Source organism: Streptomyces coffeae (assembly GCF_016741875.1).
Taxonomy (GTDB): domain Bacteria; phylum Actinomycetota; class Actinomycetes; order Streptomycetales; family Streptomycetaceae; genus Streptomyces; species Streptomyces coffeae.
In genome coordinates, this window is sequence record NZ_JAERRF010000045.1 from 1 (window position 1) to 47,593 (window position 47,593).

Consider the following 47,593-nt stretch of genomic DNA (forward strand, 5'->3'; position numbering starts at 1 on the left):
AAGAAGCCCGGTTGGGAGCTCAGTCTCCCGACCGGGCTTTTTTCATGGGCAGTTCGCGTCCGCTTTGTAGGCTGGCGGCATGCGCTACGACCTGGTCATCTTCGACAACGATGGGGTGCTTGTCGACAGCGAGCCCATCTCCAATCGGCTCCTCGCCGCCTATCTCACCAGTTTGGGACACCCCACCAGCTACGAGGACTCCATACGCGACTACATGGGGTCCGCCATGCACCGCATTCACGAACTGGTCCTGGCCCGCACCGGGCAGCGGCTTCCGGAGGACTTCGACACCACCTTCCACAGCCGGGTCTTCGACGCGTTCCGCCGTGAGTTGGAACCGGTGGCCGGTGTGCGGACGGTGCTGGAGAAGCTGCGCGCGGACAGCGTTCCGTTCTGTGTCGCTTCCTCCGGAAGCCATGAGCGCATCCGCGTCGCGCTGCGGAAGACCGGGCTGTACGAACTCTTCGGCGAGGAGCGCATCTTCAGCTCCGAGGACGTGGGGCGCGGTAAGCCCGCTCCCGATCTCTTTCTGCACGCCGCCGAGCGGATGGGCGTCGCGCCCCGGCAGTGTGCGGTCGTGGAGGACAGCCCCCTCGGTGTCCAGGCCGCCGTGGCTGCCGGGATGGACGTCTACGGCTACACGGCGATGACACCCGCCGACAGGCTGGCGGCCGCCCGGGCTCTCTTCGCGGACATGACCGAGCTTCCCCAACTGCTCGCATCTACCCACAAGTAGGCACCTGCCCGTACGCTCCTCGGCCATGACGGATACGCGCCCGACCCGGCGTCTGACACACGGCCGGACCGCTCTGACCCTCAGCTTCTTCGTCCAGGGCGCGATCTTCGCTCTGCTGGTGACCCGGATCCCCGCGCTCCAGGACCGTTATGGGATATCCGACGGACTGCTGCCCGCCTTCCTTGCCGCCGTGCCGATCCTCGCGGGCGTGGGAAGCGTCGGCACCGAGTACCTGGTGCAACGGATACGGCCGAGCCAGGTGCTCCGCTGGGTGCAGCCCGTCGTCTCCGTGGCCCTGGTCGCGGCGGGTTCGGGGACGGCCGTGTGGCAGGCGGCCGTTGCGCTCGGGGTGTTCGGCCTGACCGTCGGGGCGCTCGACGCGTCGATGAACATGCTCGGGGTGAGTCTGCAACGGGCGTACGGGCGGAGCATCATGCTCGGCTTCCACGCCGCGTACAGCCTGGGCGGGATCACCGGCGCCACCTTGGCCTGGGCGGGCGCCCGCGGTGAGTTACCGCTGCCCGCGCTCTACGCACCCGTGGTGGCCCTGCTGGTGCCGGTCGCCCTCGTCGCCTCCCGCTGGTACGTGGACCAGCGGGACATGGCCGGGCCGCAGGGCCGACCGGAGACGCCGGCAGTGCCCCAACCCGCCGCCGCACCCATGAGCATGAAGCCGATGCTGCCGCTCTGCCTCGTCATGGCGTTCACCTACATCGGCGACTCGACCGTCTCCAACTGGGGCGCCAAGTACCTGGAGGACGTGCTGCACAGCTCCGAGCAGTTGGCCACGCTCCCGTACAACGCCTACATGGTGACCACGCTGCTCGGCCGCTCCTTCGGCGACCTCGGGGTGCGGCGCTTCGGTGCCGTCGCCGTGGTCCGGGCCGGAACGCTGCTGGCGGCCGGCGGGTTCGCGGTGGTCGCGACGGCGCCCGGCCCCTGGGTGGGGATGCTCGGCTTCACCCTGCTGGGGCTCGGGCTGTGTGTGCTGGTGCCGCAGACGTTCGCGGCCGCCGGGCGGCTGTTCCCCGAGGCGTCCGATGCCGCGGTCGCCCGCCTCAACATCTTCAACTACGTCGGCTTCCTGGTCGGCTCACCGCTGGTGGGCGCACTCGGCGGCGCGTGGAGCTATCGGGGCGCGATGCTGGTGCCGATGGCGCTGGTGCTCGCGACCATGCTGTATGCGAAGTCGTTCGCTCCTGTACCAGCCAGATACGGTGACGGTCATGAGCGGCCGCGCACAGTTGATGTGGGATGAGGCAGTAACCGGATACGACTTCGGCACCGGGCATCCGATGGACCCGGTCCGGCTCGCGCTGACCATGCGACTGGTCGAGGCGTACGGGCTGGACCGCGCGGTCGGGGTCGTGGCCGCCAAGGCGGCCGGGGATTCGACGCTTGGGCTGGTGCACCGCCAGGAGTACATCGACGCGGTGCGGCGGGCCTCGGCCGATCCCGCGTCGGCGGACGGTGCGTACGGGCTCGGGACCATGGACGACCCGGCGTTCGCGGGGATGCACGAGGCATCGGCGCTGATCGCCGGGCAGTCGGTGGGCGCGGCGGAGAGCGTATGGCGCGGGGAGGCGCTGCACGCGGTGAACTTCACGGGCGGGCTGCACCATGCGATGCCCGGTGGCGCGGCCGGGTTCTGCATCTACAACGACGCGGCGCTCGCTGTGGCGCGGCTGCTGGAGCTGGGCGCCGAGCGGGTCGCGTACGTGGATGTCGACGTCCACCACGGAGACGGGGTGCAGGCGGCGTTCTGGGACGATCCGCGGGTGCTGACGATCTCGCTGCACGAGCACCCCCGCACCCTCTTCCCGCAGACCGGCTGGCCCGAGGAGACCGGCGGAGAGGGCGCCGAGGGCAGCGCGGTGAACGTGGCGCTGCCGGCCGGGACCGGGGACGCCGGATGGCTGCGGGCCTATCACGCGGTGGTGCCTGAGCTGTTGGCCGCGTTCCGGCCGCAGGTGCTGGTGACGCAGCACGGCGCGGACACCCATATCGAGGACCCGCTCGCCCACTTGGGAGTGACCGTGGACGCGCAGCGGGCGGTCGCCGAGAGCTGCCACCAGCTGGCACACGACCACACCGAGGGGCGGTGGGTCGCGCTCGGGGGCGGCGGATACGCGGTGGTGGAGGTGGTGCCGCGGTCGTGGACGCATCTGGTGGCGATCGCGGCCGGGCGTCCGCTGGCACCGGAGACCGAGGTGCCGGAGGACTGGCGGCGGGAGGTCTACCGGCGGACGCGGCTGGAGGCGCCGCGGCGGATGACGGACGGACGGGAGCCGCGCTGGCGGGACTTCGCGGACTACGGCTACGACCCGGCGGACCGGCTGGACCAGTCGATCCTGGCGACCCGCCGCGCGGTGTTCCCGCACCACGGTCTGCTTCCGTAGCGGAACGCTTCCGTAGCGGCCTGCTTGGTAGCGGGCGCTCTCCGGCGTCCGTTAGGCCAACCGTGGGGTCTCGGGCCGTTCCCCGGCAGCGGACGCTCATGATCCGTCAGCATCGTGGGCGTGTTGAGTTCCGCCTCGCTGCGTGCGCATCTGCTGGCGGCGCGGCTCGCCGGACCGGTGTCGACCAGCCGGGAGGAGAGCCTGCGCCGCTACCGGCACTTCGCCGCCCGGGACCCCCGGGTGCTGCTCGGCCTCGAGCCCGAAAACGACTGGTCGTTCCTGGAATTGCTTCGCCTGATGGGCGACAAATGTGGGGTTTCGGCCAATCCGGCTCACACTTCAGGTCCGGATGTGATCGATCCGGAGCGGACGATCAACGCCCTGGATGCCTTCGCGGACCGTCTGCGGGCCGTCGCCCTCGCCCGCCTCCCGGTGCTGCTCGGCACCGGTCACCCCCACCGTCTCCTTGGTTTCTACGCCTCGTTGGCGTCGGCGCTCTCGGCGGCCGGATGCCGTGTTCTCACCCCGGGGCAGGGTAGATGTGTCGACATAACGACGCGGTTCGGGGTACGTATGTACCAGCTCGTCTACGTACGAGGAGTCGCGATGGTGCGGGAGCCCGGCGCCCGCCCGAGCCCGAGTGAGCCGGGCGCCCACAGTCACTCCCCGCTCCCGGTTCGGGTTGCGCTGAGCTGTGCCGCGGCGTCCGGCGGCGCCCTGCCGGGGCTGGTGATCGGGGACCACGGATGGGTCTGCGGAGCAGGTCAGCTGGGCTTTGAGGCCATGGGTCTGGGGGACACCGACGATCCCGCGCTGTTCGTCGGGGAGGCTGAGGGGCGGGTGTCGGTCGCCGTTCCGCTTGATGACGCTGTGCGGCCTGGTTGCTACCGGCCGCTCACTCGCTATGTACTCAATCGGGCGTGTCTGTCACAGTAGGCGTCCGATAGCTACTCCTCTTCCCCACTTGCATCACGCGCCCCTAACCTGGGGAGGAGCGCGCATGCGAGCAGGAGTCACCGGAGGGGAAGCCGGTGCCCGACATGTGCGGAAGGTTCAGGTGTGTCATGGCTGCTGGCGAAAGGCCTCTGAACGAGGTTCAGTTTCTGACCGTGGCGGAAGTTGCCTCGGTGATGCGAGTGTCCAAGATGACCGTGTACCGCTTGGTGCACAGCGGTCATCTGCCGGCGATCCGGGTGGGCAGGTCTTTCCGGGTCCCAGAGCAAGCGGTTCATGAATACCTCCGCGAGTCCTATGTGGGGGTGGAGTCCGCTTAGGTCCGGTACGGGCCTGGGGAAGACCCTCGGATTACGTGGTTCGCTCGGCGCCGGGTAGGCTGGCCCGATGTAGGTCGTGTGGGCTCGGACGCCCCGCACCGAGTGATTCGAAGTGAGCGAGGGTAGTCGTGGGCTCTGTTATCAAGAAGCGGCGTAAGCGGATGGCTAAGAAGAAGCACCGCAAGCTGCTCAAGCGCACGCGCGTCCAGCGTCGCAACAAGAAGTAAGCAAGCGACGCTGTGTTCGTCCCGCAGCCCTTCCACCGCCGGTGGGAGGGCTGCGGTGTATGCGCGGCCCCGCCATGACCGCCGCCGTGACCCCGGTCACAGCCGTGGCCACGGCTTAAAACGCCGGTCGCGCGGCGAGTGGTCATCACAGCGCAACATCGACCGGTTACGGTGTTCGGCACAGCCCAGCTCGGACGAGGGTGGGAAGGAAGGCGCTGATCTTGGGAAAGGTCGTGCTCGTCACCGGGGCCGCACGCCAGCTGGGAGGCCGTTTCGTACGGCGCATACAGCGTGAGCCCGATGTCGACCGGGTGATCGGCGTGGACGCCGTGGCACCTGAACACCCCCTCGGCGGCGCCGACTTCGTCCGGGCCGATATCCGCCACCCCACGATCGGGAAGCTCCTCGCCGAGTTCGGCGTCGACACCGTCGTCCACATGGACATCAACGGCACCCCGCTCGGAGCCCGCGGCAATCGGGCCTCCGTCAAGGAGATCAACGTCATCGGCACCATGCAGCTGCTCGGTGCCTGCCAGAAGGCGCCGTCGGTCCGGCGGCTCGTGGTCAAGTCCAGCACCAGTGTGTACGGCTCGGCGCCCCGCGACCCCGCCGTCTTCAGCGAGACCACACCCCCCAAATCGCTGCCCAGCGGCGGTTTCGCCAAGGACACCGTCGAGGTCGAGGGCTATGTCCGCGGCTTCGCCCGGCGCCGCCCCGATGTCGCGGTGTGCGTGCTGCGCTTCGCGAACATCCTCGGGCCGTGCGCGGACTCCCCGCTCGCCGAGTACTTCGCGCTGCCGGTGCTGCCCACCGTCATCGGCTACGACCCCCGGCTCCAGTTCGTCCACGAGAAGGACGCCATCGAGGTGCTGCGCATCGCCGCCTCCGAACCCCGCCGCGGCACCCTCAACAGCGGCACGTTCAACATCGCCGGGGACGGGGTGCTGCTCCTCTCCCAGGCCGCCAGGCGGCTCGGCCGCCCCACGCTTCCGCTGCTGCTGCCCACCCTGCGCTGGGCCCGTAGCGCGCTGCGGTCCCTCGGCGTCACCGACTTCTCGCCCGAGCAGGTCCGGCTGCTCACCCACGGCCGGGTCGTGGCGACCAACCAGATGCGCGAGACCCTGGGTTTCGCACCCGAGCACACCACCGCCGGCGCCTTCGCGGACTACGCGCACAGCCGCGGTCCCGGGCTGCTCCCGCCCGAGACCCTCGCCCGTACCGTCGACCGGCTCGCCGGGCTGCTGCCCGCCGGCGCCCAGAATTGAGGAGCGCAACCACCATGGCGGATGCCAAGGTCATTCCGTTCGGTGAGGAACCGCGGTCCCGGAGGAAGGGCCCCCGTCCGGGACGCGCCAAGCGGTCCCAGGGTGCGCTGAAACCCGTACCGCAGCAGCGCGACGAGGAACTGGAGCAGGCCGCCGACACCGCCGAAGCCACCACATCGGCCTCCGAGGTGCCGCCCCTGCCGCCGCACCCGCCCAAGCGCGCCCCCGGCGGCGGCGACTGGGAGCGCAGACTCGCCCACGGGCTGAGCTTTCTGCGCCGCCGGATCACCGGTGACTACGAGGTCGACGACTTCGGCTACGACCACGACCTCACCGATCAGGTCCTGATGTCACTGCTCCGCCCGATGTACGAGAAGTACTTCCGGGTCGAGGTGAAGGGCATCGAGAACATCCCGGACAGCGGTGGGGCGCTGGTGGTCGCCAACCACTCCGGGGTGCTGCCGCTGGACGGACTGATGCTCCAGGTCGCGGTGCACGACAACCATCCGGCCCACCGCCATCTGCGGCTGCTCGCCGCCGATCTGGTCTTCATGCTGCCCGTCGTCAACGAGCTGGCGCGCAAGGCGGGCCACACCCTGGCCTGCGCCGAGGATGCCCAGCTGCTGCTGGAGCGCGGCGAGGTGGTCGGGGTGATGCCGGAGGGCTTCAAGGGGATCGGCAAGCCGTTCTCCGAGCGGTACAAGCTCCAGCGCTTCGGACGGGGCGGCTTTGTCTCGACGGCGCTGCGCGCGGGGGCGCCGATCGTGCCGTGCTCGATCGTGGGCGCGGAGGAGATCTATCCGATGGTGGGGAACGCGAAGACGCTGGCCCGGCTGCTGGGTGTGCCGTACTTCCCGATCACGCCGACCTTCCCGCTGCTCGGGCCGCTGGGCGCGGTGCCGCTGCCGACGAAGTGGACCATCCAGTTCGGCGAGCCGATCCCGACCGACGGGCATCCGCCGGAGGCGGCGGACGACCCGATGCTGATGTTCAACCTCACCGACCAGGTACGAGAAACGATCCAGCACACCCTCTACAAGCTGCTCGTGCAGCGGCGGTCGGTGTTCTTCTGAGCCGGGTCGACGTGACAGGGACCGGTCCATGGCCGACGGACGGAGTCCGGCGCGGGCGGCTGAAGCGTGTGAGGCCCGCCGGGTGGTGGTGGGTGCTGCCCACCACCACCCTCGGACAGCTCACCTGGTGTCGTCGCCGTCGAGGTCGAGCCCCGGCAGAAGGTCGGGCAGCAGCGGCGGAACGGTGATGTCCGGCTGCGCCGGCTTGCTGCCGGTATCGCCGCGGCCCGCGGACGGGCTCGGCGACACGGCACCGGCCGGTGGGTCGAGCAGATCGCCCGCACCGTCGATCAGCCCCTGGTCCTGTGGCGCGGCGGGGGATGACGAACGCGGCTGACTCGTCTCGCCGGTGCGGCCGCCGCTCGGGGCGGCCGAGGACGAGGAGGGGTGGCGCTCCGGCGCGACCCCGCCGGAGCGCTGCGGCGCCTCGGCACCCGGCCGACCCGACTGGCTCCGCTGGTCCTTGGTGGTGGGCAGCAGCGGCTGGAGCGGGCCGACTTCCTGGTCTATGGCGGCGAAGACCGAGCTCACATCGTCCCCGACGTCCGCGAGCTGGAGCGGCAGCCTCTCGCGCAGCCGGCTCCAGCCGTCGCGGTGAGCCTTGGCGAAGGAGGACAGCTCCTGCATCGGCCCCAGCGAGCCCTCCCGCTCGTAGACCCGGTGCAGCAGCCGGTGGCCCTCGGAGGCGTCATGGTGCATACCGGACAGAGCGCGGCGGATCTCCCCCAGCGAATCGTGGTCCAGCTCGCCGGAGCGGGCCCGCTCCATCAGCCGACGCGCCTCGCTCATCCGCGTCGATGCCTGGTCCAGATAGATCCGGCCCCGTGCGGCGTCGCCGTCCGCCATCTCCAGCTTGAGGTCCTCCATGCCGCGCTTGAACCCGTAGAGGGTGTCACCCGGCAGGGCGTCCGAACTGGCCGCGGCGACCCCGCCGAACGCGCCCGCCGCGACCCCGACCGTGAGCCCACCGGCCGCGAGCCCTTTGGACCAGCGCGAACGGGGCCGCAGTCTGGACACCGGCGGCTTGGCGCGGTGGGCGCCGCCGGGGCGGCGGCGCTGCTCGGGTACGCGCGGCGCGCCCTCGGCGAAGGCCGCTTCCATGGCGGCGATCAGCTGGGCCCGCTGTGTGGTCCTGACTTCGGGGTCCAATACCGGTGCCGGCAGCTCGCCGAGCCCGCTCGCCAGGGCCACCATCCGTCTCTGCTCGGCGCTCTCCGCCGATGAGCCGGGTTGCTGGTGCGGCGTCTCGTCCCGGGTGGCCTGGTGCTTGCTCTCCAGGGCCTCCAGGGCCTCCAGGGCCTTGGCGAAGGCGTTCGCCCGCCGGTGTGCCGTTACGTTCGCGATCACAGGCGGCACCTCCTCTCGTCGTGACGGTCGACTCCCCAGGACACCCGAAGGTTCCGTCCCACCCGTGGGTCCACCCGATCGAGTGACGGGGTACGGGCAGGGTACGACCACAAGGCGCCTGCATCCCCCACAACGAGCGGCGCAGCACCCGGGTTACGCCCTCCCGAGGAGCGGACCGGGCGTGCCGGAGGTGTCACCGCGGGGCCGTGGACGCCGGTCAGCGGGCGTCTTCCGGAAGGAGCCTGGCGAGGGTGCGCACGGCCCGGTACTGAAGGGTTTTGATCGCGCCTTCGTTCTTCCCCATCACCCGGGCGGTCTCGGCGACCGAGAGCCCCTGGAGGAAGCGGAGCGTCACGCACTCCTGCTGCTGCGGGTTGAGCTTGCGCACCGCTTGCAGCAGGGCCGCGTTGGACAGCGACTCCAGCACGGAGTCCTCCGGGCTGCGCTCGACCTCGTTGGCGTCGAGCATCTCGCCGGTGGTGACCTCCAGCCGGAAACGGCTGGACTTGAAGTGGTCGGCGACGAGATTGCGGGCGATGGTCACCAGCCAGGCGCCGAAGTCACGGCCCTGCCAGGTGAAGGTGCCGATGCGGCGCAGGGCGCGCAGGAACGTCTCACTGGTGAGGTCCTCGGCGGTGGCCCGGCCGCCCACGCGGTAGTAGATGTACCGGTAGACGGTGTCGGCGTACTGGTCGTAGAGCCGGCCGAACGCCTCGGCCTCGCCCGACTGGGCGCGCTCGACCAGGTCCATCATCCGGCGGCTGTCGCTGTCGGCGCTCGGCCGGCGGGCGGTGGAGGCGCCGCCGCGGGAACGTCTGCCGACCGCCGCTCCGCCGTCGGCCAGCGCGTAGCAGGAGCTGGCCTGGCCGGACCGGTGGACCGTGCCGACGGATGGGCTGACGGGCGCGGGTGTGGCGAGCGCGGGGACGGCATACGCGGTGGGGACGAAGCCGCGCAGACAGTCGAGGACCGTTGCGCGCAGCGTAGCCAGGCCCGAGGCGTCAACCCCGACGTGTGGGTACACGGGACTCCCAGAGGCAGAGCTTCCATCACGTGCAGTACGGGACCGTTCACCCGCCGTAGGGACGCGTGGGTACCGGTTTGCGTCTAAGGAGAATAACGCTTCGTATAGGCAGCACTACACCCAGTTGCTCAAATCATCGTTTCCGTTCACTCCGTTATGGATTGATGACGCATTAGGTATCGAACGGCCGACGGATTTTGATCGGAAAGTTTCCCTCGCTGTGCGATTACGTAGCGTGTTGTGACAAACCGGCGGTAAGGGGACTGGCGGGGGCGCTGCGGGGTAGGAAGTGCGGAATGACCGAAACAGGATGGTCGCGGTCGATCGGTGACGCTCCGTATCGATGGGCACGCCGTCACACAGCGCGATCGCCGCTCAGTCCTGACCGTCCTCGGTCAGGCTCGTACGCGCTCGGTCGCGCGCGGCCGTCACCGCTGGTGGAAGCGGTGCGAGGGCGTGGTGCGGGCTCGTAGAGGGCCGGTGGGAGGGGAGGGCAGCGCGCGGGTCAGCGACGGCGCCGGTGCAGCGCCACGGCGGCCGCCGTGCCGCCCGCGACCGCGCCCACTCCGGCCGCCGCCGGGATGCCGATCTTGGCCGCCTTGCGGCCGGTGCGGTAGTCGCGCAGCCGCCAGCCGTTCTCCCGGGCGTGTTTGCGCAGCCCTCCGTCCGGATTCACGGCGTACGGATGGCCCACGATCGACAGCATCGGGATGTCGTTGGAGGAGTCGCTGTACGCCGCGCAGCGGGCCAGGTCCAGCCCCTCGGCCGACGCCAGCGCGCGTACCGCCTCCGCCTTGGCCGGGCCGTGCAGCGGCTCACCGACCAGCTTGCCCGTGTAGATCCCGCCGACCGATTCGGCCACAGTCCCCAGCGCTCCGGTCAGCCCCAGCCGCCGGGCGATGATCGTCGCGGTCTCGACCGGGGCGGCGGTCACCAGCCAGACCCGCTGTCCGGCGTCCAGATGCGCCTGGGCCAGGGCGCGGGTGCCGGGCCAGATGCGGTCGGCCATGTACTCGTCGTAGATCTCCTCGCCGATCGACATCAGCTCGGAGACCCGGTGGCCCTTGACGATGGACAGCGCGCTGCTGCGCACGTCCTCCATGTGCGCCGGGTCCTCGACGCCCGCCATCCGGAACCAGGTCTGCTGCCAGGCGAAGCGGGCCAGCTCGCGCTTGCGGAAGAAGTGCCGCTTGTACAGGCCGCGGCCGAAGTGGAAGAGGGCGGCGCCCTGCATGACCGTGTTGTCGAGGTCGAAGAAGGCGGCGGCCTGTTCGTCCCCGACGACGGGGAACTCCGGCTCGGCGGCGGGCTGCGACGAGGGAGTCTCGGCCGACGACTTGCGTGCCGCCTCGGCCGACGCCTCTCCGGCGAGGACACTCCGCTCCGTGGCGGGTCGTCGACGGCGGGTGAACCATCCCAGTGCGGCCATGGAAGCGAGCATAGCCAGCGGCATGGCCCATCCCGTTACGCCCGGGTGTCGGGACGATTCAGGTTACGCGAAAGGTGGGGCGGCCCACGGGGCGGCGCCTGCTGGTCGGGCGGCCGTCAGGGCGGCGGGTCCGGGCGGCGGATCAGCCGCCCAGCGCGGTCCGCAGCCGCTTGGGGTCCACCCGCCAGAAGTCGTGCTGTTCGCCGTCGACCAGGACCACCGGGATCTGCTCCCAGTACTTCCGGTACAGCTCCTCGTCCTGGGTGATGTCCTTCTTCTCCCAGGGAGTGCCGAGTTCGCCGCACACCTTCTCGATCACGGCCTCGGCGTCCTCGCAGAGGTGACAGTCGGGCTTGCCGATCAGTGTCACCGTGCGCTCGGCGGGGTTCTTGCGGGGGGTGCGGCGCAGCAGGGGACTCATGCTCGCCATTGTGCCCGGGTCCTCGGGGTCGTTTACGATCGTGGGCGATTTATTGGTGTCCGGGGGTAAAAAGGTGAGGAGTGAGAGCCTGTGCTCCCGTCGGCGCCCCCCGGGTACGCATGTGCCTGCCGGGAACGGTGTGACACGGGTCCTGGTTCCGGGCGCGGCCGGAAAAGGCGCGTGACACCGGTCACTTTGCTCGGACAAAGCGGACACTATCTTTGTGCACGCGTTCACAAAGACATAGCCTGCTGTCGATGGGGCGGTCATGGAACTGTGGGCCGCCCGCAGCCCCGCTCTACCCGCAGGAGCACCGTGGCAACTGGCCGAACTCACCGACCGGCGACCCGAAGCCGAGGGATTCCCGAGGCCACCGTCGCCCGGCTACCGCTGTATCTGCGCGCCCTGACAGCGCTCTCCGAGCGCTCGGTGCCCACGGTGTCCTCCGAGGAGCTGGCGACCGCGGCCGGAGTCAATTCGGCCAAGCTCCGCAAGGACTTCTCCTACCTGGGTTCGTACGGCACCCGTGGGGTCGGCTACGACGTGGAGTACCTCGTCTACCAGATCTCGCGGGAGCTCGGCCTCACCCAGGACTGGCCCGTGGTGATCGTCGGTATCGGTAACCTCGGCGCCGCCCTCGCCAACTACGGCGGTTTCGCCTCCCGTGGCTTCCGGGTCGCCGCGCTGATCGACGCCGACCCGGCGATGGCGGGCAAGCCCGTCGCGGGCATCCCGGTCCAGCACACCGACGAGCTCGAGAAGATCATCGAAGACAACGGTGTGTCGATCGGTGTGATCGCCACCCCGGCGGGCGCGGCCCAGCAGGTCTGCGACCGGCTCGTCGCCGCTGGCATCACCTCCATCCTCAACTTCGCGCCCACCGTGCTGTCCGTTCCGGACGGCGTGGATGTGCGCAAGGTCGACCTCTCGATCGAGCTCCAGATCCTCGCCTTCCACGAGCAGCGCAAGGCGGGCGAGGAGTCGACCGGCCACGAGGAGGGCGCGGGCGCCGTTCCGCAGGCCCCCGTGGCACCCCACCGGACGACCGCGGGCGGCCCCGGCGCCGACAGTGGCCGGCAAGGACCTGACGGGGACGTTCCCGCCGTGATGCCGGCATGAGTCTCCTTGTCGTCGGACTGAGTCACCGCAGCGCGCCGGTGAGCGTGCTGGAGCGCGCCGCCCTGGTCGGGGACGAGCAGGCGAAGCTGGTGCAGGACACCCTCGCCGCCGAGCCCGCCACCGAGGCCGCGGTGCTGGCCACCTGCAACCGCATCGAGCTCTACGCCGACGTGGACAAGTTCCACGCCGGGGTCGCCGAGCTGTCCACGCTGCTCGCCCAGCACACCGGCGTCAGCCTGGACGAGCTCACCCCCTATCTCTACGTCCACTACGAGGACCGGGCCGTCCACCATCTGTTCTCGGTGGCCTGCGGACTGGACTCGATGGTCGTCGGCGAGGGCCAGATCCTCGGCCAGATCAAGGACGCGCTGGCGCTCGGACAGGAGCTGCACACCGCGGGCCGGCTGCTGAACGACCTGTTCCAGCAGGCGCTGCGGGTCGGCAAGCGGGCGCACAGCGAGACCGGGATCGACAAGGCCGGACAGTCGCTGGTCACCTTCGGCCTGGAGCAGCTGGCCGGCCCGGTGCCGGTGGCGGAGTGGGCTGCGGGCAAGCGCGCGCTGGTGATCGGCGCGGGCTCGATGTCCTCACTGGCCGCGGCGACCCTCGCGCGCGCCGGTGTGGCAGAACTGGTGATCGCCAACAGGACGTTGGAGCGGGCGCTGAGGCTCGCCGAGTCCCTGGCCGAGCAGCACGCCGCCACCGACGCGGTCCGGGTCGCCGGGCTGGTCGCCCGCGCCGTGGCACGGGACCGGGTCGCCGCCGAGCTGCCGCACGCCGACATCGTCGTCTCCTGCACCGGCGCCACGGGCCTGGTGCTCACCGCCGACGAGCTGCGCACCTCCCTCGCCCAGCGCGCGGCCTGCCCCCCGATGGGCGGTCCCGGCGGCGCGGCCGAGGTCGTGGCCGAGGTCGCGCTGCTGGACCTGGCCATGCCCCGGGACATCGACGCCGCCGCGCACCGGATCGACGGCCTGCGCCTGGTGGACATCGAATCGCTCGCCGAGGCGGCCGCCACCCCGGCCGACGGCTCGGGTCCGGCTGCCGGGGCGATGGCCGCCGACGTCGACCTGGTCCGCTCCATCGTCTCCGCCGAGGTCGCCGCCTTCGGGGCGGCCCAGCGCGCCGCGCACATCACGCCCACCGTGGTCGCGCTGCGTACCATGGCGGCAGATGTCGTCGCGAGCGAGGTCGCCCGGCTCGAGGGACGTCTTCCCGATCTGGACGACAAGCAGCGGTCCGAGATCACACAGACCGTGCGGCGGGTCGTCGACAAGCTGCTGCACGCGCCCACCGTGCGGGTCAAGGAGCTGGCGAGCACCCCGGGGGGTGCCGGGTACGCGGACGCGCTGCGCGAGCTGTTCGACCTCGACCCGCAGGCGGTCGCCGCCGTCAGCCGCGCCGACGGTGGCCGCCCCGGCGCCGCCCCCGCACGCGGTACAGCCGAACCGAACGACCCGAAGGGAGGCCGGGCATGAGCTCCACCCCTGCCACCCCCACCGCACCACTGCGCCTGGGCACCCGACGCAGCGCACTGGCCATGGCCCAGTCCGGTCTGATCGCCGACGCGGTGCGGAAGCTGACCGGACGCCCCGTCGAACTGGTCGAGATCACCACCTACGGCGATGTCTCGCGCGAGCAGCTCGCGCAGATCGGCGGCACCGGCGTCTTCGTCTCCGCGTTGCGCGAGGCGCTGCTGCGTGGCGAGATCGACTTCGCCGTGCACTCGCTGAAGGACCTGCCGACCGCCGAACCCGAGGGTCTGGTGCTGGCCGCGATACCTCGCCGCGAGGACCCGCGCGACGCGCTGATCGCCCGTGACGGGCTCACCTTCGCCGAACTCCCCCCGGGCGCGCGGATAGGCACCGGCTCGCCCCGCCGCGCGGCCCAGCTCAACGCGTGGGCCCGCTCGTTCGGCCTCGACATCGAGACCGTACCGATCCGCGGCAATGTCGGCACCCGCATCGGCTATGTGCGTTCGGGGGAACTGGACGCCGTGGTGCTCGCCGCCGCCGGTCTGATCCGTATGGGACGGATCGACGAGGCGACCGAGATCCTCGACGCCGACCACATTTTGCCCGCCCCCGGCCAGGGGGCTCTGGCAGTCGAATGCGCCGCGTCCGACGCGTCGCTCACTGCCCGGCTCGCCGAGCTCGACGATCCGCACACGCGGGCCGCCGTGACCGCCGAGCGATCCCTGCTCGCCGCCCTGGAGGCCGGTTGCAGCGCACCTGTGGGGGCGCTGGCCGACCTGCTGGGCGACGCTCAGGATGTCACCGAAATGCGCCTGCGCGGCGTCGTCGGCACCACCGACGGCTCGACGCTGGTGCAGCTGTCCACCACCGGTCCCGTCCCCGCTTCGCCTGGTGAGGCCGTGTCGCAGGCTCAGATCATGGGTCGCGAACTCGCCACCGAGATGCTCGCGAAGGGTGCGGCCGGTCTTATGGGGGAGCGAGCACTTTGAACCCCACCGTCCCGAACCACCCTGGCTGCGGGCAGGTCACCTTTCTCGGCGCAGGACCGGGAGATCCGGGCCTGCTGACGCTGCGCGCCGTGGAGGCACTAGCCGCCGCCGACGTACTGATCGCCGACCCTGATGTGCTCGACGTGGTGCGTGCGCACGTCAGGCCGGGTGTGGCCGCGGACGCTCAGGGCGCACCGCCGCAGGCGGATGACGGGTCGTCAAGCGCCGCCGGTGTCCCGGTACTCCGGGACACCGCCAATCTTGTCATGGGGGCCGCGCGCGGCGGCAAGCGGGTCGTCCGCGCCGTCGCGGGCGACCCCGGTCTCGACGGGTACGCCGCCGACGAGATGCTCGCCTGCGCCGCCGAGGGCATCGTCTTCGAGGTGGTGCCGGGCATCGCGGCCGCGGTGGGCGTGCCCGCCTACGCGGGGGTGCCGCTGCGGGACGCGCAGAATGCCGACGTCCGTTTCGTGGACGCGCGGACCGCCGATGAGCGCTGCTGGAGCGAGGTCGGCTCCTCGGACGCCACCGCCGTCGTCTCCGCCACCCTGGAGACCGTCGCCGCCGCGGCCGGGGAGCTGGTGGCCGCGGGCCGCAAGCCGGACACCCCGCTGACCGTGACCGTCGCGGGCACCACCACCCGCCAGCGGACCTGGACGGCCACGCTGGGGACCATCGCGCAGGTGCTGAAGTCCGCGAAGGTGCTGCCGTCGCCGCAGGGCGCGCAGCCGGTGATAGCCGTGGTGGGCGAGCGGGGCGCGGCCGAGCGGCGCGACCAGCTGTCGTGGTTCGAGTCCAAGCCGCTGTTCGGCTGGAAGGTCCTGGTCCCGCGGACCAAGGAGCAGGCCGCTTCCCTCTCCGACCAGCTGCGCTCGTATGGGGCGGTGCCCAGTGAGGTGCCGACCATCGCGGTCGAACCGCCGCGCACCCCGCAGCAGATGGAGCGCGCGGTCAAGGGCCTGGTCACCGGGCGCTACGAGTGGATCGCCTTCACCTCGGTCAACGCGGTCAAGGCGGTGCGCGAGAAGTTCGAGGAGTACGGGCTCGACGCCCGTGCGTTCGCCGGGATCAAGGTCGCGGCGGTCGGCGAGCAGACCGCCAAGTCGCTGATCGACTTCGGCGTCAAGCCGGATCTGGTGCCCAGCGGTGAGCAGTCCGCGGCCGGGCTGCTGGAGGACTGGCCGCCGTACGACCCGGTCTTCGACCCGATCGACCGCGTCTTCCTGCCGCGGGCCGACATCGCCACGGAGACCCTGGTCGCCGGGCTGATCGAGCTGGGCTGGGAGGTCGACGACGTCACCGCGTACCGCACCGTGCGCGCCTCGCCGCCGCCGGCCGAGACCCGCGAGGCCATCAAGGGCGGCGGGTTCGACGCGGTGCTGTTCACCTCGTCGTCCACCGTGCGGAACCTCGTCGGCATCGCGGGCAAGCCGCACAACGTCACCATCATCGCCTGTATCGGCCCGGCCACCGCGAAGACCGTGGAGGAGCACGGCCTGCGGGTGGACGTCCTGTCGCCCGAGCCCTCGGTGCTCAAACTGGCCGAGGCGCTCGCGGACTTCGGGGCCGCGCGGCGCCAGGCCGCGATCGAGAACGGGGACCCGGTCACCCGCCCGAGCGAGCGGCGGCCGGGATCGAGGAGGAGGGCACGCTCGTGACCAGGTACGGCAGTTTCCCGGGAGCGCGGCCGCGTCGGCTGCGCACCACTCCGGCGATGCGGCGCATGGTCGCCGAGACCCGGCTGCACCCGGCCGGGCTGATCCTGCCCGCGTTCGTGCGGGAGGGTGCCAGTGAGCCGGTGCCGCTGGCGTCGATGCCGGGCGTGGTCCAGCACACCCGGGAGACCCTGCGGAAGGCGGCTGCCGAGGCCGTCGAGGCGGGCGTCGGCGGGATCATGCTGTTCGGGGTGCCGGAGGAGGCCAAGAAGGACGCCGTCGGCACGCCCGGCACCGATCCCGACGGAATTCTTCAGCTGGCCATCCGGGATGTCCGGGCCGAGGTCGGCGACGACCTGGTGATCATGTCGGACCTGTGCCTGGACGAGCACACCGACCACGGCCACTGCGGGGTCCTGGACGCCGAGGGCCGGGTGGACAACGACGCGACGCTGGAGCGCTACGCCGAGATGGCCCGCGCCCAGGCCGACGCGGGCGTCCACACGGTGGGCCCCAGCGGGATGATGGACGGCCAGGTCGGCGTGGTCCGCGAGGCCCTGGACGGCGCCGGGTACCAGGACGTCTCGATCCTGGCCTACACCGCCAAGTACGCCTCCGCCTTCTACGGCCCCTTCCGCGAGGCGGTCGGCTCCTCGCTCAAGGGCGACCGCAAGACGTACCAGCAGGACCCGCCCAACGCCCGTGAGGCGCTGCGGGAACTGGAACTGGACCTCGCCGAGGGCGCGGACATGGTCATGGTGAAGCCCGCGCTGCCCTATCTGGACATCCTGCGGCGGATCGCCGACGTGGTGGACGTACCGGTGGCGGCGTACCAGATCTCCGGTGAGTACGCGATGGTCGAGGCCGCCGCGGCCAACGGCTGGATCGACCGCGACCGCGCGATCATGGAGACGCTGACGTCCGTGCGGCGTGCGGGCGCCGGGATGATCCTCACCTACTGGGCCACCGAGGTCGCTCAGCGGCTGAACCGCGGGGAGTAGATCCGGGGAGCGGGGGCCGGTGGTCACCGGCCCCTGACCACCAGGTCGGCCGCCGCCCGCCCGGCCGCCACCCGGCGGGCGTTGGCCTCGTCGGAGCCGAGCACAAAGCGCTCGGCCTCCGCGCGCGGTTTGCCGAACCGCTCATGACGGTCGATCAGCCGCCGCACCCGCTCCTCGCCGTCCAGCTCGATCCACCAGGTCTCGTCCAGCAACTCCCGTACCGGAAGCCACGGTTCCTCGTCGAGCAGCAGATAGTTCCCCTCGGTGATCACCAGCGGGATCTCCGGCGCCACGGGCACGGAGCCCGCGATGGGCTGTTCCAGGTCGCGGTCGAACCCCGGCGCGTACACCGTCTCGCCCGCGCGGGGCGCGCGCAGCCGCCGCAGCAGGGCGGTGTAGCCGTACGGGTCGAAGGTCTCCGGGGCGCCCTTGTGGTCCATCAGGCCGAGTCTGCGCAGTTCGGCGTCGGCGAGGTGGAAGCCGTCCATCGGGACCAGGACGGCCCGCTCCGGGCCGAGCGCGGTCACCAGATACCCGGCCAGGGTGGTCTTCCCGGCACCGGGCGGTCCGGCGATGCCGAGCAGCCGGCGGCGGCCGGTGGCGGCCAGCCGCTCGGCGCGGTCCAGCAGGTCCTGGGGAGTCATGGCGGCGCTTTCGGACGGGGTGCGTACGGGAGCCGTGGTGCGTTCAGGCTCGCATACCGCCGTCGACCGGCAGCACCGTGCCGGTGACGTAGGAGGCGCGGTCGCTGAGCAGCCAGGCCGCGGCCTCGGCGACCTCGACCGGCTCGGCGGGGCGGCGCAGCGGTGTCCGGGCGTTGAGGCGGTCGATGACCCCGGGCGACCGGTGGGCCCATTCCTCGATCATCTCGGTCATGGTGGTGCCGGGCGCGACGGCGTTGACGCGGATGCCCTCCGGCCCGTAGGTGATCGCGGCGGACTCGGTGAGGCTGTTGACGGCCCGCTTGACCGCGCCGTACGCGGGCAGCTCCGCATTGCCGCGGAAGCTGCCGACGCTGGAGTTGTTGACGATGGCGCCGCGGCCCACGGTGGCCTGAATGGCCTTGATCTCGGCCGCCATGGAGAGCCAGACGCCCTTGAGGCTGACCGTGGTGATCAGGTCGAAGTCGGCTTCGGCCACCTCGGCCAGCGGAGCGGGCGGAATGGCGGCCCCGGCGTTGTTGAAGGCGGCGTCCAGCCTGCCGTGCAGTTCTACGGTCCGGTCGACGGCCGCCTGGACGTCGGCAGCCTCGGCCAGGTCGCACCGCACATGGTCGGCGGTGCCGCCGTCCGCCCGGATCTCCTCGGTCACGGCCTTCAGCTGGGACTCGGTACGGGCGGCCAGGACCACCTTCGCGCCCTCGCGGGCGAAGAGCCGGGCCGAAGCGGCGCCGATGCCCCGCCCGCCGCCGGTGATCAGCACGACCTTGTCGCTGAGCAGACCGGTCGCGTGGGGGCCGGGGAGCGCGGATTCGCTGGTCGGTTCGTTCATTCCCTCATCCTGTACGGCGCCGGGGACGGGCCGGCCGGACACGGTGGCCGGCCCGTGCGGGGCGGGGGCGGACACGGGTCCGCCCCCGCCGTGCGGCGTCAGCGCACCGCGTTCCAGGAGTGCGCCACGTCCACGATCACCTGTCCGCCCGACTGGAACACCCGGAACGGAAGCTTGGCGCGCACGCCCAGCCCGACCTGGGTGTCGCCCTCGAAGCTGCTGCCGAACCGGGTGTCCTTGAAGGTCTTGTACCCGGTCAGGTTCACACCCGGAAGAGGCTTGCGGGCACGGCCCGGGTAGGACTCGGCGCCGGTCTGCGGGTCGTAGCTCGGCGCGGCCACCCGGACCTCCAGCACGGCGCCGCCGCCGACCGGGATCTCGTCACCGGAGCCGTCCTGGTACAGGTGGTCGACATAACCCACCCGGTAGCCGGTCTTGCTGGCGGCCGTACCGCCCTTGATGTCGAAGACCATGCGGTCGAAGCACGCGTGCCGACTGGTCTTGATGTTCTTGAGCGGCTTGTGGGCCGCCGGCTGCGCGCTCTTCACGCCGCTGCCCCAGCCGGTGGCGCAGGCGGCCGCCGCCGACGGCTTGGTGGCGGCGTGTGCCGTCCCCATCGTCGTCGCCAGACCGGCTCCTGCCAGTGCCATCGCCGCGAGCGCGGTCCCCCACCGTCGCATATCGGACCCCCATGTGAATGGATATTGGATGTACTCGGATGTACATGGGGTTGGACGGGCCGTAGCCGCCCCGGGTTGTGCGGTGTCCGGAAGCTGTCGCAAAGAGGACGATCGTGTTCCGGCCAGGGTACGCCGATCGGTGGAACGACGGGCTGGGGGTAACCCCAACTGCGTTGGCCGGGTGGCCGGATGGGATCGGTGGGCCGGTTCCACGAGGCTTGATCGCATGCGAATCCTCTCCGGCAAGACCACCGCGCTGACCCTCGCCACCGCCGCCACGGCCGCTCTTCTCACCACCGTCTCCGGTGCCGACGCGGCCGAGGGAGACCTGTCCGTCACCTCCTCCCACCCGCTCGACTGGGGGTCGTGTCCGGGCACCCGGCTGGATCCGCGTCAGCAGTGCGCGACACTGAAGGTGCCGCTGGACTACCGCGATCCCGGTGGGAAGCGGATCTCGCTCGCGGTCTCCCGGATCCGCAGCGAGCGGCCCGACGAGCGCCGGGGCGTCCTGATGCTGATCCCGGAGGGCCCGGGATCCCCGGGCCTGGACCGGCCCACCACGCTCGGCAAGCGGCTGCCGCAATCCGTGCGGGACACCTACGACATCGTCAGCTTCGATCCGCGCGGTCTGGGCGCCTCCACACACGCCAGCTGCCAACTCCCCACCGCCGACCTGTCGTTGACCGCCTCACGCCCCTGGCCCGCCGCCGACGGGAGCATCGCGGGGAACATCACCACAGGACGCCGCATCGCCGACCGTTGCGCCCGCAACGGCGGCGAGCTGCTGCGCAGCATCAGCACCGTGACCGAGGCGCGGGACATCGACAGCATCCGCCAGGCGCTGGGGGAGCGGAAGCTGTCCGCGTGGGGTGTCTCCTACGGAACGTACCCGGGGTCGGTGTACGCCCAGATGTTCCCCGAGCGCACCGACCGCTGGGTGCTGGACAGCAATGACGACCCGGACCCGGAGCGGGTGGGGCGCGGCTGGCTGGCCGCCTACGCCGTCGGTGTCGAGGACACCTTCCCGGACTTCGCCGCCTGGGCCTCCGCCCCCGACAGCCCGGTCCGGCTCGCCGAGACCCCCGCCGGGGTGCGCCGCCGGGTCCTGGACCTCGCCGCCCGTCTGGACACAAAGCCGCTGTCGTGGCCCGGCGCCAACCCGCCCGAGCTGAACGGCAATGTGTTCCGCCAGAGCGTGCTCACCGCCCTGTTCTCCCGGGACAGCTTCGAGAACCTGGCCAAACTGATCACCGACGCGGACGCGGGCAAGGTGCCCGGCGCGGTCCCGCCGGACCCCGGTCAGGACGCCATGGCGGTGTCCCTGGCGACCGTCTGCAACGACGTGGAGTGGCCGAAGTCCCTTCCCGCCTATGCGCGCGATGTCGCCGCGAGCCGCAAGAGCCACCCGCTGACCGCCGGAATGCCGGTGAACGCCACGGCGTGCACCTTCTGGCACGAAACCCCGCGGGACAAGCCGGTCCGGATCACCGACCAGGGGCCGTCGAACGTCCTGATGGTGCAGAACAAGCGCGATGTGGCCACCCCGTACAGCGGCGCGCTGAAGCTGCGGCGCGCCCTCGGCGACCGGGCGCGGATGGTCAGCGTGGACGCGATGGGGCACGGCGCGGCCTACCAGGGCCCGGGCCGCGGCAACGCCTGCGCGGACCGGCGGGTGACCGACTTCCTGCTGACCGGCGAGCGCCCGGGGCGGGACACCACCTGCCCCGCCGTCCCCACCAGCCAGGGCGCCCCTCACCCGATGCGGTGATCTCCGGTCCACCAGCTGACGCGGGGATCAGGGGACTGCCACGGTCACGGGTAAGGCGGCCGCCTCCGCGGCAGGAATGTTCGTATCGCAAGGGAGTGCATCATGACGAGATCGCTTGTCGGAAGCGAGAACATCGTGAGCCTCACTCCGCCGGAGCCCGGCATGACCCCGCTTCGCAAGGCCGCCGAAGCGGCTGAGGAAGCCAGTGGCCTGCGTGCCGAGATCATCCGAGGAGTTCTCATGATGTCCCCGACCCGGCGGGGCAGGCACGCCGGGATCGTCAAAGCTCTTTACGACCAGGTGCGTCCCGAGTTGGCGGATCATCTGGCGCCCTACCAGGTCGCTTCCGTGTCGATGCCGGGGGACAAGGACGACTACGCCACGCCCGATCTCCTGGTCTGTGACGCGGGGTTCGGAGAGTCCGACGCATGGCTGGCCGATCCGGGCGATGTCGAGCTCGTCTGCGAGGTCGTCTCCAAGAGCAACAGCTCCAAGGGCACCCGGGACATGGTCAGCTGGTACGCCGATGCGGGCGTGCCCACCTACCTGATCGTCGACCCCCGTGATGGCACATGGACTCTGTACACGGTGCCCCGCGAGGGGGCCTATCAAGGAGTCCTCCACGGGCTGTACGGCGAGGACATCGAGCTGGCGGCACTCGGGTTGAAGATCACCACGGGAGGCTTCACCCGGTACAGCTGGTACGCGACGCGCATCCGCATATACGGCAGCGCCCCGCCCCCTCTTGTACGAGGGAGGCGGGGCGTCGGCCGTCAGGGGCTCAGAGGCGCTCGGGGGTGCGGATGCCGAGCAGGTCCATGCCCAGGTGGAGGGTGCGGCCGGTGAGCTCGCTCAGGAAGAGGCGGTTCGCGACCTGGGACGGGCCGCCCTCGGCGGTGAGCACCGGGCACTGGTCGTAGAAGGTCGTGAACAGCGAGGCCAGCTGGTAGAGATACGCGGCCAGCTTGTGCGGCTCGTACCCCTTGGCGACCTCGCGCACGACCTCCGCGAACTGGTCCAGATGCAGCCCCAGGGCCCGCTCGGCCGGGGACAGCGGCAGCTCGGGGTGGGCGACCGGCGTCTGGCCCTCGGCGGCGCGGCGCAGGATCGACTTGGTCCGGGCGTACGCGTACTGGAGGTACACCGAGGTGTCGCCGTGGAGTGAGACCATCTGGTCCAGGTCGAACTTGTAGTCGCGGGAGGCGGAGGTGGACAGGTCCGCGTACTTCACGGCGCCGATGCCGACCTGGGCGCCGCGCTCGGCGATCTCCTCCGCGGTGAGGCCCAGCTTCTCCTCGCTCTTCTCCCGGACGACGGCGGCCGCCCGGTCGATCGCCTGGTCCAGCAGGTCGACCAGCCGCACCGTCTCGCCCTCACGGGTCTTGAACGGCTTGCCGTCCTTGCCGAGAACGGTGCCGAAGGCGAGCTGGACGGCGTGGGTCTTGTCGTCGAGCCAGCCGATCCGGCGGGCGGTCTCGAAGACCATCCTGAAGTGCAGCGACTGCCGGGCGTCCACGACATACAGCAGGGTGTCGGCCTGGAGGTTCTGCACCCGGTCACGGATCGCGGAGAGGTCGGTGGCCGCGTAGCCGAAGCCGCCGTCGGACTTCTGGACGATCAGCGGGACCGGATTGCCCTCCGGGCCCTTGACGTCGTCGAAGAAGACGCACAGCGCGCCCTCGGAGCGGACCGCGACCCCGGACTCCTCCAGCAGGCGGCAGGTCTCCACCAGCATGTCGTTGTAACCGGACTCGCCGACCACATCGGGGTCGCGGATCTCCATGTCCAGCTTGTTGAAGACCGAGTAGAAGTAGAGCTTCGACTCGTCGACGAACTTCCGCCACAGGGCGAGGGTCTCCTCGTCCCCGGCCTGGAGGTCGACCACCCGGCGCCGGGAGCGCTCCTTGAACTCCGCGTCCGCGTCGAAGAGCGCGCGCGCCGCCTTGTAGAGGCGGTTGAGGTTGGACATGGCCTCCTCGCCGGAGGTCTCCTTGTCCTTGTGGTCCAGCTCGTGCGGGTGCTCGATCAGATACTGGATGAGCATGCCGAACTGGGTGCCCCAGTCGCCGATGTGATGGCGGCGGACCACCTTCTCGCCCGTGAACTCCAGGATCCGGACCACCGCGTCACCGATCACCGCCGAGCGCAGATGACCGACGTGCATCTCCTTGGCCACATTCGGCTGGGCGTAGTCGATGACGGTGGTGCCCGCGTCCGGCGCGTGGGGCACGCCGAGGCGGTCGTCGGCCGCGCGCGCGGCGAGGGTGGCGGTGATCGCGGAGTCGGCGATCGTGATGTTGAGGAAACCGGGGCCGGAGACCTCGATGTCCGCGATCACCGGGTCGGGGTCGGCGGAGGTGGCGGCCACCGGGATGTGCTCCACGACCTTCGAGGCCAGCTCGCGCGGATTCCCCTTCAGCTGCTTCGCCAGCGCCAGCATCCCATTGGCCTGGAAGTCGGCCCGGTCGCTTCGTCGCAGCAGCGGGTCGGCGGAAGCGGCCTCCGGCAGAGCAGCCGAGAGGGCGTCCGAGACGCGCTGGTGGACCGTAGCGGCAAGAGAGGGAACCGAGGCCATGGGTGAGATGCCGTTCCGTAGAGGACTGAGTTGCCGATGAGGCCACACCAGTATTTCACGGTGTGTCCAACCCGTTTTCCGGCCCTGTGGACAAGCTGTCCACAGGGCTCCGGAGGCGCCTGCTCCGTCTGGGACAATGGGCGGTGCCATGACCGCTAGGAAGGAAGTGCCGACCGTGGCTCAGAGCACCGAGACCGACTGGGTCTCCCGATTCGCCGACGAGGTCATTGCCGAGGCGGAGCGCCGCGCCCCCGGCACGGCGAAATCAGGTGCTCCGGCACCGGGGATCGTCTGCGCCTCGGGCCTCAGCCCGTCCGGCCCGATCCACCTCGGCAATCTGCGCGAGGTCATGACCCCGCACCTGGTCGCCGACGAGATCCGGCGCCGTGGATACGAGTGCGTCCACATCCTGTCCTGGGACGACTACGACCGGTACCGGAAGGTCCCGGCCGGGGTCGACCCGTCCTGGTCCGAGCACATCGGCAAGCCGCTCACCTCCGTCCCGGCCCCGCCCGGATCCAGCCATGCCAACTGGGCCGAGCACTTCAAGGCGCCGATGATCGAGGCGCTGCGGCAGATGGGCATCGAGTTCCACGGCATCAGCCAGACGGAGAAGTACACCTCGGGTGCCTACCGCGAGCAGATCCTGCACGCGATGCGCCACCGCACCCAGATCGACGCCGTGCTCGACCGCTACCGCACCAAGGACAAGCCGGGGGCGGCCAAGGGCGGCAAGAAGCAGCAGCAGAAGCCGGTCGACGAGGCCGAGCTCGCCGCCGCCGAGGGCTCCGGCGCGGCCGCCGAGGACGATGGCAGCGCGGGCAGCGCGGGCTATTACCCGTACAAGCCGTACTGCTCGGTGTGCGAGCGCGATCTGACCACCGTCACCGCGTACGACGACGAGACCACCGAGCTCGGCTACACCTGCGCCTGCGGCCACGGCGAGACCGTCCTGCTCAGCGAGTACAACCGCGGCAAGCTGGTCTGGAAGGTCGACTGGCCGATGCGCTGGGCGTACGAGGGCGTGGTCTTCGAGCCCTCCGGTGTGGACCACTCCTCGCCCGGCTCCTCCTTCGTCGTCGGCGGGCAGATCGTGCGCGAGGTCTTCGGCGGCGACCAGCCCATCGGCCCGATGTACGCCTTCGTCGGCATCAGCGGCATGGCCAAGATGTCGTCCTCCAAGGGCGGGGTGCCAACCCCGGCCGACGCCCTGGAGATCATGGAGGCGCCGCTGCTGCGCTGGCTGTACGCCCGCCGCCGCCCCAACCAGGCGTTCAAGATCGCCTTCGATCAGGAGATCCAGCGGACCTACGACGAGTGGGACGCGCTGGCGCGCAAGATCGCCGAAGGCTCGGCCCAGCCCGCGGACGCCGCCGCCTACAGCCGCGCCACCCGCACCGCCGCCGGGGAACTTCCGGTCACCCCGCGCCCGCTGCCGTACCGCACGCTGGCGTCTGTGGTCGACATCACCACCGGCCATGACGAGCAGACGCTGCGCATCCTCGGCGACCTCGACCCGGAGAACCCGGTGAAGTCGCTGGACGACACCCGGCCGCGGCTCGACAAGGCCGAGCGCTGGATCACCACCCAGGTCCCGGCCGACCAGCGCACCCGGGTGCGCGAGGAGCCGGACACCGAGCGGCTGGCCTCGCTCGGCGAGACCGAGCGCGAGTCGCTGCGGCTGCTGCTCGAGGGCCTGGACGACCACTGGTCGCTGGACGGGCTGACCACGCTGGTCTACGGCGTGCCGAAGATCCAGGCGGGGCTGGTAGCGGACGCCAAGCCCACCCCGGAGCTGAAGGTGGCGCAGCGGTCGTTCTTCGCGCTGCTCTATGAGCTGCTGGTCGGCCGGGACACCGGCCCCCGGCTGCCCACGCTGCTGCTGGCGGTGGGGGCGGACCGGGTGCGCAAGCTGCTCGCGTCCTGATCGCTGATCGCGCCGGAAGCACACGCGCGCCGAAGGGGGCGGACCGGGAATCCGGGCCGCCCCCTTCGGCGCGTACGGATGCGCTCCGCGGACAGCCGTCCTACGGGATCTGCTCGGACTGCATGCGTTCCTTGAAGTCCTTGATGTACGCCGCGAGCTCGTTGTTGCTCAGCTCGCTGACTCCGTAGGTTTCCCGCAGCCGCTGCCCGAACTGGTACGCCGAGGGGAACATCCCGTTGTCAGCGGTGTACTGGCGGAAGGCGCCGTAGAACACCTCGTCCCGAGGGATGTCCTCCGGCAGCTCGGAGACCGACCGCCCCGCCGTCTCGTACGCGGGGTAGGACTCCGGCTCGCGCTGCTCGGGGAGGTAGACGCCCTGGTTGTTCATCACGCCCTGGCCGCCGAGCTGACGCACCCGGCCCGGCCCGACGGGCACGGTCACCTGCGGCTGCTCGGCCGTCTCCGGCTGCGTCTGGTCCGCCGGGACCGGCTGCTGATAGCCGGACTGCTGGTACGCGGCCTGCTGGTAGACCGGCAGCGGCAGGGAGAGCGGCAACTCCTGCGGTCCGGGGGCGGGCGCCGGAGCCGGGGCCGCCGGACCGGCGCCAGGGGCGCCCGGCACACCGGCGGTTCCGGGCGCGGTGGGGGCGCCCGGGGTGCCCGGCGCGCCGGTCTCGGCCCCGGGGACGTCGTACGCCGCCGAATCAGTGGCGTCGGTCGCACCCGCCGTAGCCCCGGTGCCCATGCCTGCTGTGCCCGTACCGGCCGGCAGCGCCGACGGCAGGACCGCGTTCGCCTCCAGACCGGCCGCGGCCAGCCCCGCCGGGGCGGTGTTCGCCAGCGGCACCCCGTACCGCGCAAGCCGCAGCGGCATCAGTGACTCGACGGGCGCCTTGCGGCGCCAGCCGCGCCCGTAGCGGGCCCGCAGCCGGGCGCGGTAGACCAGCCGGTCCTGCTCCAGCTTGATGACCTCGTCGTAACTGCGCAGCTCCCACAGCTTCATCCGGCGCCAGAGCCGGAAGGTGGGCACCGGCGCGAGCAGCCAGCGGGCGATACGGACCGACTCCATATGCCGGTCGGCGGTGATGTCGGCGATCCGGCCGACCGCGTGCCGGGCCGCCTCGACGGAGACGACGAAGAGCACCGGGATCACGGCGTGCATCCCGACCCCGAGCGGATCCGGCCAGGCGGCGGCGCCGTTGAAGGCGATCGTGGCGGCGGTCAGCAGCCAGGCCGTCTGTCGCAGCAGGGGGAAGGGGATCCGGATCCAGGTGAGCAGCAGATCCAGGGCGAGCAGAACGACGATCCCGGCGTCGATGCCGATGGGAAAGACGTTGGCGAAGGCGCCGAAGCCCTTGTCATGTGCGAGATCGCGCACGGCCGCATAGGAGCCGGCGAAGCCGATCGCGGCGATCACCACCGCTCCGGCGACGACCACCCCGATCAGTATTCGATGCGTACGTGTCAATTGCATCGCGGCCACCCGCGATCCCTCCCCGTCCTTGGCAACAGCGCGCCCAGGGTCGCATACACGTCAAGCGCCTCGGACGGGAAGGGGTGGCGGACCGACTAGGCGCTGGTCTTCTTCTTGCCGCTGTCGGCGGAGGCGTTGTCGTCGGGCTTGCTGCCCGAACCGCCCGAACCGCCCGAACCACCCGAACCGCTCGAGTTGCTCGAGTCGCTCGAAGCGCCCTTGCCACCCTTGCCGACGGACTCGACGACCTCCTTGGCCGCGTCCTTGGCGTCCTTCAGCAGATCGGCGGCGTCCGGCGTCTTGGCGGTCTCATAACCGGCACCGTCGTACTCGATCACCACCACGACGTTGGCCGTACGGGCGACGACCGTCTGGTTGCGGAAGTCGTCGCCGTCCTTCTTGGTCTTGGTGCTGACCGTGGTGGCCGCGTCGCCGATGCCCCCGGCCTGCTCGGTCTTGGCGTCCTTGGCGCCGTCGGCCGTGGCGGCCTTGCTCGCCTGCTGGCCCGCGAACGCCTGGGCGCGCTTGTCACCGCTGCCCATCCCGCTGTCGGAGTGGAAGAGCTTGAGGGAGACGGTCAGTGACCGGTACTTGAATCCGTCGAGGCCGCTCCACAGGCAGCTCGCGGCCGTGTTGGTGTCCGCCGACGGCAGTGCCTTGCCCTTCTTCTGCTCCGCCTTCGGGACGAGCTCGCCGACGGTCTTGCCCGACAGGGAGGTGCAGACATCGGGCAGCTTGCTGAACTTTGCTGCCGCTACGGTCGGGGACGGACTGGGCGAGGCGGATCTCGATGGATTGTCCGCGTTCTTCTTGTCGTCGTCGGAGCCGGAGGAGCAGCCTGCGACCAGCACTACAGGTACGGTCGCGCAGGCGAGTATTCGGGCGAGTCGCGGGGCTGAACGGTGCATGGATCCTTCGCTCATTCTCTGTCGATGGGCGGATGTGCCGCCCGCGTCATTAGTCGGCACGGTACGCGGCCGATGCGCGGGCGTCCCAATCTCCGAGGTCTTCGCGGGGTGTCCTGGGTCATTCCACGGGTTCGTGCCGGGCCCGCTATTCGTTGAGGCGGTCGGTCAGCTCCTGGGCCAAGTCTTCGGCGTTTTCCTGTAGTTCTTCGCTGTCGGGAATGCTCGTCTTGTCGGTCGACCACTGGTTGTAACGAATGGTGGCAATCACATTCGAGGACCGGAACACCACGGTGATGTCGCGGTGGATACCGGAGTCCTTGGTGATCAACTGGTCGTTGAGGAAGGCGTCGTCGCCGAGGTCGTCGAGGCGGCGTGGGGCGGTTCCGTCGAATTCCTCGTCACTCGTCGCACTTTCATCGCTTTGAGGTGACTCATCACTCTTCGGGGCATTGGTTCCCTTGCCGCCCTTTTTACCCTCGCTACCCCTTTCGCTGCTGCCGCTCTCGCCGGAGCTGGGCGTCGAACCGGGGACCGCGTCGTCGCCGCCCCCGTCGTCGGCGGAGCCCTCGGACGCGTCGGAGGAGCCGGAGGGGGCCGAGGGGGTGCTCGGGGCGTCCGGGACATGCGCGGCGACGGCCTTCTTCTCGTAGAGGTCCTGTGCCCGGTCGTCATCGCTGACGGCCGGGTCGTACGACACGACGCGCTCGAAGTCCAAGGTCAGATAACGGGTGCCGTCGGGTGTCTCCATCTTCCAGCGGCAGCCGTCGCGCCGGTCTATGTCGTAGGTGAGGGCCGCCTGCCCCTCGTACGCCTTGTTGTCCTCGTCGCCGCCGGGCAGCAGGGTCTGGAGGGTCTTCATGCTCACGGCGCCGCATGCCTCGGGCAGGGACCGATAGCGGCCGGGCTCGGCCGAGACCTGGTGCCCGGAGTCGTCCGAGGCGCCGTCGTCCCCGCTGGGCCTCGAGTCGGAGCCGGTGCATCCGCTGAGCCCGGCGGCGGCGAGCACGCTGATGAGCACGGCGACGGCCGAGCTGGCGCGCCATCCGTACGCCCTTCGCTGCGCTGGCTGCACTGTCCGTGTCCCTTCGAGCGAAAACTGCTTGCCGCCCGTGGGCGGTCGCTGGACACAATGTCTACCGCACGCGCTGCCGTGCTTGCCGGTCGACCGCCACCAATAAGGCATAAGCCCGGTTTTTGCGTTTTCTGTCTTTCACGGGGGAATGAGTAAATCATGTCGTACGTCGAGGTGTCCGGGGCGAACGTCCCGATCCGTATGTGGACCGATCCTTCGACGGTCGAGGACGGCGCCATGCAGCAGCTGCGGAATGTCGCCACCCTGCCGTGGATCAAGGGTCTGGCCGTGATGCCCGATGTGCACTACGGCAAGGGCGCCACGGTCGGCTCGGTGATCGCCATGCGGGGCGCGGTGTGCCCGGCGGCGGTCGGTGTCGACATCGGCTGCGGAATGTCGGCGGTCAAGACGTCGCTCACCGCGAACGACCTGCCCGGAGATCTGTCCCGGCTGCGGTCCAAGATCGAGCAGGCGATCCCGGTGGGACGGGGGATGCATGACGACCCGGTGGACCCCGGGCGGCTGCATGGATTCGCCACCGCGAAGTGGGACGACTTCTGGGGACGCTTCAACGGCGTCGCCGAGGCGGTCAAGTTCCGTCAGGACCGTGCCACCAAGCAGATGGGTTCGCTCGGTTCGGGAAACCACTTCATTGAGTTCTGTCTCGATGACAGCGGTTCGGTCTGGCTGATGCTCCACTCCGGATCCCGCAACATCGGCAAGGAGCTGGCCGAGTACCACATCGGCGAGGCCCGGAAGCTTCCGCACAACCAGAACCTGATCGACCGCGATCTGGCCGTCTTCATCGCGGACACCCCACAGATGGCGGCGTACCGGCACGATCTGTTCTGGGCGCAGGAGTACGCCAAGTACAACCGCTCGATCATGATGGGGCTCTTCCAGGACGTGGTGCGCCGGGAGTTCAAGAAGGCGAAGCCGGTCTTCGAGCCTGTCATCTCCTGCCACCACAACTATGTCGCCGAGGAGCGCTACGAGGACATGGACCTGCTGGTCACCCGCAAGGGCGCGATCCGCGCGGGCAGCGGGGACTACGGGATCATCCCGGGCTCGATGGGCACCGGTTCGTACATCGTGCGCGGCCTGGGGAACGCGGCGTCGTTCAACTCGGCGTCGCACGGCGCGGGTCGGAGGATGAGCCGCAACGCGGCGAAGAAGCGCTTCTCGACACGGGATCTGGAGGAGCAGACGCGTGGCGTGGAGTGCCGGAAGGACTCCGGCGTCGTGGACGAGATCCCGGGCGCCTACAAGCCGATCGAGCAGGTCATCGACCAGCAGAGGGACCTTGTCGAGGTGGTGGCGAGGCTCAAGCAGGTTGTGTGTGTGAAGGGTTGACGGCCCGATCCGGGAGGATCCCCGGACCGGGTGGAGGCCCGGTCCGGGGATCCTCCCGGGCGGGGCCGAGGTGCCCGGCCCCCTGACGGGGGTGGGGGCTGGGCACCGGCAGGGCCTCCCGTTTTCCGTCCTCGGCTTCCGGTCTCAGCGTTCGCGGTGGACCTTGTGCTGGGCGGCCTGGGCGCGGGGCCGGACCACCAGCAGATCGATGTTGACGTGGGAGGGCCGGGTGACGGCCCACTCGACGGTGTCGGCGACATCGTCCGCGGTGAGCGGCTCGGCGACGCCCTCGTAGACGGCCGCGGCCTGGGACGCGTCGCCGCGGAACCGCTTCACCGCGAACTCGTCCGTCTTGACCATGCCGGGCGCGATCTCGATGACGCGTACCGGCTCACCGCACAGCTCCAGCCGCAGGGTGGCGGCGATGGCGTGCGCCCCGTGCTTGGCGGCCACATAACCGCCGCCGCCCTCGTACGCGAGATGGCCCGCCGTCGAGGACATGACGACGACCGTGCCGTCGCCCGAGGCGGTGAGCGCGGGCAGCAGGGCCTGGGTGACCTGGAGGACACCCATCACATTCACCTCGTACATCGCCCGCCAGTCGTCCGGTTCGGCGTTGGCGACGGTCTCGGTGCCGATGGCGCCGCCCGCGTTGTTCACCAGGGCGTCGGAGCGGTCGAGGGAGGCGGCGAACGCATTGACGGCGTCGCGGTCGGTGACGTCCAGGACATATGCCTCGGCCTCGTGGCCCGCCTCGGTCAGCTCACCGGCGAGCGCCTCGATCCGGTCCGCGCGGCGCGCGGTGAGGACGACACGGAAACCGGCGGCGGCGAGTCGACGGGCGGTCGCGGCGCCGATGCCACTGCTGGCGCCGGTGATGACTGCGGTACGGGTGGTCATCGGCCCTCCTGTTGATGAATCTGGTGAATCTGGCGAATCTGATGACATGCCTGACGGCTGGGTGCGGCCTGGGTCTGGTCGAGGCTGACCGCACATGATCCATACGAAGGATATGACGGTCTGATTTACATCCAATCGAGGGAGTCAAGATCGGAAACCGCTACTGGCTCCGGGGCCCGGGGAAGGGAGCACAGCGACCGGCGCGGCGCCGGCGAGGAGCATCCCCATGCCCAAGGAGTGAGTTGAGCCCATGACGCAGCAGAACAGATTTGTGCAGCGGTCCCGTCGGTCCTTCCGCCGCTGGGGCGTCGTCTCGGCAAGCGCTGTCGCGGCGGCGGCACTGGTTGCCGGCGCGCCGACGGCCGCGTGGGCCACGACGACGCACACGCCGTCCAACGGCGCGTGCCAGCAGGCCCACGACCCGGGGCACCACAACAACGAGCATGGGGATGGCCGCCAGCACGAGCAGCACGAGCAAAACGGCCGGCACGAGGAGCACGGGCAACAGCACGAGCAGCACGGCATGCACGAGGAGCACGGCCAACAGCACGAGCAACACGGCCAGCGGGAGCAACACGAGGAGCATGGCCAGTACGGGGACAACGGTGGCCGTGAGCAGTACGGGGACAACGGTGGCCGTGAGCAGTCTGGGGACAACGAGGGGCGTGAGCAGTACGGCGAGAACGGTGGCCGTGAGCAGTCTGGGGAGAACGAGGGGCGTGAGCAGTACGGCGAGAACGGTGGCCGTGAGCAGTCTGGGGACAACGAGGGGCGTGAGCAGTACGGGGACAACGGTGGCCGTGAGCAGTACGCCGAGAACGGTGGCCGTGAGCAGTACGGCGAGGACGAGGCCGGCGAGCAGTACGGCGAGGACAACGGCCAGCGTGAGCAGTACGGCGAGAACGGGGAGGACGGCCAGTACGGCGAGAGCGGGGAGGACGCGCAGTCCGGCGAGAACGGCCGTCCCAACAACGGCCGTGACGACGAGGGCCACTACGGCGACGGCTCGCAGCCGCAGGTCCGCAGCGGGATGCGCCCTGCCCACGGCGACCACCAGGGCGACCCCGCCCACCACGATGACCAGATGAAGCGCAGTGGCGTGACGATCGACGATGCGGTCCGGATCGCCGAGTGCGAGGTCGGGGGCCGGGCCCGCAGCGTCGAGCTGGTGGAGGACTGCCCCGAGGAGGACGCGCACCACCAGGGGCGGGAGCACGGGAACCGCTCGCGTATGACCGACCCGCACCAGGACCCGAACCACCAGAGGAAGCACCTGGTGTGGGCGGTGGATGTCGAGTGTGACCACACCATCACGCGGGTTCTGATCGACCCGGACACCGGCTGTGTGCTGCGCACCACCAAGGTGGAGCAGCACAACGACCACAACAACCACGACAACCACATGGACCAAGGCCGCCCCGGCGTCTGAGCGCAACGCCGTGCATGACGCCCGGCCGAGGCGACCCCCGGCCGGGCGTCATCCGCGTGATGGTGTCATCCGCATGGTGCCGCCGCCCTCACGGTGCGGTGAGCGGTTCGGCCTCGTAGGCCCGGTGCAGCAGCTCCAGGAAGGACGGTGCCTCGGGTACGGCCGTCCCGTCGATTCGGTGCAGTGCCACCCCCGGCGTCCAGGAGTTCATGACCACGGCCCCCGCCAGCCCCGGCACATCGGCGAGCGTGATCTCCGCGTCCCGCTGGGGCGCCCCGAGGCGGTCCAGCTGACGGCGGACGATGCCCATCGTGATCCCGCCCAACATCTCGGCCACGGGCCAGACCACAGCGGAGCCGTCCCAGAAAGCCAGATTCCAGATCGACCCCTCGCTGAGCCGCCCCCGGCCGTCGACGAAGACGGCGTCGTCGAAGCCGTGCTTCACGGCCTGCCGCGGGTAGTACGCCTTGGCCACCTCACCCACGTGCTTCACCGCCGGGAGGATCCGCTCGTACTCGACGGCCTCCACGGCCAGCGGCCCCGTGGGCGGGGTCGCGAGCGGACCGGTACGCACCAGCATGTCCAGTTCCGCCCCGGATTCGTCCGCGGTCAACCCGCCCACCGGTGCGTAGACCGTGGCCCTCAGTGAGACATCGGCCGCACTTCCCGCCTCCAGTGCCGTCCGCAGCAGCTCCCGCACCCGCTCGTCGGGCAGCGCCGTCCCGAACATCTCCTGCGAGCCCGCCCGCAGCCGCTGGAGATGGAGATCGAGCCCCCTTACCCCGCCGTCACGCACCTGCATCGCGGTGAAGTGCGCGTACCCCGCGAACGCGAGCGGCGCCAACTCCTCCACCGTCGCCGCCCGGCCATTGCGTTGAACGACATACATGCCCATATCTCACCCCGCGGGAACGACACAGCGCGGAATGCCCGCGCACACGGCGACGTTAGCCTTCACATCGGGACAAGGTCTTGTCCCGGCGCACCGGCGTCAGTCGGCCCCGCCTCCAGTGGCACGTCCCGGTCTGCCCGGAACGCTGTCTCACCAAGGCCCACCGCTTGCGCGAAGCCCTCGTCCGATCGACCATCGCCGAACTGGGCCTCGGCGGGGCCGACTGGACCTGATGCCTCCGCACCGCGCATCCAACTCCATGACCGACCGGAGGTGTTCACGGCGGGTCGGAGAGGGCGCCTTTCCCTTCCGCCGGCCGGGAGGGCGAGGGAGCCTCGGCGACGACCCAGGGCGAGAGCCCCAGGGCCCCTCAGCAACCCCTCACGGCCACACCAGGCAATACGGCTGGTGCCCCGCCTCATGCAGTCGATGGCTGAAGTCCTGCCACTCGTGCAGCAGTTGGTAGACGGTGAAGGCGTCGCGGGGGCCGCCGCGGTCGGGGACGGTGGACCAGATGAAGGCGGCGGCGCCGACGGCTTCTTCGCCTACGCCGCGCAGGGGGTCGACCGCGGTCATCGGGAGCTTGACGACGGCGTAGTCGGGGTGGAGGACGACCAGTTCGAGCGGGGGGACCTTGTGGAGGGGGACGCCCTCGATGCCGGTGAGGACCATCGCGGCCACCGTCTCCGGCTTGATCTTGGTGAACATGCCGTGGCCGAGCTCATCGCCGCCGAGTTCCTCGGGGCGCATGGAGATGGGGACCCGGGCCGCGGTGGCTCCGTCGGGCGCACCGAAGTATTTGTAGGTCACCCCCATGCGGCCCCCGCTTCTGCTTGCCCTGCCCGCGTTCTGCCGCCGATGGCGTCCAGGGCGGGCGCGCTCGGGGCCTCGGTCGTCAGTCCCTTCACCCAGTTCGCCACCGCGATGCATATCTCCACCCGACCACTCGCGGCCACCACCGCGCAACCCGATCAATGTGAGAGAGACCTCCCCCGCACCGGAGCGGTGAAACGCCCCACGGCAGGACTCCGTCAGCCTCTGACAACATGGCTTGCGTGAGCTATCCCTACGCAGCCCCAGTTTCGCAGACGCTTTTCGATCGCGCGGCGGTCGTGACACCCGGCGGCGTGAACTCTCCGGTGCGGGCCTTCCGTGCCGTGGGAGGTACGCCCCGATTCATGGTGTCCGGTGATGGTCCGTACCTCACGGATGCCGATGGAAGGGAGTATGTCGACCTCGTGTGTTCGTGGGGACCGATGATCCTCGGCCATTCCCACCCCGAGGTCATGGCGGCCGTGCAGGCCGCGGTCGCACGCGGTACGTCGTTCGGTACGCCCGGTGAGGGCGAGGTGGAGCTCGCCGAGGAGATCGTGGGCCGGGTGGGGCCCGTCGAGCAGGTGCGGCTGGTGTCGTCGGGCACCGAGGCGACGATGTCGGCGATCCGGCTGGCCCGCGGGTTCACCGGCCGGGCCAAGGTGATCAAGTTCGCCGGGTGCTACCACGGGCATGTGGACGCGCTGCTGGCGGCGGCCGGGTCCGGAGTGGCGACCTTCGGGCTGCCGGACACCCCGGGGGTGACGGGCGCGCAGGCGGGGGAGACCGTCGTGCTGCCGTACAACGACCTGGAGGCGGTGCGGCAGGCGTTCGCCGCGTACCCGGGGGAGATTGCCTGTGTGATCACCGAGGCGTCGCCGGGCAACATGGGTGTGGTGCCGCCGCTGCCGGGGTTCAACGCGGGGCTGAAGCAGCTGTGTGCGGAGAACGGCGCGCTGTACATCTCCGACGAGGTCATGACCGGCTTCCGGGTCTCCAAGGCCGGCTGGTACGGCCTCGACGGGGTGGAGCCGGACCTGATGATCTTCGGCAAGGTGATGGGCGGTGGCTTCCCGGCCGCGGCCTTCGGCGGGCGCGCCGACATCATGGCGCGGCTGGCCCCGGCCGGACCGGTCTACCAGGCGGGCACGCTGTCCGGGAACCCGGTCGCGACGGCTGCCGGGGTGGCGCAGCTGCGGCTGCTGGACGACGCGGCGTACGCCAAGGTCGACGCGGTCTCCGAGCGGCTGCGGTCGCTGGTGACGGAGGCGCTCGCCAAGGAGGGCGTGGAGCACCGCCTCCAGGCCGCGGGCAACATGTTCTCGGTGTTCTTCACCGGCGAGGGTGTCACCGACTACGAGAAGGCCAAGGCGCAGGAGGCGTTCCGCTTCACCGCGTTCTTCCACTCGATGCTGTCGCAGGGTGTGTATCTGCCGCCGTCCGTCTTCGAGTCGTGGTTTGTCTCCACGGCCCATGACGACCGGGCGCTGGAGCGGGTGGCCGCGGCTCTGCCGGGGGCGGCGCGGGCCGCCGCCGAGGCGACTGAATGATGGGTGACATGACTCAGAGCGAGAGCGAGATCACCGTCGTCCATGTGATGCGCCACGGTGAGGTGGAGAACCCCAAGGGGGTGCTGTACGGGCGGCTGCCCGGGTACCACCTCTCCGAGTTGGGCCGGCGGATGGCCGACCGGGTCGCCGAGCACCTGGCCGACCGTGACATCACCCATGTTGTCGCCTCCCCGCTGGAGCGGGCACAGGAGACGGCGACGCCGATCGCCAAGGCGCACGGCCTGGACGTGGCGTCGGACCGGCGGCTGATCGAGGCGGCGAACGTCTTCGAGGGCAAGACCTTCGGCGTGGGCGACGGCGCCCTGCGCAAGCCCGCCAACTGGCGCCATCTCACCAACCCCTTCCGCCCCTCCTGGGGTGAGCCGTACATCGACCAGGTGGTGCGGATGATGGCGGCGCTGGGCGCGGCGCGGGACGCGGCGCGGGGGCACGAGGCGGTGTGTGTCAGCCATCAGCTGCCGATCTGGATCGTGCGCAGCTTTGTGGAGCGGCGGCGGCTGTGGCACGACCCGCGCAGGCGGCAGTGCACGCTGGCGAGCCTCACCAGCTTCACCTACCGCGGTGACCAGATCGTGTCGGTCGGCTACAGCGAACCGGCCCGCGATCTTGTTCCGGCGCATCTGCTGGCGGGCGCCAAGCCGGTGAAAGGGGCGTCCAAGGGCTTCGGCGCGTGATCTCTGCATGATCCGTGCTTGATCCACTCATGGTGCGCGCATAAGCCCGACGGAATTCCGCATGTATTGGTTCCAACGCATTCGGTAATCGCTCCGGATGTAAGGTTTCTGTAATCGGCCGCGCCCCTTCGGAACCCCGCTATTCGTCTCGTCATCTCAAGGGTTGTCCGCTACCCCGGACACCAGTACGGCGAGTGCGAATTGGGGACGTTATGCGTGAGGTCAGCCGAAGGGGCATCCTCGGTCTTGGTGCGGGAGCGGTGGCGTCACTGGCCGTCGCCGGCTGCTCCTCACCGGGGTCGAAGCCGAAACCCCACGAGACGCGGCAGGCGAAGCCGATCGGCGACGGATCGACCTCCCGGGGCGCCCAGCGGCCGAAGGAGCCGAAGCCGGAGCGGCTGGCGCGCGGGCAGAAGCCGCCGCAGTTCGTGGTCTTCTCCTGGGACGGCGCGGGAGAGGTCGGCAACGGTCTCTTCCCCCGGTTCCGCAAGCTGGCGAAGGACCACGGCGCGACCATGACCTTCTTCCTCTCCGGCATCTACTGCCTGCCGGAGTCGAAGAAGTCGATGTACCGGCCGCCGAACAACCCGGTCGGCGCCTCCGACATCGGCTATCTCACCGATGAGCACATCCGGGCGACGCTGGAGAACGTGCGGAAGGCGTGGCTGGAGGGGCATGAGATCGGCACCCACTTCAACGGCCACTTCTGTGCCGGAAGCGGTTCGGTCGAGCGCTGGACGCCCGCCCAGTGGAGGTCCGAGATCGACCAGGCCATGTCCTTCGTCACCAAGTGGCGGACGAATACCGGCTTCAAGGATCTCGACCCGCTGCCGTTCGACTACCACAAGGAGCTCATCGGTGGCCGGACCCCCTGTCTGAAGGGCCAGGAGAATCTGCTGCCGACGGCCCGGAAGCTGGGCTGGCGCTATGACGCCAGCTCGCCCGGGGGCACGCAGGTGTGGCCCTCGAAGAAGCAGGGACTGTGGGACTTCCCGTTGCAGCAGATTCCCTTTCCCGGGCACTCCTTCGAAGTGCTCTCGATGGACTACAACATCCTCGCCAACCAGTCGCACAATTCCACGAACGCGCCGCCGGCGAACTACCCGGGCTGGCGCAAGCAGGCCACCGAAGCCTACATAGCCGGATTCAAGCGCGCCTATGAGACCAATCGCGCGCCGCTGTTCATCGGAAACCACTTCGAGGAATGGAACGGCGGGATCTATATGGACGCCGTCGAAGAAGCGTTGAAGCATATGGCCGACGAGAAGCGCAAGGATGTGCGGCTGGTCTCCTTCAAGCAGTTCACGGACTGGCTGGACGCCCAGGACCCCGCGGTGCTGGACGATCTGCGGTCGTACGGGGTGGGCGAGACCTGGCGGGCCAAGCCCTGACCGGCCGCTGACGGCCACCGGCCGCCCCCGCCGGCGCCCGCCGACGGCTCTGGCCACGACCGGCGCGAGGCCCGGTTCGTGGGAGGGGAACGGCGGGGCCCGGGGGCGAAGGGGGGTGGCGAAGATCCCCAAAAGGGCCATGCGAAACTTTTCACATGAGTGCCTGCCGCGCCCCTCGGCGCCTCGCGACCCGACGTCGCGCAACCGTGCTGGCCACTGGGGCCGCGGTTGCCGCGCTGACCCTTACCGCCTGTGGTTCCGGCGGCACCTCGGGTGGGTCGTCCGACACCAAGTTCGTCCAGGGCAAGGGCGGCGTGGACACCGTGCCCCAGGGGAAGCGCACCGACGCTCCCGAGCTGTCGGGGAAAACCCTCGAGGACAAGCAGCTCGATGTGGCCGACTACAAGGGCAAGATCGTCGTCCTGAACGTCTGGGGCTCGTGGTGCGCGCCGTGCCGGGCGGAGGCGCCGAATCTCGCCAAGGTCGCGAAGGACACCGAGCGCGACGGTGTGCAGTTCGTGGGGATCAACACACGTGACTCCGACCGCGCCCCCGCGCGCAGGTTCGAGAAGGAGTTCGGCGTCGAGTACCCGAGCCTGTACGACCCGATGGGCAAGCTGATGCTGCGCTTCCCCAAGGGCAGCCTCAACCCGCAGGCCATCCCCTCGACGATCGTCCTGGACCGGGACGGCAAGATCGCGGCCCGCACGCTCACCGCGCTGAGCGAGGAGCGACTCCGTAAGATGCTCGACCCGCTGATCGCGGAAAAGTGAGTTCCGTGAGCACACTCGCCGCCGTCGCCGGATACAACGAGACCGTGATGACCGGGGGACTGCTGGTCTCCCTGCCGATCGCCGTCTTCGCCGGACTGGTCTCCTTCTTCTCTCCCTGCGTGCTGCCGCTGGTACCGGGCTATATGTCGTATGTCACGGGGATCACCGGTGCGGATCTCGCCGAGGCGCGGCGCGGCCGGATGCTCGCGGGGGCCTCGCTGTTCGTGCTCGGGTTCAGCGCGGTCTTCGTCTCCTTCGGAGCCCTCTTCGGCAATTTCGGCAATACCCTCCTGGCGCACCGGGAGACCCTGAGCAAGGTCCTCGGCGTGATCACCATCGTGCTGGGCCTGGCCTTCATGGGTGTGCTCAAGGGCTTCGGGCAGCGGGAGTTCCGCTTCCACATCAAGCCCACGATGGGGCTGGCGGGCGCACCGGTGCTGGGGGTCCTGTTCGGCGTCGGGTGGACGCCGTGTCTCGGGCCGACACTCAGCGCCGCCAGCTTCCTGGCGATCCAGGAAGGGACAGCGGTGCGCGGCGCGCTGCTGGTCTCCGCCTACTGCCTCGGTCTGGGGCTGCCGTTCATAGCGGTGGCTCTCGCCTACCGTCGCACGCTGGGCGCCTTCGGCTGGGTCAAGCGGCACTACGTCTGGGTGATGCGGACCGGTGGCGGTCTGCTGATCACCCTGGGGGTGCTGATGCTCACCGGTGTGTGGGACGCCATGATGGGCGAAATGCAAGGCTGGGCCGCGGGCTTCAACGTTGGGATCTGATCGATGTCCACCACCGATACCGACACCGCGGCCGACAAGGCGGCCGGCGCCAGCGCGGAGGAGCGTGAACTCGGCGCGGCGGGCTCGCAGCTGTCCACGGCGCCGTCCGAGGAGATCAGCCTCCCCTCGCTGGGGGTGCTGGGCTGGGCCCGGTGGTTCTGGCGCCAGCTGACCTCGATGCGGGTCGCGCTGCTGCTGCTCTTCCTGCTGTCGCTCGGCGCGATCCCCGGTTCGCTGATCCCGCAGACCAGCATCGATGCGCTCAAGGTCCAGACCTTCAAGGACAAGCATCCGACGCTGACGCCGATCTACGAGAAGCTCCAGCTCTTCAACGTCTACAGCTCGGTGTGGTTCTCGGCGATCTACATCCTGCTGTTCATCTCGCTGATCGGCTGCATCGTGCCGCGCACCTGGCAGTTCATCGGCCAGCTGCGCGGCCGTCCGCCGGGCGCTCCGCGCCGTCTCACCCGGCTCCCGGCGTACACGACCTGGCGCACCGAGGCCGAGCCGGAGCAGGTGCTCCGGGCCGCGCAGCGGATCATGAAGGGGCGCCGCTTCCGCACCGAGAGCTCGGGTGACGCGGTCGCCGCCGAGAAGGGTTATCTGCGCGAGGTGGGCAACCTCCTCTTCCATGTCGCGCTGATCGTGCTGCTGGTGTCCTTCGCCGCGGGGCAGCTGTGGAAGTTCGAGGGCAGCAAGCTGGTCGTGGAGGGCGACGGCTTCAGCAACAGCCTGGTGCAGTACGACGACAGAAAGTCGGGCCAGCTGTTCAACAGCGATGATCTGGCCCCCTTCGGCTTCCAGCTGGACCGCTTCACCGCGACCTACGAGCGCAGCGGTCCGCAGATGCGCACCCCGCGCACCTTCAACGCCGATGTCACCTACTGGGACGGCGCGGACGGCGCCGAGCGCAAGACCCGGATCAAGGTCAATGAGCCGCTCGAGATCGCGGGTTACAAGGTCTATCTGCTGAACCACGGCTATGCGCCGGTGGTCACAGTCAGGGACGGCAAGGGCGAGATCGCCTACAAGGGTCCGGTGGCCGGTCTGCCGATCGACGGAGCCAATCTCACCGAGAGCATGGTGATCAAGGTCCCGGACTACCGCAACAAAGCGGGCAAAAAGGATCAAATCGCCTTCCAGGGTCAGTTCCTGCCCACCTGGGTGCGCAGCCAGGGGATGTTCTCCGTCTTCCCCGCGCTGGACAACCCGACGCTGGTGCTGACCGCCTACCACGGCAGCCTCGGCATCGACGGCGGCACTCCGCAGAGCGTGTACCAGCTGGACAAGTCGCGGATGAAGCAGTTCATGGAGTCCGACGGCACGAGCAAGTACGCCCGGGCGCTCGCGGTCGGCGACACCATGAAGCTGCCGAACGGCGCGGGCTCGCTGAAGTTCGAGGGGGTCAAGGAGTGGGCCAGCTTCCAGATCTCCCACAAGCCCGGAACCGAGGGCGCCCTGATCGGCGCCGTCGCCGCCCTGGTGGGCCTGGCCGCGTCCCTGTTCATCCAGCGCCGCCGGGTCTGGGTGCGTGCGGTGACCGGCAAGGACGGCACCACCGTGGTCGAGATGGCCGGGCTCGGCCGCAGCGAGTCCGCCAAGCTGCCGGAGGAGCTCGCCGATCTGGCCGTCCGACTCCAGGCCGACGCGCCCCCCGCGACGGAACCGGAGCCGGAACGCCAACCGGAACCCGAACCGGAAGCACAGTCGGCACCCGAGTCGGAAAACGAGTCGGAAAACGAGTCGGAAAAGGAGTCGGCACCCGAGTCGGAGAATGAGTCACCCGAGTCGGACGGTGAACCTGCATCCGACTCAGGACCCGTGGCCGGCGGCACGGATCCCGCAGATCCATCCGAAGGAGCGCACGCGTGAACCTCGCGGCCGAAGTCAACGAGACACTGGCGAACTACAGCAATGTGCTGATCTATTCGGCGATGGCGGTCTACACCCTCGCCTTCCTCGCCCATATCGCCGAGTGGGTGTTCGGCAGCCGCAGCGCCGTCGGCCGCACCGCCGCCGCGATCACCGTCGAGGCGGCCGACCGTCCGCGCGCCCAGGTCACCGTCCAGACCGGCGGGAACACCGCCGAGAAGGGCGGCACCGCGGTACTGGAGCGGCCCAAGGTGGTCACCCGATCCGCCGCGGGCAGCCGTGATGTCCCGGACGGGCCGGGCGCCGCCGGAGGCAGCGAACAGGGCGATGTGTACGGCCGGATCGCGGTGGGGCTGACCGTACTGGCCTTCCTCTTCCACGCCGCCGGTGTCCTCGCCCGCGCCCTCTCGGTGCAGCGCGCCCCCTGGGGCAATATGTACGAGTTCTCCACGACCTTCGCCATGGTCGCGGTCGCCACGTACTTCACCCTGCTGGCGCTGAAGAAGAACGTGCGCTGGATCGGACTGCCTCTGGTCACCACGGTCCTCCTCGACCTCGGTCTGGCCGTCTCTGTTCTTTACACCGACAGCGACCAGTTGGTTCCCGCGCTGCACTCCTACTGGCTGTGGATCCACGTCAGCTGCGCGATCATCTCCGGCGCCGCGCTCTACATCGGCGCCGTCTCCACGCTGCTCTACCTCTTCCGCGACCGGTACGAGGCGCAGCTGGAGGACCCGGAGGGGAAGCAGCCCGGCCGGTTCGCCTCCTCCGTCCTGGAGCGGGTGCCCTCGGCGGCGTCCCTGGACAAGTTCGCGTACCGCATCAACGCCACGATCTTCCCGCTGTGGACCTTCACGATCATCGCGGGCGCGATCTGGGCCGAGGCCGCCTGGGGCCGCTACTGGGGCTGGGACCCCAAGGAGGTCTGGACCTTCATCACCTGGGTCGCCTACGCCTGTTATCTGCACGCCCGGGCCACCGCGGGCTGGAAGGGCCGCAAGGCCGCGTACCTCGCGCTGATCGCCTTCGGCTGCTACCTGTTCAACTACTACGGCGTGAACATCTTCGTCACCGGCAAGCACTCCTACGCCGGAGTCTGACCTTTCGGACCGAGTCCCCGGCCATGGCCACCGGCCGTGACCGGGGATCTTCCGTATCCGGCGAGAAGCCCGCGCTCCGTCACGCCCCGGCGGCCGGCGGGGTGTCCTCGGGACCCTCGCCCTCGCGGCGGAGCTCCTCCTCGCGGCGGCGCAGATCCGCCTCCCAGCTCCGCAGCAGCTCCTCGTCCTTGGGCGCCTCGGCCGTGGAAGCGTCCTCGGCGTCCTCGGGGGTGTCACGGCCGTCCTGAGCGGGCTCCTCCGGCCCGTCCTGCCCCGTGTTCTTCCCCAGGGACTTGAGGAACTCGGGGTTGTCGTCCGGTGCGACCCAGCCATCGCCCCCGCCGCGCACGCCGCCCCGGCTCCCGCCGTCCACCGCGCGCTTGCGGCCCACGATCTGCCAGGAGAGGGAACCGACGACCGGGAACAGCAGCACCAGGATTGCCCAGATCGGCTTGGGGAGGTAGCGGACGTCCCGCTCGTCGGTGGTGATGCAGTCGATGAACGCATAGATGGTGAGCGCCAGCGGCACCAGGATCATCAGCACCCGAGGCATGAGCCGATCCCCTTGCGTGTGGTGTTCGGAGCCGAAGCAACGGGCCCCAGTTACGGGACCAGGGTAGTGCGTACCGGATACTGGGACGCATGGCTTATGACGATCTTCGTTCCTTTCTGCGGGCACTTGACAGGGAAGGCGACCTCAAGCGGGTCAAGGCCGAAGTCGACCCGCACCTGGAGATCGGTGAGATCGTCGACAGGGTCAACAAGGCGGGCGGTCCCGCGCTGCTCTTCGAGAACGTCACGGGCTCGTCGATGCCGCTGGCGATGAACGTCTACGGCACCGACCGCCGGTTGCTGAAGGCCCTCGGGCTGCGCTCCTACGACGAGATCAGCGAGAAGATCGGCGGGCTGGTCAAACCCGAGCTCCCGCACGGCTTCGGCGGCCTCCGCGACGCGTTCGGGAAGCTGGGCGCCATGGCGCACGTACCGCCGAAGAAGGTCAAGGACGCGCCCGTCCAGGAGGTCGTCCTCACCGGTGAGGACGTCGACCTGGAGGCGCTCCCGGCGCTGTTCACCTGGCCCGAGGACGGCGGCTCGTTCTTCAACCTGGGCCTGACGCACACCAAGCACCCGGAGACCGGGGTGCGCAACCTCGGCCTCTACCGCCTCCAGCGCCATGACCGCCGCACCATCGGGATGCACTGGCAGATCCACAAGGACAGCCGCAACCACTACCAAGTCGCCGCCAGGCGCGGTGAGAAGCTGCCGGTGGCCATCGCCTTCGGCGCCCCGCCCGCGGTGACGTACGCCTCCACCGCCCCCCTGCCCGGCGACATCGACGAGTACCTCTTCGCCGGGTTCCTCCAGGGCAGGCGGATCGAGATGGTCGACTGCAAGACGGTGCCGCTCCAGGTCCCGGCCAACGCCGAGGTGGTCATCGAAGGGTGGCTGGAGCCGGGGAAGATGCTGCCGGAGGGCCCGTTCGGCGATCACACCGGCTTCTACACCCCGCAGGAGCCCTTCCCGGCGCTGACCATCGACTGTGTGACGATGCGCAAGCGGCCGCTGTTGCAGTCGATCGTCGTAGGGCGGCCGCCGACCGAGGACGGTCCGCTGGGCCGGGCCACCGAGCGGTTCTTCCTCCCGCTGCTCAAGATCGTCGTTCCGGACATCGTGGACTACCACCTCCCCGAGTCCGGTGGTTTCCACAACTGCGCGATCGTCTCGATCGACAAGAAGTACCCCAAGCACGCGCAGAAGGTGATGCACGCCATCTGGGGCGCCCACATGATGTCGCTCACCAAGCTGATCGTGGTGGTCGACGCCGACTGCGATGTGCACAACCTCCACGAGGTGTCCTGGCGCGCGCTGGGGAACACGGACTACGCACGCGACCTCACCGTGGTCGAAGGCCCGGTCGACCATCTCGACCACTCCTCGTACCAGCAGTTCTGGGGCGGCAAGGCGGGCATCGACGCCACCGCGAAATGGCCCGAGGAGGGCTATACACGCGACGGCGGCTGGCCCCGGATGGTCGAGTCCGATCCCGCGACATCCGACCGGGTGACGCGCCGTTGGAAGGAGTACGGGCTGTGAAGTCCGAAGCGACACGGGGACGCGGCAGTGCGGAGGCGGGATTTCTCCGCCCCCGCGGAGGTGAACCGGAGTACGGGCTGTGACGTCCGCCGCCGCTGCCGCGCCGCGCCCCGGAGCCGTCAGGTCGTTCCTGCGGCTGGTGCTCATCGAGCACTCCGTCTTCGCGCTGCCCTTCGCCTACATCGCCGCGTTCACCGCGATGTTCCAGCGGAACGAGCGCATCCACTGGACCCAACTGCTGCTGATCACGGTGGCGATGGTGGGGCTGCGCACCTTCGCGATGGCGGCGAACCGGATCATCGACCGCGAGATCGACGCCCGCAATCCGCGTACCGCCGGCCGTGAGCTGGTCACCGGCGCCGTGGCCGTACGCACCGCGGTGACCGGGGCGTTCATCGCGCTCGCGGTCTTCCTGGGCGCCGCGGCGCTGCTGAACCCGCTGTGTCTGGCGCTGGCGCCGGTCGCCGTGGTGCCGATGGTGGTCTATCCGTACGGCAAGCGGTTCACCGACTATCCGCACGCGATCCTGGGCCTGGCCCAGGCGATGGGCCCGGTCGGCGCCTGGATCGGGGTCACCGGCGAGTGGTCCTGGGACGCGGTGATCCTGGGGCTCGCGGTCGGCATCTGGATCGGCGGCTTCGACCTGATCTTCGCCTGCCAGGACGTGGCCGCCGACCGGGCGCACGGGGTGCGGTCGGTCCCGGCCCGCTTCGGGATCGCCGGGGCGCTGTACGGGGCGCGGGTCTGCCATGTGCTCACCACGGCCCTGCTGGTCTGGTACGGGCTGGCCACGGACGCCGGAGCGTTCTTCTGGGCGGGGCTGGTGATCGTCGCGGCGGCCTTCGGGTACGAGCACACCATCGTGCGCCCGGGCGATCTGTCGCGGCTGAACCGCGCCTTCTTCACGGTCAACGGCTTCATCGGGATCGCGCTGTTCTGCTGTGCGCTGCTCGACCTGATGGTGCGGGGGCTGAGCCTGTGAGAGCGCCCCGACGGCGGCGGATAGGCTCGGTCGTGTGGAGCCGCCGCAGGAGCCGTCCAGGACGTACGAACAGGTGAGCCGCCGCCCCTGGGTGGTCGGTGTGTCCGGCGCGTCCGGGACGCCGTTCGCCGCCTCCGTGCTGCGTGCGCTGCTGGCGGCGGGCGAGGCAGTCGATCTGGTGATCAGCCGGGCGGCTCGGCTGACGCTGCTGGACGAGACCGGGATCGCCTTTCGGGACGCGCACTGGCGCGACGATCTGCGCCGCTGGCTGGCGCGCGGGGCGGACGGCACCCCCGACGCCTTCGAGGTACCGGCCGCGGTGGCGGACGTACGCCACTGGGCGGCCGGGGACCTGGCCGCCGGGCCGTCCTCGGGTTCGTACGAGGTCAAGGGGATGCTGATCGTCCCGGCGAGCACGGCGTGTGTGGCCGGGGTGGCGCTGGGGCTGTCGAAGGACCTGCTCCAGCGGGCCGCGAGCGTGACGCTCAAGGAGCGGCGCAGGCTCGTGGTCGCCGTGCGGGAGACCCCGCTGAACGGTCAGACGCTCCGGCACCTGGTGTCACTGGACGAGGCGGGCGCGGTGGTGCTGCCCGCCTCTCCGGCGTTCTACGCGGGGGCGACGCACATCCAGGACCTGGTGGACTTCGTCGCGGGGCGGGTGCTGGACGCAGCCGGGGTGCCGCACAAGCTGTACCGCCGGTGGGAGGGGGAACTCGGTGGGGACCGGGGGAGGGACTAGCGGGTCCAGCGCTTACGGGCCAGCGCGGCGCGGGCCGCGACGACGACCGCGCGGCGCCCCGCGCGGGAGGTCGGCCGGTGGTTCGCACGCGAGCGGTTGGCCAGGGCCCGCAGCTCCTGCATGCGGGCTTCAAGACCCTCGATCGTGTACACGGTGAGTCTCATCTCCTGAGGTAAACAGGTCGATCGCCTAAAAGATTTACAGGACTTGTGGTCCTGATGCCTTAGATTCTACATGTAATGTCGCTCGAACTCTGAATAATGGAAGGCGTACGGCATATGGACGCGGTGGACAGGCAGCTCATCCAGGCGCTGCGGGAGAACGGCAGGGCCTCGTACGCGGAGCTGGGCAGGCTCGTCGGCCTGTCCGGGCCCAGCGTCACGGACCGGATCAACCGCCTGGAGGCGGCCGGGGTCATCACCGGCTATCGCGCGACCGTCGACGCCGCGTCCCTCGGGCTCGGGGTCACCGCGCTGATCGGCATCCAGCTCTCCGACGCCACCGACCACGAGGACGTGGCGCAGCGGCTGCGCGATCTGGCCGAGATCGAGGACTGCTGGTTCATCGCGGGCGACGACTCCTACATGCTCAAGGTGCGCGCCTCGGACGTGGACGGTCTGGAGCGGACCATCCGTCGGCTGTCCGGCACCAAGGGCGTCTCCCGGACCCGCACCACGATCGTGCTGTCCACCAAGTGGGAGAACCGGGTCGGAGAACTTCCCGAGGACACCGAGGCGTAGTCTCGGCGAAGCCGACATCGGCAGAGGAAGGGCCGGAAGACAGACGGCCGGACGACGGGGGCGAACGCATGGGAGGCGACCGCGTGACGGCGACCACACACGACGTGGGTTTCAAGCGGGAGTTGGAGCAGAAGGTCCGTGCGGGCGAGCGGCTCTCCCGTGAGGACGGCA

The 47,593-nt window shown here is 70.1% G+C and carries 46 protein-coding genes; 30 read left to right on the plus strand and 16 right to left on the minus strand.

Annotated features, from left to right (window positions below; genetic code table 11):
• The first annotated feature begins 79 nt into the window (after positions 1-79).
• The 8 genes from JK363_RS38525 (at position 80) to JK363_RS38560 (ending at position 6,974) form a co-directional block, all read left to right on the plus strand.
• Positions 80-736 carry an HAD family hydrolase gene (locus JK363_RS38525; protein ID WP_201882783.1) on the plus strand — a complete coding sequence of 219 codons (657 nt, stop codon included), beginning with the start codon at positions 80-82 and terminating at the stop codon, positions 734-736.
• Between the two features lie 25 nt (positions 737-761).
• The gene (locus JK363_RS38530; protein WP_201882784.1) at positions 762-1,994 is read left to right on the plus strand and encodes an MFS transporter; all 1,233 of its coding nucleotides are present in this window, start codon (positions 762-764) and stop codon (positions 1,992-1,994) included.
• Entirely contained in the window at positions 1,963-3,135 is a 1,173-nt protein-coding gene (locus tag JK363_RS38535; protein ID WP_201882785.1) for an acetoin utilization protein AcuC, read from the plus strand. The genes JK363_RS38530 and JK363_RS38535 overlap by 32 nt, the downstream gene beginning before the upstream one ends.
• A 120-nt stretch (positions 3,136-3,255) precedes the next feature.
• Positions 3,256-4,071: a phosphatase gene (locus JK363_RS38540; RefSeq protein ID WP_201882786.1), complete on the plus strand. Its 816-nt coding sequence runs from the start codon at positions 3,256-3,258 to the stop codon at positions 4,069-4,071.
• Positions 4,072-4,199: 128 nt separating this feature from the next.
• Entirely contained in the window at positions 4,200-4,409 is a 210-nt protein-coding gene (locus tag JK363_RS38545) for a helix-turn-helix domain-containing protein (protein ID WP_014053989.1), read from the plus strand.
• Positions 4,410-4,537: 128 nt separating this feature from the next.
• Positions 4,538-4,636, plus strand: a complete 99-nt coding sequence (locus tag JK363_RS38550; protein WP_003948845.1) for a 30S ribosomal protein bS22 — start codon at positions 4,538-4,540, stop codon at positions 4,634-4,636.
• 221 nt (positions 4,637-4,857) lie between these two features.
• On the plus strand, positions 4,858-5,901 hold the full coding sequence (locus JK363_RS38555) for an NAD-dependent epimerase/dehydratase family protein (RefSeq protein ID WP_201882787.1): 1,044 nt from the start codon (positions 4,858-4,860) through the stop codon (positions 5,899-5,901).
• Between the two features lie 14 nt (positions 5,902-5,915).
• Positions 5,916-6,974, plus strand: a complete 1,059-nt coding sequence (locus JK363_RS38560; RefSeq protein WP_201882788.1) for a lysophospholipid acyltransferase family protein — start codon at positions 5,916-5,918, stop codon at positions 6,972-6,974.
• A gap of 120 nt (positions 6,975-7,094) precedes the next feature.
• Here the strand turns inward: JK363_RS38560 and JK363_RS38565 are convergent, their stop codons facing one another.
• The 4 genes from JK363_RS38565 to JK363_RS38580 all read right to left on the minus strand — a co-directional run bounded on the left by JK363_RS38565 (position 7,095) and on the right by JK363_RS38580 (position 11,195).
• Entirely contained in the window at positions 7,095-8,321 is a 1,227-nt protein-coding gene (locus tag JK363_RS38565; RefSeq protein WP_201882790.1) for a DUF5667 domain-containing protein, read from the minus strand.
• Positions 8,322-8,538: 217 nt separating this feature from the next.
• On the minus strand, positions 8,539-9,345 hold the full coding sequence (locus JK363_RS38570; protein ID WP_201882792.1) for an ECF subfamily RNA polymerase sigma factor, BldN family: 807 nt from the start codon (positions 9,343-9,345) through the stop codon (positions 8,539-8,541).
• 505 nt (positions 9,346-9,850) lie between these two features.
• Positions 9,851-10,774, minus strand: a complete 924-nt coding sequence (locus tag JK363_RS38575; protein WP_201882794.1) for an HAD family hydrolase — start codon at positions 10,772-10,774, stop codon at positions 9,851-9,853.
• Between the two features lie 142 nt (positions 10,775-10,916).
• Positions 10,917-11,195, minus strand: coding sequence for a glutaredoxin family protein (locus JK363_RS38580; protein WP_201882796.1), 279 nt, complete (start codon positions 11,193-11,195; stop codon positions 10,917-10,919).
• A gap of 315 nt (positions 11,196-11,510) precedes the next feature.
• On the opposite strand from JK363_RS38580, the gene JK363_RS38585 reads away from it, so the two are divergent.
• Genes JK363_RS38585 through hemB form a run of 5 tightly spaced genes read left to right on the plus strand, consistent with a single transcriptional unit; the run spans position 11,511 to position 17,434 of the window.
• Positions 11,511-12,314 (plus strand): redox-sensing transcriptional repressor Rex, encoded by an 804-nt coding sequence (locus JK363_RS38585; RefSeq protein WP_201882798.1) that lies wholly within the window; start codon positions 11,511-11,513, stop codon positions 12,312-12,314.
• Entirely contained in the window at positions 12,311-13,792 is a 1,482-nt protein-coding gene (locus tag JK363_RS38590) for a glutamyl-tRNA reductase (protein WP_201882800.1), read from the plus strand. Before JK363_RS38585 ends, JK363_RS38590 begins: the two co-directional genes overlap by 4 nt.
• A complete protein-coding gene (gene hemC / locus JK363_RS38595) occupies positions 13,789-14,778 on the plus strand; it encodes a hydroxymethylbilane synthase (protein WP_201882807.1) in 990 nt (329 codons plus the stop codon). Before JK363_RS38590 ends, hemC begins: the two co-directional genes overlap by 4 nt.
• A complete protein-coding gene (locus JK363_RS38600; RefSeq protein ID WP_201882809.1) occupies positions 14,775-16,436 on the plus strand; it encodes a bifunctional uroporphyrinogen-III C-methyltransferase/uroporphyrinogen-III synthase in 1,662 nt (553 codons plus the stop codon). Before hemC ends, JK363_RS38600 begins: the two co-directional genes overlap by 4 nt.
• Positions 16,433-17,434, plus strand: a complete 1,002-nt coding sequence (gene hemB, locus JK363_RS38605; RefSeq protein ID WP_201882811.1) for a porphobilinogen synthase — start codon at positions 16,433-16,435, stop codon at positions 17,432-17,434. Before JK363_RS38600 ends, hemB begins: the two co-directional genes overlap by 4 nt.
• Before the next feature lie 23 nt (positions 17,435-17,457).
• Here the strand turns inward: hemB and JK363_RS38610 are convergent, their stop codons facing one another.
• The 3 genes from JK363_RS38610 to JK363_RS38620 form a co-directional block, all read right to left on the minus strand.
• Positions 17,458-18,078: a nucleoside/nucleotide kinase family protein gene (locus JK363_RS38610; RefSeq protein ID WP_201882812.1), complete on the minus strand. Its 621-nt coding sequence runs from the start codon at positions 18,076-18,078 to the stop codon at positions 17,458-17,460.
• 43 nt (positions 18,079-18,121) lie between these two features.
• Complete coding sequence (locus tag JK363_RS38615) at positions 18,122-18,925, minus strand: SDR family NAD(P)-dependent oxidoreductase (RefSeq protein WP_201882813.1); 804 nt, start codon at positions 18,923-18,925, stop codon at positions 18,122-18,124.
• Between the two features lie 98 nt (positions 18,926-19,023).
• On the minus strand, positions 19,024-19,605 hold the full coding sequence (locus JK363_RS38620; RefSeq protein WP_201882814.1) for an AMIN-like domain-containing (lipo)protein: 582 nt from the start codon (positions 19,603-19,605) through the stop codon (positions 19,024-19,026).
• A gap of 226 nt (positions 19,606-19,831) precedes the next feature.
• Between JK363_RS38620 and JK363_RS38625 the strand changes: the two genes are divergently transcribed.
• A complete protein-coding gene (locus JK363_RS38625; RefSeq protein WP_201882815.1) occupies positions 19,832-21,373 on the plus strand; it encodes an alpha/beta hydrolase in 1,542 nt (513 codons plus the stop codon).
• Between the two features lie 102 nt (positions 21,374-21,475).
• Positions 21,476-22,219 (plus strand): Uma2 family endonuclease, encoded by a 744-nt coding sequence (locus JK363_RS38630; protein ID WP_201882816.1) that lies wholly within the window; start codon positions 21,476-21,478, stop codon positions 22,217-22,219.
• On the opposite strand, the gene argS is transcribed toward JK363_RS38630, so the two are convergent.
• Positions 22,155-23,948, minus strand: coding sequence for an arginine--tRNA ligase (gene argS / locus JK363_RS38635; protein ID WP_201882817.1), 1,794 nt, complete (start codon positions 23,946-23,948; stop codon positions 22,155-22,157). The two genes, JK363_RS38630 and argS, sit on opposite strands and share 65 nt — an antisense overlap.
• 148 nt (positions 23,949-24,096) lie before the next feature.
• Here argS and lysS point away from each other — a divergent pair, with 148 nt between their 5' ends.
• Positions 24,097-25,875 carry a lysine--tRNA ligase gene (gene lysS / locus JK363_RS38640; RefSeq protein WP_201882819.1) on the plus strand — a complete coding sequence of 593 codons (1,779 nt, stop codon included), beginning with the start codon at positions 24,097-24,099 and terminating at the stop codon, positions 25,873-25,875.
• 100 nt (positions 25,876-25,975) lie between these two features.
• Here the strand turns inward: lysS and JK363_RS38645 are convergent, their stop codons facing one another.
• The 3 genes from JK363_RS38645 to JK363_RS38655 all read right to left on the minus strand — a co-directional run bounded on the left by JK363_RS38645 (position 25,976) and on the right by JK363_RS38655 (position 29,329).
• Complete coding sequence (locus JK363_RS38645; protein ID WP_201882821.1) at positions 25,976-27,349, minus strand: DUF2637 domain-containing protein; 1,374 nt, start codon at positions 27,347-27,349, stop codon at positions 25,976-25,978.
• Positions 27,350-27,444: 95 nt separating this feature from the next.
• Positions 27,445-28,257, minus strand: a complete 813-nt coding sequence (locus JK363_RS38650) for a hypothetical protein (protein WP_201882823.1) — start codon at positions 28,255-28,257, stop codon at positions 27,445-27,447.
• A 145-nt stretch (positions 28,258-28,402) separates the two neighbouring features.
• Positions 28,403-29,329, minus strand: coding sequence for a DUF3558 domain-containing protein (locus JK363_RS38655; protein WP_307822044.1), 927 nt, complete (start codon positions 29,327-29,329; stop codon positions 28,403-28,405).
• Positions 29,330-29,488: 159 nt separating this feature from the next.
• Here JK363_RS38655 and JK363_RS38660 point away from each other — a divergent pair, with 159 nt between their 5' ends.
• The gene (locus JK363_RS38660; RefSeq protein ID WP_201882825.1) at positions 29,489-30,682 is read left to right on the plus strand and encodes an RtcB family protein; all 1,194 of its coding nucleotides are present in this window, start codon (positions 29,489-29,491) and stop codon (positions 30,680-30,682) included.
• 144 nt (positions 30,683-30,826) lie between these two features.
• Here JK363_RS38660 and JK363_RS38665 read toward each other — a convergent pair whose 3' ends face one another.
• Positions 30,827-31,582: an SDR family NAD(P)-dependent oxidoreductase gene (locus tag JK363_RS38665; RefSeq protein ID WP_201882827.1), complete on the minus strand. Its 756-nt coding sequence runs from the start codon at positions 31,580-31,582 to the stop codon at positions 30,827-30,829.
• 250 nt (positions 31,583-31,832) lie between these two features.
• On the opposite strand from JK363_RS38665, the gene JK363_RS38670 reads away from it, so the two are divergent.
• Positions 31,833-33,011, plus strand: a complete 1,179-nt coding sequence (locus JK363_RS38670) for a hypothetical protein (RefSeq protein ID WP_201882829.1) — start codon at positions 31,833-31,835, stop codon at positions 33,009-33,011.
• A gap of 88 nt (positions 33,012-33,099) precedes the next feature.
• Here the strand turns inward: JK363_RS38670 and JK363_RS38675 are convergent, their stop codons facing one another.
• The gene (locus tag JK363_RS38675) at positions 33,100-33,906 is read right to left on the minus strand and encodes an aminotransferase class IV family protein (RefSeq protein ID WP_201882832.1); all 807 of its coding nucleotides are present in this window, start codon (positions 33,904-33,906) and stop codon (positions 33,100-33,102) included.
• A gap of 77 nt (positions 33,907-33,983) precedes the next feature.
• Between JK363_RS38675 and JK363_RS38680 the strand changes: the two genes are divergently transcribed.
• On the plus strand, positions 33,984-34,136 hold the full coding sequence (locus tag JK363_RS38680; RefSeq protein WP_201882833.1) for a hypothetical protein: 153 nt from the start codon (positions 33,984-33,986) through the stop codon (positions 34,134-34,136).
• Positions 34,137-34,284: 148 nt separating this feature from the next.
• On the opposite strand, the gene JK363_RS38685 is transcribed toward JK363_RS38680, so the two are convergent.
• Positions 34,285-34,833 carry a hypothetical protein gene (locus JK363_RS38685; protein ID WP_236076481.1) on the minus strand — a complete coding sequence of 183 codons (549 nt, stop codon included), beginning with the start codon at positions 34,831-34,833 and terminating at the stop codon, positions 34,285-34,287.
• A gap of 116 nt (positions 34,834-34,949) precedes the next feature.
• Here JK363_RS38685 and hemL point away from each other — a divergent pair, with 116 nt between their 5' ends.
• The 7 genes from hemL to ccsB all read left to right on the plus strand — a co-directional run bounded on the left by hemL (position 34,950) and on the right by ccsB (position 42,867).
• Positions 34,950-36,266, plus strand: coding sequence for a glutamate-1-semialdehyde 2,1-aminomutase (gene hemL, locus JK363_RS38690; RefSeq protein ID WP_201882834.1), 1,317 nt, complete (start codon positions 34,950-34,952; stop codon positions 36,264-36,266).
• Entirely contained in the window at positions 36,263-36,961 is a 699-nt protein-coding gene (locus JK363_RS38695; protein WP_372444938.1) for a histidine phosphatase family protein, read from the plus strand. Before hemL ends, JK363_RS38695 begins: the two co-directional genes overlap by 4 nt.
• A gap of 212 nt (positions 36,962-37,173) precedes the next feature.
• On the plus strand, positions 37,174-38,352 hold the full coding sequence (locus tag JK363_RS38700) for a polysaccharide deacetylase family protein (RefSeq protein ID WP_201882836.1): 1,179 nt from the start codon (positions 37,174-37,176) through the stop codon (positions 38,350-38,352).
• Between the two features lie 155 nt (positions 38,353-38,507).
• Positions 38,508-39,125, plus strand: a complete 618-nt coding sequence (locus JK363_RS38705) for a TlpA family protein disulfide reductase (RefSeq protein ID WP_201882837.1) — start codon at positions 38,508-38,510, stop codon at positions 39,123-39,125.
• Positions 39,126-39,130: 5 nt separating this feature from the next.
• On the plus strand, positions 39,131-39,895 hold the full coding sequence (locus tag JK363_RS38710) for a cytochrome c biogenesis CcdA family protein (protein WP_201882838.1): 765 nt from the start codon (positions 39,131-39,133) through the stop codon (positions 39,893-39,895).
• A gap of 3 nt (positions 39,896-39,898) precedes the next feature.
• Complete coding sequence (resB, locus tag JK363_RS38715) at positions 39,899-41,767, plus strand: cytochrome c biogenesis protein ResB (protein WP_201882839.1); 1,869 nt, start codon at positions 39,899-39,901, stop codon at positions 41,765-41,767.
• Positions 41,764-42,867 carry a c-type cytochrome biogenesis protein CcsB gene (ccsB, locus tag JK363_RS38720; protein ID WP_201882841.1) on the plus strand — a complete coding sequence of 368 codons (1,104 nt, stop codon included), beginning with the start codon at positions 41,764-41,766 and terminating at the stop codon, positions 42,865-42,867. Before resB ends, ccsB begins: the two co-directional genes overlap by 4 nt.
• Positions 42,868-42,946: 79 nt before the next feature.
• On the opposite strand, the gene JK363_RS38725 is transcribed toward ccsB, so the two are convergent.
• The gene (locus JK363_RS38725; protein ID WP_201882843.1) at positions 42,947-43,420 is read right to left on the minus strand and encodes a PLD nuclease N-terminal domain-containing protein; all 474 of its coding nucleotides are present in this window, start codon (positions 43,418-43,420) and stop codon (positions 42,947-42,949) included.
• Between the two features lie 89 nt (positions 43,421-43,509).
• Between JK363_RS38725 and JK363_RS38730 the strand changes: the two genes are divergently transcribed.
• The 3 genes from JK363_RS38730 to JK363_RS38740 all read left to right on the plus strand — a co-directional run bounded on the left by JK363_RS38730 (position 43,510) and on the right by JK363_RS38740 (position 46,682).
• Positions 43,510-44,961, plus strand: a complete 1,452-nt coding sequence (locus JK363_RS38730) for a menaquinone biosynthesis decarboxylase (RefSeq protein ID WP_201882845.1) — start codon at positions 43,510-43,512, stop codon at positions 44,959-44,961.
• Between the two features lie 79 nt (positions 44,962-45,040).
• On the plus strand, positions 45,041-45,943 hold the full coding sequence (gene mqnP / locus JK363_RS38735; protein WP_201882847.1) for a menaquinone biosynthesis prenyltransferase MqnP: 903 nt from the start codon (positions 45,041-45,043) through the stop codon (positions 45,941-45,943).
• A gap of 34 nt (positions 45,944-45,977) precedes the next feature.
• Positions 45,978-46,682: a UbiX family flavin prenyltransferase gene (locus JK363_RS38740; protein ID WP_307822045.1), complete on the plus strand. Its 705-nt coding sequence runs from the start codon at positions 45,978-45,980 to the stop codon at positions 46,680-46,682.
• Here the strand turns inward: JK363_RS38740 and JK363_RS38745 are convergent.
• The gene (locus JK363_RS38745) at positions 46,679-46,846 is read right to left on the minus strand and encodes a hypothetical protein (protein ID WP_201882849.1); all 168 of its coding nucleotides are present in this window, start codon (positions 46,844-46,846) and stop codon (positions 46,679-46,681) included. The genes JK363_RS38740 and JK363_RS38745 overlap by 4 nt on opposite strands.
• A 114-nt stretch (positions 46,847-46,960) precedes the next feature.
• On the opposite strand from JK363_RS38745, the gene JK363_RS38750 reads away from it, so the two are divergent.
• On the plus strand, positions 46,961-47,422 hold the full coding sequence (locus tag JK363_RS38750) for an Lrp/AsnC family transcriptional regulator (protein WP_201882851.1): 462 nt from the start codon (positions 46,961-46,963) through the stop codon (positions 47,420-47,422).
• Positions 47,423-47,593 lie beyond the last annotated feature (171 nt).

Coding starts and splice junctions, on each gene's coding strand:
- JK363_RS38525 (WP_201882783.1), top strand. CDS start 80: ATGCGCTACGACCTGGTCATCTTCGACAACGATGGGGTGCTTGTCGAC.
- lysS (WP_201882819.1), top strand. CDS start 24,097: ATGACCGCTAGGAAGGAAGTGCCGACCGTGGCTCAGAGCACCGAGACC.
- JK363_RS38630 (WP_201882816.1), top strand. CDS start 21,476: ATGACGAGATCGCTTGTCGGAAGCGAGAACATCGTGAGCCTCACTCCG.
- JK363_RS38745 (WP_201882849.1), bottom strand. CDS start 46,846: ATGAGACTCACCGTGTACACGATCGAGGGTCTTGAAGCCCGCATGCAG.
- JK363_RS38685 (WP_236076481.1), bottom strand. CDS start 34,833: ATGCATCGCGGTGGCGAACTGGGTGAAGGGACTGACGACCGAGGCCCC.
- JK363_RS38650 (WP_201882823.1), bottom strand. CDS start 28,257: ATGCACCGTTCAGCCCCGCGACTCGCCCGAATACTCGCCTGCGCGACC.
- JK363_RS38705 (WP_201882837.1), top strand. CDS start 38,508: ATGAGTGCCTGCCGCGCCCCTCGGCGCCTCGCGACCCGACGTCGCGCA.
- resB (WP_201882839.1), top strand. CDS start 39,899: ATGTCCACCACCGATACCGACACCGCGGCCGACAAGGCGGCCGGCGCC.
- JK363_RS38560 (WP_201882788.1), top strand. CDS start 5,916: ATGGCGGATGCCAAGGTCATTCCGTTCGGTGAGGAACCGCGGTCCCGG.
- JK363_RS38580 (WP_201882796.1), bottom strand. CDS start 11,195: ATGAGTCCCCTGCTGCGCCGCACCCCCCGCAAGAACCCCGCCGAGCGC.
- JK363_RS38665 (WP_201882827.1), bottom strand. CDS start 31,582: ATGACCACCCGTACCGCAGTCATCACCGGCGCCAGCAGTGGCATCGGC.
- JK363_RS38670 (WP_201882829.1), top strand. CDS start 31,833: ATGACGCAGCAGAACAGATTTGTGCAGCGGTCCCGTCGGTCCTTCCGC.
- JK363_RS38575 (WP_201882794.1), bottom strand. CDS start 10,774: ATGGCCGCACTGGGATGGTTCACCCGCCGTCGACGACCCGCCACGGAG.
- JK363_RS38675 (WP_201882832.1), bottom strand. CDS start 33,906: ATGGGCATGTATGTCGTTCAACGCAATGGCCGGGCGGCGACGGTGGAG.
- JK363_RS38645 (WP_201882821.1), bottom strand. CDS start 27,349: ATGCAATTGACACGTACGCATCGAATACTGATCGGGGTGGTCGTCGCC.
- JK363_RS38620 (WP_201882814.1), bottom strand. CDS start 19,605: ATGCGACGGTGGGGGACCGCGCTCGCGGCGATGGCACTGGCAGGAGCC.
- JK363_RS38530 (WP_201882784.1), top strand. CDS start 762: ATGACGGATACGCGCCCGACCCGGCGTCTGACACACGGCCGGACCGCT.
- JK363_RS38700 (WP_201882836.1), top strand. CDS start 37,174: ATGCGTGAGGTCAGCCGAAGGGGCATCCTCGGTCTTGGTGCGGGAGCG.
- hemL (WP_201882834.1), top strand. CDS start 34,950: ATGGCTTGCGTGAGCTATCCCTACGCAGCCCCAGTTTCGCAGACGCTT.
- JK363_RS38610 (WP_201882812.1), bottom strand. CDS start 18,078: ATGACTCCCCAGGACCTGCTGGACCGCGCCGAGCGGCTGGCCGCCACC.
- JK363_RS38535 (WP_201882785.1), top strand. CDS start 1,963: ATGAGCGGCCGCGCACAGTTGATGTGGGATGAGGCAGTAACCGGATAC.
- JK363_RS38625 (WP_201882815.1), top strand. CDS start 19,832: ATGCGAATCCTCTCCGGCAAGACCACCGCGCTGACCCTCGCCACCGCC.
- JK363_RS38660 (WP_201882825.1), top strand. CDS start 29,489: ATGTCGTACGTCGAGGTGTCCGGGGCGAACGTCCCGATCCGTATGTGG.
- JK363_RS38590 (WP_201882800.1), top strand. CDS start 12,311: ATGAGTCTCCTTGTCGTCGGACTGAGTCACCGCAGCGCGCCGGTGAGC.
- JK363_RS38615 (WP_201882813.1), bottom strand. CDS start 18,925: ATGAACGAACCGACCAGCGAATCCGCGCTCCCCGGCCCCCACGCGACC.
- JK363_RS38695 (WP_372444938.1), top strand. CDS start 36,263: ATGATGGGTGACATGACTCAGAGCGAGAGCGAGATCACCGTCGTCCAT.
- JK363_RS38545 (WP_014053989.1), top strand. CDS start 4,200: ATGGCTGCTGGCGAAAGGCCTCTGAACGAGGTTCAGTTTCTGACCGTG.
- JK363_RS38730 (WP_201882845.1), top strand. CDS start 43,510: ATGGCTTATGACGATCTTCGTTCCTTTCTGCGGGCACTTGACAGGGAA.
- hemC (WP_201882807.1), top strand. CDS start 13,789: ATGAGCTCCACCCCTGCCACCCCCACCGCACCACTGCGCCTGGGCACC.
- argS (WP_201882817.1), bottom strand. CDS start 23,948: ATGGCCTCGGTTCCCTCTCTTGCCGCTACGGTCCACCAGCGCGTCTCG.
- JK363_RS38750 (WP_201882851.1), top strand. CDS start 46,961: ATGGACGCGGTGGACAGGCAGCTCATCCAGGCGCTGCGGGAGAACGGC.
- JK363_RS38725 (WP_201882843.1), bottom strand. CDS start 43,420: ATGCCTCGGGTGCTGATGATCCTGGTGCCGCTGGCGCTCACCATCTAT.